A 57,422-nucleotide genomic window follows, 5' to 3' on the forward strand; every position below is an offset into this window, starting at 1 on the left:
AAAGGCCGTCTGAAACTTTTCAGACGGCCTTTCTTCTCAAACGAAAATTCGACGGCAATTTGCTTGCTCCGTCAGAGCCAAACGAAGAATATTTGGCCGCTTCATTCTCTACTCATCCTCAAGCCATATTACTTTTTACCATATCCAAAGAACCAACGGTTATTTATGCCGTTTTCCGCCCAATGCTAGAATCGCGCGTTTATATATCGGCCCGCCGAGAAATCAAATAAATAATATAGCGGCAGAAATAGCTTTTATTCCCTGCCCCTTACACACACAAACATCATGACCGATTCTTCTGCCAAATTACCCAATTTGTGGCTGCTGATTGCCGCTGCCGCCTCCATCCTGCTGATTACCATCGGCATGAGGATGACTTTAGGGCTTTTTGTCCTGCCCGTCGTCAACTCGACCGAATTGAGCATGACCCAGTTCAGCCTGATTATTGCCGTTTTCCAATTGATGTGGGGCATATCGCAACCCTTGTCCGGCGCGTTGGCCGACCGTTTCGGCGCGTTTAAAGTTTTAGCCGGCGGTACAGTTCTGTTGATTGCCGCCTGTCTGATGGTGCCGCAAATGCCGACTTATTGGGGGCTGATGCTGGGTATCGGTTTATTGTTGGCATTCGGTACGGGTTCGGGCGGATTTTCCATCATTATGGGACAGGTCGCCGCCAAAACGCCGCCTCATCGGCGCGGCTTGGCTTCCGGCCTGGTCAATGCAGGCGGGTCCGCAGGGCAATTTTTGTTCGCGCCGCTGGTTCAAGGTTTGATTGCCCTGCCCCACGTCGGCTGGACGGGGACATTTTATGTTTGGGCAGTCATCGCCATCTTGATTTTGCCGATTTCTTGGTGGCTGGCCGGCGGCAAACATGCTGCTCATACCGTCCACACAGACGACGGCGGCCAAACCCTGAAGCAGGCCGTCTGCAAGGCTTTCGCCAACCGCAGCTATATCTTGCTGCATTTGGGTTTCTTTACCTGCGGTTTCCACATCGCCTTTTTGGTTACCCACCTGCCGACCGAAATTTCACTTTGCGGCCTCCCTGCTACGGTCGCTTCGACCTCTATTGCCATTATTGGTTTGGCAAACATTGCCGGCTGTATTTTTTCAGGGTGGTGTACCGGCAGATTTTTGGGCAAATACGTCCTCTTCGGTTTATATGCTTCGCGTGTCGCCATGATATTGATTTATCTGGCCGCACCTAAAACCGATTTGAACTTCTATCTTTTCGCCGCCGGACTCGGTTTCACTTGGCTGGCAACCGTCGCCCCCACCGCCGCCATTACCGGCAAACTTTTCGGCACGCGCTACTTGGCCACCCTCTTCGGGTTGACCATGTTGAGCCACCAAATTGGCGGCTTTTTGGGTTCGTACATCGGCGGCATCGTCATTACGCGCTTCAACGATTACGGCTGGATGTGGTACGCCGACGCAGTCTTGGCAGGTGCGGCCGCCCTGTTGAATTTACTGATTCATGAACGGAAAGCGGCTGCCGCCTGACGCGGAAACCTTGGCATTTCAAGGCCGTCTGAAACGTTTCAGACGGCCTTTGCCTTATTCCATTTTTTGTGTTTTATCCACAATCGATATTCCTATCCATTATTTAACACTCCCTTACAAACCCGTTAAAATACTGCCTTTATTATGCTGATTGTCTGACTCTGATGAACTGGTCTTATCTGATCGATGCCATCCCCAAATTCGTCGATGCGGCAAAGCTGACGCTGGAATTGTCGGTATATGGCGTCGTTTTGTCGTTGCTGTTCGGCCTGCCCGTTGCCGTGGTTACGGCATACCGAATCCGCCCCTTCTACGCATTGGCACGCGCCTATATCGAGCTGTCGCGCAATACGCCCCTGCTGATCCAATTGTTTTTCCTGTATTACGGCCTGCCGAAAATGGGCATTAAATGGGACGGTTTCACCTGCGGCGTAATCGCACTGGTTTTCTTGGGCGCAAGCTACATGGCGGAAGCCATCCGTGCCGGTATTCTGGCCGTCCCCAAAGGGCAGATCGAAGCGGGCAAGGCCATCGGTTTGAGCCGCTTTCAAGTGTTCCGCTATGTCGAATTGCCCCAGGCATGGGCGGTCGCCGTCCCTGCCATCGGCGCAAACGTATTGTTTTTGATGAAAGAAACATCTATCGTCAGCGCGGTCGGCATTGCGGAATTGTTGTTCGTTACCAAAGACATCATCGGCATGGACTACAAAACCAACGAAGCCTTGTTCCTGCTGTTTGCCAGCTACCTGATCATCCTTCTGCCCGTTTCGCTTCTGGCGCGCTGGGCCGAAAACCGCGTACGGAGTGCAAAATATGGTGTTTGACTGGCTGTTTGAAGGACAAAACGCGGCACGCTTGGGCGAAGGCCTGTTGCTGACGGCGCAGATTTCCCTGGCCTCCGTTGCCGCCTCCTGCGTATTGGGTACGCTGTTCGGCTTGGTTTTACGTTCGCCCAACCGGCTCATCCGCTTTATCGGACGGTTTTATCTCGAAACCATCCGAATCGTGCCGATTTTGGTGTGGCTGTTCGGCCTGTATTTCGGCCTATCCGTCTGGACAGGCATCCACATCGACGGATTTTGGGTCTGCGTCTGGGTATTCACCATGTGGGGCATCGCCGAAATGGGCGATTTGGTCCGCGGCGCATTGGAATCGATTGAAAAACACCAGGTCGAATCAGGCCTGGCACTCGGCTTGAGCCGCGGGCAGGTATTCCGCTACATCGAGCTGCCGCAAAGCATCCGCCGCGTATTGCCCGGTGCCGTCAATCTGTTTACGCGCATGATCAAAACCAGCTCGCTCGCCTCCCTTATCGGCGTCATCGAAGTCGTCAAAGTCGGCCAGCAAATCATCGAAAACTCGCTGCTGACGCAACCCAATGCTTCATTTTGGGTTTACGGCCTGATTTTTATGCTGTATTTCTTCTGTTGCTGGCCGCTGTCGCTGCTGGCGGCAAAACTTGAACAAAAATGGGAACACTGACATGGCTTTACTGAGCATCCGCAACCTGCACAAACAATACGGCAACGTAACCGCCATTCAATCCTTAGACTTGGACTTGGAAAAAGGCGAAGTCATCGTACTGCTGGGCCCGTCCGGCTGCGGCAAATCCACCCTCCTGCGCTGCGTCAACGGTTTGGAGCCGCACCAAGGCGGCAGCATCGTGATGGACGGTGTCGGCGAATTCGGTAAAGACGTTTCCTGGCAAACCGCCCGGCAAAAAGTCGGCATGGTTTTTCAAAGCTATGAACTGTTTGCCCACATGACCGTCATCGAAAACATCCTCTTAGGCCCGGTGAAAGTACAAAACCGCAACCGTGCCGAAGCAGAGGCACAAGCCGACAAACTGTTGGAACGCGTCGGCCTGCTCGACCGTAAAAACGCCTATCCGCGCGAACTCTCCGGCGGCCAGAAACAACGCATCGCCATTGTCCGCGCCCTGTGCCTGAACCCGGAGGTCATCCTGCTGGACGAAATCACCGCCGCACTCGACCCCGAAATGGTGCGCGAAGTCTTGGAAGTGGTTTTAGAACTCGCCCGCGAAGGCATGAGCATGCTCATCGTAACCCATGAAATGGGGTTTGCCCGCAAAGTTGCCGACCGCATCGTCTTCATGGACAAAGGCGGCATCGTCGAATCGACCGATCCCGAAACCTTCTTCTCCGCCCCGAAAAGCGAACGCGCCCGCCAATTCTTGGCAGGCATGGACTACTGATTTTATTTTCAGGCCGTCCAAACCCTTTTTCAGACGGCCTCCACTTTCAACCAAACATTTGAAAAGGAAACACTCATGCAATTGAATGCCAAATTCAAAGCCCTCCTCGCCTCCGCCGCCATCGCCGTCGGCCTGACTGCCTGCGGAGGCGGCTCCGGTGATGCCCAATCTTCACAAAGCAGCGGCGCGGCAACCGTTGCCGCCATCAAAGAAAAAGGCGTTATCCGTATCGGCGTATTCGGCGACAAACCTCCGTTCGGCTATGTTGACGCCAACGGCAAAAACCAAGGCTTTGACGTTGAAATCGCCAAAGACCTGGCCAAAGACCTGCTCGGCAGCCCCGACAAAGTCGAATTCGTCCTGACCGAGGCCGCAAACCGCGTCGAATACGTCCGTTCCGGCAAAGTCGACCTCATCCTCGCCAACTTCACCAAAACACCCGAACGCGCCGAAGCCGTCGATTTCGCCGATCCTTACATGAAAGTGGCCTTGGGCGTGGTTTCCTCCAAAGACAAACCGATTACCGACGTTGCACAATTGAAAGACCAAACCCTGCTGGTCAACAAAGGCACCACCGCCGACGCCTTCTTCACCAAAAGCCATCCTGAAGTCAAACTGCTGAAATTCGACCAAAATACCGAAACCTTCGACGCACTGAAAGACGGCCGCGGCGTAGCACTCGCCCACGACAACGCCCTGCTGTGGGCATGGGCAAAAGAAAACCCGAATTTTGAAGTCGCCATCGGCAACCTCGGCCCTGCCGAATTCATCGCCCCGGCTGTTCAAAAAGGCAACACCGACCTCCTGAACTGGGTCAACGGCGAAATCGCCGCCATGAAAAAAGACGGCCGTCTGAAAGCCGCCTATGAAAAAACCCTCTTGCCCGTGTATGGCGAGAAAGTCAAACCGGAAGAATTGTTGGCGGAATAAACCGACTATTTTCTCGGCAAAAAGTCACTTGGCCGTATTTCAGCTATCCGATTTGTGATTGATTTAAACAAATATCATACCTAACAACAGGCCGTCTGAACGTATTATCGATACCTTCAGACGGCCTGTTGTTTAAAAACGAATAACATGATAACCTTTTAATAATGGATGAAATAATTCGTCCGATATTTCTACAAAGCAAAAAGGACTCTATCTTATGAACCGTCGTCAATTTATCGGCAGCGCTGCTGCTGTTTCCCTCACCGCCGCCGCTTCTTTCGCCCGCGCTCACGACCATGCCGGCCATGCACACCATACCGGTCATGCTGGTCACGCGCATTCTGCACCGCGCGCCTACGAAGCTGCGCGCAAAGCCGCCGCACATTGCGTTGAAGCCGGTCAAATCTGTTTGGCACACTGCATTGCCCTGTTGAGCGAAGGCGATACCTCCATGAAAGACTGCGCAGCCGGCGTCAATCAAATGCTGGCACTGTGCGGCACCTTGCAGAACCTCGCCGCCCAAAATTCACGCCTGACTCCGTCTTTGGCAAAAGTGTGCATCGAAGCCTGCAAACAATGTTCTGCCGCCTGCAAAGAACACGCCGGCCACCACGCTGAATGCAAAGCCTGCTACGAATCTTGCTTGGCTTGCATTAAAGAATGCGAAAAAATTGCCGCTTAAGCACTATTGAAAAAAGGCCGTCTGAAATCTTTCAGACGGCCTTTTGTTTATGGTTTCGTTCACGCTATTCAGCTGTGAGTTCTTGCTCATCCAGCAGTTTTTTCTTCACAACCGCAGGATTACCCGCGGCCACGCAATAAGGCGGCACATCTTTGGTAACCACCGAACCTGCGCCGATTACCGCACCCTTGCCGATGGTAACGCCGCCCATGATAATCGCACGCCGGCCGATCCAAACATCGTCTTCAATCACAATCGGGCGAATGTCCGTATAGCCTTCAAAGCGGCGGGTTTCAGGGTTGAATTTGTGGTTGGTCGAATAAAACAGGCATTCCGGCCCCATCATCACGTTCTTGCCGAGGGTCAGGCCGTGGCAGATTTCGCAATTGACGCCGATACCCGAATTGTCGCCGATTACCGTATCCGGAAAAACATATCCGCCTTTTTCAATATTGACGTTTTTGCCGATGTTTGGGGAAATGCACGCAGCCAAAGCGGCGCGGAATTTTTGCGCAATCCGGCCGAAGGGTTTGCAATAAGACGGAGGCAACATTCCTCCCCAGACACGCAAAATGCGCGTCAATATCCTTTTTTGCATGGATTCCGTCTCCTGTTCGTAAAAGCGTAAATATTAATCAGACTATTATTTTTCTTAAAGTTTCACATCTAGAAGAGGTTTTACATCCTCTTTTCGGTTGGACTACAGCCCGATTACACAATATTTAGTTTGAAACTCTATTCTAAACTGTTCTCGCCTGTTGCGAAACTGCCCGCTACGCAAAATATCCGCTTGACGAAACAGCCAAAAATAGCGAAAATCCCACGCTTAACTGAAGTACAGGCAAAACCCCTGTGCCCGCTTAATCGAAAGGAAATCAAATGAAACAAGGTATTCACCCGAACTACCACGAAATCAACGTTACCTGCTCTTGCGGCAACAAATTCGTAACCAAATCCGCAATGGAAAAAGACAGCTTCAACGTTGAGGTTTGCTCTCTGTGCCACCCTTTCTACACCGGTACTCAAAAAATCGTCGACACTACCGGTCGCGTGGACAAATTCAACAACAAATTCGGCAACCTGTTCAAACGCTAATTGCCGCTTTGTCAAAAAGACTGCTTTGTGCAGTCTTTTTTGCATTTAGGCCGTCTGAAACATTTCTTTCAGACGGACTGAGCTTTTTGGCATCAACCGAATGCCATATCATTCCAAACACCCGATAAAAACGAGCCGTAAGCATTATTTTACAAAGCCCTCCGGTCCGGCATATCGCGCAAACCTGTCAAACCCTGTACCATTACCATTCAAACCAACCGTTTTTTGACCTTCCATGCTGACTTACACACCGCCCGATCCGCGCCGCCCCCAAAAAACCCATGAAAAACCGTGGCTCTTACTGCTGATGGCCTTTGCCTGGCTGTGGCCGGGCGTGTTCTCGCATGACTTGTGGAACCCTGCCGAACCCTCCCTCTTTACCGCCTCCGAATCCATGAAAAACGGCGGCAGCCTGCTGGTTGCACAAATCTTCGGCCAACCCGACTTTACCATCTCCCCGGCTTTTTTGTGGGCGGCAACCGCATTCCAAACCCTGTTTTCGCCTTGGGCGGCCGATGCCTATGATGCCGCACGTTTTGCCGGCGTGGTATTCACCGCCGTCGGACTGACCGCCTGCGGTTTTGCCGGTTTCAACTTTCTCGGCAGACACCACGGCCGCAGCGTTGTCTTAATCCTCATCGGCAGCATCGGTTTGCTGCCCATCGCCCACTTCCTCAATCCTATGTCGGCTGCTTTTGCCGCATTTGGATTGATTCTGTGCGGCTTTTCACTGGCACGCCGCCGCGTCATTATTGCCATTTTGCTGTTGTGCGGCGGCTGGGTTTCACTCTCCCTTTCCTCAGGCTATCTGCTGACCGCGGCCATGATGTTTTTGGCACTTGCCCTGTCGTTCCATTCCACTTGGCAGAGCAAACGCTATCTGCTGACCCTGATTGGCGCCATCGTCGTTTCCCTGCCCCTGCTGATTCTGTATCCGCTGGTTTTATCCAGAACCCATCCCGAATGGTTTGATATTTGGTTCAACCATTATTCCTTAGGCGTATTCGGCGGCTTCCATCAAATTCAGACGGCCTTCAACCTGCCCTATTATCTGAAAAACCTGCTGTGGTTTGCCCTGCCTGCTTGGCCGCTGGCGGCATGGACGCTCAGCCGCACGCGTATCCACGATAAAAACTGGGGCATTCTGAGCCTGTCGTGGCTGGTTATCATGACAGCCCTGCTCGCCATCAACCCGCAACGCCTGCAAGACAACCTCGTTTGGCTGCTGCCGCCGCTCGCCCTGCTCGGCGCAGCACAACTGGACGGCCTGCGTCGCGGCGCGGCGGCATTTATCAACTGGTTCGGCATCATGGCATTCGGTTTGATTGCCGTCTTCCTGTGGCTGGGTTTCTTCGCCATGAACTACGGCTGGCCCGCCAAACTGGCCGAACGCGCCGCCTATTTCAGCCCGTATTATATCCCCGACATCGACCCGATTCCGATGGCCGTCGCCCTGCTGTTTACCCCGTTGTGGCTCTGGGCGATTACGCGTAAAAACATCCGCGGCCGCCAAGCCGTCACCAACTGGGCATCCGGCGTTACCTTGGCTTGGGCTTTGCTGATGACCCTGTTTTTACCGTGGCTCAACGCCGCCAAAAGCCATGCGCCGGTTGTACACCAAATGGAAGCCGCGCTTTCTGCCGAATTGAAACAGAAACTTTCAGACGGCCTCGAATGTATCAATATCGACGGCCAAGACCAGCGCACACGCATCGCGTGGACACAATACAGCCGTATTAAAACCACGACCGACAACCCGACCTGCCGCTACCACCTCATCCGCCAAGCCGCCAACATCGGCGCACCTTCAGGTTGGCAAACCTTGTGGCAAGGCGCAAGACCGCGCAACAAAGCCGAAACTTTCCTATTGCTGGAAAAAACTGCGGCGCAGTAAATCACACCAGCCTCAAAACCGGAAATTCTCCGTTCAACAAAGGCCGTCTGAAAGAACTTTTATCCTTTCAGACGGCCTTTGACTTACTTTAACGCCGCTTCCCGTACAATGACCCTTTTCCCTTATCTGCCTAAAAACATGAAACCCAACCGCCTTTTGCCCCTCGTCCTCTTATTGACCGCCCTCTCCGCCCATGCCAAAGATTTCATCATCTACGACCGCATGGACTACGTCGGCAAACCCGACCTGACCGCCGACAAACTCTCCAAAGTGTTCTTGGTTTACGAAAGCGAGCTGGTCAAACCCGATCCGACGGGCAAACGCAAACACGGCGTACTCAACGAAGCGCGCATCCGTGAATTGGCCAAACAATCGCGCCGCGAAGGCTACCGCACCATTTCCACCGACATCGAAAGCTGGTTTGCCGAAAAAGACGGCCAACTGCTGACACCCGACGAATTGAGAACCGACTTTGCGCGGATGTACCAAATCTTCAGAGAAGAAAACCCGCGCGCCTTCATCAGCAACTACGGCATGCCTTCCGAACACCTGCACGGCATCCGCCACTACCGCCCCAACGTTGACAACGAAACCATCTTGGCCAAATGGCGACAAGTCAGCAAACGCCGTGCGCCTACCGCCGCCATCAGCGACTATGCCAATCCTGTGTTCTACATCACTTCCCCCGATTTGGTGCAATGGGAAAAAGACGTGAAAACCGCCGTTGACGACATCCATCAACGCTTTCCCAACAAAAAAATCATCGGCTACATTTGGCCGCAATATTATTCAGCCACCAACAGCCCTTATTTCAAACAGTTCATCGACCCAGTCCGCTGGCGCAAAATGCTCGAAATCAGCAAAAAATACACCGACGGCGTGATTATCTGGTCGGACAAGCGTGATGAAAACAACCAAATCGTGCGCTGGAACGATCCGCGCATCCAAGCCACGATGAAAGCGACTCAAGCCTTCATCAATGCCAATGCCAAAGAAATCAAGGTAGAAGGTTTGCAGAAATATTAAAAACAAGGCGGGCATATTTGCCCGCCTCTTTATAATATGCAGTTAATTCCTAATAGTATTCATAAAGCTGTTAGGCATACCGGTCAAAAATCGTTAAAGAAAGGTCAGTAAAAATGAGAAAACTATCAATATTATCAGATGAGGGATTGGTTCCAATAAGAACAATTCAACAATTTGCTGAAGATATAGGGGTCGTTTTTCCTGTTTCATATGTATCACTTCTTAGCAAACATGATCATTTATACCCTAAAGAAAATATTTTCAATTTTATCAATCAATACGGTGAAAATGATGAAAGGGACATTTCATTTTTAGGGTATAAGCAAAATTTAGGCTATGAAGATATTTATAGCTATTCATGTATTGATGATGAATATGGGTATGCAAAAAAAGTGATTGCTTTTGGGATTTCAGCTAATGGCGATTATATCTGTTTTGATTACAGAAAATGCAATGAAAATCCATGTATCATTCTGATGTATCATGATGATTTTTATGAAGATGAGAATGGAGATACGAAAATGGTAACTAGCCATATTGCAGATAGTTTTGATGCCTTTTTGGATATGCTATATGAACTTTCAGATTAAGTGTGTAGGTTGAGTTGAAAACCCAACTAAATTAAAAAAAATTGTCTGAAATCAGCAAGCCGTAGCCCATATGGAATCTAAACTCAACAAGTAGGATGTGTATGGAACGCACGCATGCGGTTCTCAAGGTTTGAGCTAAGAAGCCGTCTAAAAACAGAAAAACCGTTTCAGACGGCCTTTGTTCAACGCCATCGATCCAGCAGGCCGTAAAGCGCAATTATCCAAAAAGGTATATTGATGGGCAAATATAAAAAGGAGGAGAAGTCAATTTTACTATCTTCAAACATTTTCAATTTGGAGTATTTCCATGGTAATTACTTATCAAGAAGCAAAGAAAATCGCAGTATCTTTTTTAAGTCAAATAGAGCAAGAAATGGGGATTTCATTGTTAATAGTTGAATCTCATGTACGAGAAAATGATGATGGGTGGGTTTTCCCATATCAGTCAAAAGAATATTTAGAAACAATGGATATAAACAAATCTATTATTGGAAATTGGCCTATATTTGTTTCTAAAAATGGAGGAGTTCCTTCTATTCGTTGATTTAAGCCCATTAGCTAAGTCCGTATCCCACTAAACTTGAAACCATATGGATGAAAATAGACTCATAACGGGTGAAATATATGGACCAATAGGACGCTTTAGGCGTGGAGCAAAATAATAAAATTAAAGAAATATCCTTCTAACTCTATAAAAGAGTTAGAAAACTATTTAATAAAAACCTATCAAAAATGTATTATTCTGCAAGAGAGAGGAAAGGAGATTTATCGATGTTTTATTCTTTCTTTTCACAAAGAATTCAATATAGATATTGGATTAGCCGTATCCTGTATAAGCGTCTCCAAAAAAGTATTGATATTTGATGATAAAAATATTTTTATTGGATTTGATTCAGTTGTTTTTTATATTTCTATACAAATATACCTACACAGCTGTCTGTATGTTTAACACAACACGCTGCAAAACGACCGTAGCGCCAACACTTCTGCATTCTTTCACACGTTTTTACCCGTTATTCCTAAGCGCAGGCCGTCTGAAAATTGCCCGAATATCCAATACCCTTTACAATACCCGTAATTAAAATACATTTTTCGACACTCCCCTCCTGCATGAGTTCCACACCCTTCATCGAAATGAAAGACGTTGCCTTCGCATATGGCGACCGTCCGATTCTGAACAACATCAACTTCAGCATTCCACAAGGCAATTTCGCCGCCGTAATGGGTGGTTCGGGCAGCGGCAAAACCACGCTGATGCGCCTGATTACGGGTCAAATCCGCCCGCAATCGGGCAAAGTGCTGATTGAAGGGCGAGATTTGGCCGCATTTTCGGCGCAGGAGCTGTACGAACACCGCCGCCGCATGGGCGTTTTGTTCCAACACGGTGCATTGTTTACCGACTTATCCGTCTTCGACAACATCGCCTTCCCCATGCGCGAGCTGACGGATTTGCCCGAAGCAGTCATTCGCGATTTAGTATTGCTGAAACTGAATGCAGTCGGTTTGCGTGGCATTGAAAACCTGATGCCTTCCGAGCTTTCCGGCGGTATGTCGCGCCGCGTCGCCCTCGCGCGTACGATTGCGCTCGACCCTGAAATCATGTTGTATGACGAGCCTTTCACCGGCCTCGACCCGATTTCGCTGGGCGTTATCGCCCACCTCATCAGCCGCGCCAACAAAGCCCTGCGCTCCACCAGCGTGATGGTAACGCACGATATCGAAAAATCGCTGGAAATCGTCGATCAAGTCATTTTCTTGGCACACGGCGAAATCATGTTCTCCGGCTCGCCCAAAGAAATGCGCGAACTCGACTCGCCTTGGGTGCGCCAGTTTGTCGGCGGACTGGCAGACGGCCCCGTCGCCTACCGCTATCCGGCGCAAACGACTTTAAAACAAGACTTGCTGGGCTGATTTCAGACGGCCTGAAACTTAAACCAGGCCGTCTGAAAACCATTTAACCAATTAACTGAAACCTATGAATTTTATCCGTTCCGTCGGGGCAAAAACCCTCGGCTTCATCCAATCGCTGGGCAGCATTACGCTGTTTTTCCTGCAGATCCTGGCCAAATCAGGCACGGCGTTTGCCCGTCCGCGCCTGAGCATCCGCCAGATTTACTTTGCAGGCGTGTTGTCCGTCCTGATTGTCGCCGTCTCCGGCCTGTTTGTCGGCATGGTATTGGGCTTGCAAGGCTATACGCAGCTGGCAAAATTCAAATCCGCCGATATTTTGGGCTATATGGTTGCCGCTTCCTTGTTGCGCGAATTGGGTCCCGTATTGGCGGCCATTCTGTTTGCCAGCAGCGCGGGCGGTGCCATGACCAGCGAAATCGGTTTAATGAAAACCACCGAGCAGCTTGAAGCGATGAACGTGATGGCGGTCGACCCCGTGGCGCGCGTGGTTGCGCCGCGCTTTTGGGCGGGCGTATTTTCCATGCCTTTGCTGGCGTCGATTTTCAACGTTGCCGGCATTTACGGCGCGTATTTGGTCGGCGTCGAATGGCTGGGTTTGGACGGCGGTATTTTCTGGTCGCAAATGCAAAACAACATTACCTTCCATTACGACGTACTCAACGGCTTAATCAAATCCGCCGCTTTCGGCGTAGCCGTTACGTTAATCGCCGTACATCAGGGGTTTCACTGCGTACCGACTTCCGAAGGTATTTTGCGCGCCAGTACACGCACCGTAGTGTCTTCCGCCCTGACCATCCTCGCCGTCGACTTCATCTTGACCGCATGGATGTTTACCGACTAAAGGCCGTCTGAAACGACACTTAAAAAGAATGAAACAAGGACAATAGCACATGAAAAAAAATGCTTTGGAATTTTGGGTAGGACTGTTTGTCTTATTGGGCGCGGCCGCCATCGGCTTTCTCGCCTTCCGCGCCGCCGGCGGACAATCGTTCGGCAAATCCTCTCAAACCTACACCGTCTATGCCGATTTCAGCGACATCGGCGGCTTAAAAACCAACGCGCCGGTCAAATCCGCAGGCGTACTGGTGGGCCGCGTTGCCTCTATTCAGCTCGACCCTAAATCCTATCAGGCAAAAGTCGCCCTCAATCTGGACAGCCAATATCAGTTCAGCAGCGACGTTTCCGCACAAATCCTGACTTCAGGCCTGTTGGGCGAACAATACATCGGCCTGCAGCAAGGTGGCGATACCGATTCTTTGGCGGCAGGTGACACCATTACCGTCACCAGCTCCGCCATGGTTTTGGAAAACCTTATCGGCAAATTCATGACCAGCTTTGCCGAGAAAAACGCAGATGGTGAATCTGCCGGTCAAAACAAACAATAAACACATATCAACCCAATATTCAGGACACTCCCATGAAAAAAACTTCCTTCATCAGCGCATTGAGCATCGGCGTATTGAGCATCAGCATGGCATTTGCCGCACCTGCAGACGCAGTTAACCAAATCCGTGAAAATTCCGTTCAAGTGCTGAAAATCCTCAACAGCGGCGATGCCAATACCGCACGTAAAAAAGCCGAGGCTTACGCCATCCCTTACTTTGACTTCCAACGCATGACCGCTTTGGCCGTCGGCAACCCATGGCGTACTGCGACTGACGCACAAAAACAAGCGTTGACCAAAGAGTTCCAAACCCTGCTGATCCGCACCTACTCCGGCACCATGCTGAAATTCAAAAACGCCAAGGTCAACATCAAAGACAACCCTGTCGTAAACAAAGGCGGTAAAGAAATCGTCGTCCGCGCCGAAATCAACGTTTCCGGCCAAAAACCGGTCAACATGGACTTCACCACCTACCAAAGCGGCAACAAATACCGCGCATACAATGTCGCAGTAGAAGGCGCAAGCTTGGTTACCGTATATCGCAACCAATTCGGCGAAACCATCAAAGCCAAAGGCATTGACGGCCTGATTGCCGACTTGAAAGCCAAAAACGGCGGTAAATAATCCACCCCGCACCATGCCGCCTGATGTTCAGACGGCATGGTGCCTTACATCATAAAGACACCATGCAAACAGAAATCCGCAACGGCACGCTCTACATCAGCGGCGACGTTACCGTCAAAACCCTGACTGCCTCCGCCTTTGCGCGCTACGAACAGCAATGCTGTCTGAAAGAAACAGACAGCATAGACTTCAGCCAAGTAGGCAAAGCAGATTCAGCCTGCGTTTCCCTGCTGCTCAACGCTCTGCGCCGGATAGACAAAAAACCGACCATTCAAAACATTCCTGATTCCGTCCGCGCACTGGCCGAACTTTACGAAATCAAAGACTGGTTGCAATCATGAAAAAAACCACCGCTTCACTCTGCCTCCTCATCAGCATAGCCTCCGCTCCCGCACTTGCCGAACGCAATCCGGCCGATCCTTACGAAGGCTACAACCGTACCGTTTCCAAGTTCAACGACAAAGCAGACAAATACGTCCTTTCCCCTGTCGCACGCGGCTATCGCAAAGTAACGCCCAAACCGGTGCGTACCGGCGTGATCAACTTCTTCAACAACCTGCGCGACGTCGTCAGCTTCGGCAGCAACGTTCTGCGCCTTGACGTCAAACGCGCCAGCGAAGACCTCGTCCGCGTCGGCATCAACACCACCTTCGGCCTGGGCGGTTTAATCGACGTAGCCGGTGCAGGCGGCGTACCCAGCAATAAAAATACCCTCGGCGACACCTTCGCCTCATGGGGCTGGAAAAACAGCAACTACTTCGTTGTCCCCCTGTTCGGCCCATCTACCGTACGCGATACCATTGGCAACGCCGTTACCACCGTCTACCCAGTTAAAAACGCCGTCTTCCACACCAGAGCAGGACGCTGGGGCACAATCGGCCTGCAGGCCATCAACACCCGTGAAGAACTGCTCGACCTGACCGACAGCCTCGAAGGCGCAGCCATCGACAAATACAGCTACACACGCGACCTTTACATGAAAGTCCGCACCCAACAAACCGGCGGCACGCTCCCTCAAAGTGAAGATGACAACATCGACATCGATGACCTGGTGGACAGCAACGCCACTTCCGAACCGGTAGTAGCACCCCAAACCGCTCCGGCAGAAATCCCCGATACAGCCAATCCCCAAACCCTGTATCAAACACCATCAGAAAATCCCTGATTGTTTCCAAAAATAAAGGCCGTCTGAAATTCAGACGGCCTTTACCCCCAAAAGATAGCCAGTCTACCACCTTTGCTATATCATTCAACTATACAGAACCCAAGGAAAACACCATGTACGAAGTCAACCGCAGCGTCTTCCTGCTTATCCCCCTCGATCCTTTTTGGAACTGGCTGAAATCCCTGCCCGGCAATCACCTAGATGGCCTGACACTTGAAGATATCCAAGCCGATGCCAATTCCTACCTCGTTCGCCCATGTGAAACCGCCGACGAAGTATGGGACGAAATCGAAGCGCGTTTTGAAGATATTTTTGCTGCCGAATTGGCCGACTGGTGCGAAGACGAAAGCGAATGGCCTGATTTGGACGCCGACATTTTCAACGAATGGTTCGACATCCAACTCTCCACCGTGATTACTGACCTCGAACACGAACCAATCGCACGCGAAGAGTTCCAACCCATCAATCTCAACTGATGAAACTGACCGTCCGCAACTACCACCTCGACGGCTACGGCCACGTCAACAATGCGCGCTATCTCGAATTTCTCGAAGAAGCGCGCTGGACGTTTTTTCAAGAGCATGACCTTCTGTCCGAACTCAAAGGCATCATGCTCGTTGTTGCACGCGTTGATATCCGCTATCGCCGCCCATCGCTTGAAGGCGATGTTTTAACCTTTACAGGCCGTCTGAAAGATATCGGCACACGCCACATCATCCTTAGCCAAACCGCGACTCTACCCAACGGCAAAGCCGCCATCGAAGCCGAAGTGACTCTTATGCCCGTCAGCAGCGAAAGCGGCCGCAGCATCAGCGTTCCCAAAACCTTAGCACACGCAATTCAAAACCTCGAATCATGAAAAAAATACTCACACTCCTTGTCGTTGCCACGATTGGCGCGCTTCTCACCTTCGTCCTTATCCCCAGCAACAAAGTCGCCCCTGATTTCGCCCTGCCCGACCTGCAAGGCAAAACCATTACCAACGCCGATTTAAAAGACAAAGTTACCCTCATTAACTTCTGGTTTCCCTCCTGCCCCGGCTGCGTGAGCGAAATGCCTAAGATCATCAAAACCGCCCAAGACTATCAAGGAAAAAACTTCCAAGTCCTCGGCATTGCCCAACCCATCGACCCCATTGAAAGCGTCCATCAATACGTCAAAGAATACGACCTTCCTTTCACCGTCATGTACGATGCCGACAAAACTGCAGCAAAAGCCTTTGGCACACAGGTTTACCCGACTTCCGTCCTGATCGACAAAAACGGCAACATCCTGAAAACCTACGTTGGCGAACCCAATTTCACCCAACTCTATCAAGAAATCGACCAAGCCCTCGCCCAATAAATCCAAGGCCGTCTGAAACCATATTTCAGACGGCCTAAAACCGAAATATCCTTTATAATAAGCAACATTTTATCCGTTCAGACACCAAGCTCCTCTATTAACAAAGGCCGTCTGAAACAACCGAATACCCATAAGAGAACACCATGAAATTCATCGACGAAGCAAAAATCGAAGTCGCCGCAGGTAAAGGCGGTAATGGCGCAACCAGTTTCCGCCGAGAAAAATTCGTACCCCGCGGCGGCCCAGACGGCGGCGATGGCGGCAAAGGCGGCAGCGTTTGGGCAGAAGCCGACGAAAACACCAACACCCTCGTCGAATACCGCTTCGTCAAACGCTACCAAGCCAAAAACGGCGAAAAAGGCCACGGCTCCGACCGCTACGGCGCAGGGGCGGACGACATCGTCCTCAAAATGCCCGTCGGCACCCTCATCCGCGACCTCGACACCGACGAAATCGTCGCCGACCTCACCCACCACGGCCAGCGCGTCTGCCTTGCTAAAGGCGGCAAAGGCGGCTTGGGCAACATCCACTTCAAATCCTCCGTCAACCGCGCCCCGAAACAATCCACGCCCGGCGAAGAAGGCGAAGCCCGTTCCCTGCAACTCGAACTCAAAGTCCTCGCCGATGTCGGCTTATTGGGCATGCCCAACGCCGGTAAATCCACCCTGATTACCGCCGTATCCGCCGCGCGCCCCAAAATCGCCAACTACCCCTTCACCACCCTGCATCCGAACTTAGGCGTCGTGCGCATCGACGAAAACCACAGCTTCGTCATGGCAGACATCCCCGGCCTGATTGAAGGCGCAGCAGAAGGCGCAGGCCTCGGCCACCGCTTCCTCAAACACCTATCGCGCACCGGCCTGCTGTTGCACGTTGTTGATTTGGCCCCCTTCGACGAAACCGTCAACCCTGCCGAAGAAGCCCTCGCTATTATCAACGAACTGCGCAAATACGACGAAGAACTCTACGACAAACCGCGCTGGCTGGTGCTGAACAAACTCGACATGCTCGATGAAGAAGAAGCCCAAACGCGTACAGCCGCCTTCCTCGAAGCCATCGGCTGGGACTACCCGAAACCAGACGACCGCTTCCAATTCGATATGGAAACCCCACGCCTCTTCCAAATCAGCGCCCTGACCCACCAAGGCACGCAGGAATTGGTACACCAAATCAACCAATACCTGACCGAGAAAAAACGCATCGAAGCTGAAAAAGCCGAAGCGGAGCAGGCTGCGGCAAAAGCCGAAATTGCCGAGCAGCAGCCTAAAACAGATACTGGCGTGTTTAAGCCGGAGTAAAAATTTCAGACGGTCTATTGGATAGAAAGGTCGTCTGAAAACATATCAACCGTATCGTGTGGGTGTAAACCTACCATGCAGATCAAGATACAAAAATATTACTTAATGAGGTATAACAGCCCAAGCCATTTAACAAAGGAAAACTATGTTAAAAAAAATTTCTATTTTTATTCCGATAAGCTTATTAGCTGCTTGCTCAACTATCTTACAAACAAATTCATATCAAGCCAACGGCGATACTTTTGTAACGCCCAAAAACTGGATACTGATTGATACACATGACAATCTACCTGCATATTTACTCTCGGAAAGCCTAGAAAAATCCGTACTCACTCTACCAAACAATAAAACAGTTGTTTATTTAAGTGGAATAGTTATTACGCATTTTAATGAGGGAGGAAAAATCCATTCTTTATCTTCCCATATGATTATCGAAGATTGCCAACAACCACAGCTAACCTCTTTAGGAGGATTAGCTACGCAATATGAGCAACCTTTACTCAGAGGTAACTCTACGCTAACAGAATCTAAACTACCATTATCATTGAAAAAAAAATCACATGCTATTGCGTGCGAATATGCACAAAAGCATAATGTGCCGACTGAAAAAATCACATTACCAACAAAGAAACAATAAATTATCTGTTTTTCCCATTTCAATAAAGCATACTTCTAATGCCCTAATGCATAACTTTTTTATCCAATACCAAACACCATGACCACCATCTACAACACCCTAACCCGTCAAAAAGAACCCTTCTCCCCCATCGATCCTAAAAACGTGCGTATGTACGTTTGCGGCATGACTGTTTACGACTATTGCCACTTAGGCCATGCCCGAGTGATGGTTGTGTTTGACATGATTGCCCGTTGGTTGCGCGAGTGCGGTTATCCGCTCACTTATGTGCGCAATATTACCGACATCGACGACAAAATCATCGCCCGTGCGGCTGAAAACGGCGAAACCATCGGCGATCTGACTGCGCGTTTCATTCAGGCTATGCACGAAGATGCCGATGCTTTGGGTGTGTTGCGTCCCGACATCGAGCCGAAGGCAACAGAAAACATCCCACAAATGATTGCCATGATTGAAACCCTGATTCAAAACGGCAAGGCATATCCTGCCGCAAACGGCGACGTTTATTACGCCGTGCGCGAGTTTGCCGCTTACGGTCAATTGTCGGGCAAATCGTTGGACGACCTGCGCGCAGGCGAGCGCGTGGAAGTGGACGGTTTCAAACGCGATCCGCTTGATTTTGTGTTGTGGAAAGCGGCCAAAGCAGGCGAGCCGGCATGGGAAAGCCCGTGGGGCAATGGCCGTCCGGGTTGGCACATCGAATGCTCTGCCATGAGTGAAAACCTGTTCGGCGATACTTTCGACATCCACGGCGGTGGCGCGGATTTGCAGTTCCCGCACCACGAAAACGAAATCGCCCAAAGTGTCGGCGCGACAGGGCATACCTGCGGCCATGACCACGCGCAAACCCACCACGGTCAAAGCATTGCCAGCCATGTCAAATACTGGCTGCACAACGGCTTCATCCGCGTGGATGGCGAAAAAATGTCCAAATCGTTGGGCAACTTTTTCACCATCCGCGAAGTGTTGAAACAATACGACCCCGAAGTCGTGCGCTTCTTCATCCTGCGCGCCCACTACCGCAGCCCGCTGAACTACTCCGACGCGCATTTAGACGACGCAAAAGGCGCGCTGACCCGCCTGTACACCACGTTGAAAAACACACCGGCGGCTGAGTTTGATTTATCTGAAAACGCCAACGACTACACCAGCCGTTTCTACGCTGCCATGAACGACGATTTCGGTACGGTCGAAGCGGTTGCCGTGTTGTTTGAGCTGGCAGGCGAAGTGAACAAAACCAATGATGCAAACCTTGCCGGCTGCCTGAAAGCTTTGGGCGGCATCATCGGCCTGCTGCAACGTGATCCGATTGAGTTTCTGCAAGGTGGTGCGGTTTCAGATGGCCTCTCCAACGAAGAAATCGAAGACTTAATCGCCCGCCGCAAACAGGCACGTGCGGATAAAAACTGGGCGGAATCCGACCGTATCCGCGACCTTCTGAACGAACACAAAATCATTCTGGAAGACAACGCCGGCGGTACAACTTGGCGCCGCGGTTGATTTCATGGCATAGATAAAAGGCCGTCTGAAACTGTTTTCAGACGGCCTTTTTAATTTTGGTATTTCAAAAAACACCCTTTATTTAAAACATCATTTCATTTATGCGCCGAATACTTTCAGACGGCCTTCGATTGGTTGGAAGGCTTTTTCGCCGGCAGGAACCGCGATACCGCCAATCACCATTTGCGCACGCAACAACCAGCTTTCCGGCAGGTTCCATTCTTTGGCAATGGCCGCATCAGGCAGCGGATTGTAGTGCTGCAGATTGGCGCCGACACCGGCAGCCGCCAATGTTGTCCACACAGCATATTGAACCATAGCATTTGCCTGATCCGCCCAGATCGGGAAATTGGCCGCATAAGATGGGAACTGCTCTTGCAAGCCTTTGACAACATCTTGATCTTCAAAGAACAAAACTGTCGCCGCGCCTGCTTTAAACAAGCTCAGTTTTTGCGCAGTGGCTTCAAACTGCTCGGCAGGAACAACCGCACGCAACGCTTCTTCAACAAAATGCCACACTTTGGCATGTTCTTCGCCAAATAATACGACCACTCGGGCAGATTGCGAATTGAAAGAAGACGGCGTATGCAAAACGGCGTGTTCGATGATTTTGGTGACTTCCTCATTGGACAGAGGCAGGGTGTTGTTCAATGCATAGATAGAACGACGGGTTTCAGCAGCTTGTTGCAAAACAGAATAAGTCATGATCTTTTCCTTAAATTAATCTTTATCTTTACCAAAAACGCTATCCAAAGCCCACGCTCCGCCGCCGACTACTGCCAGATACAAAAACACGAAACAGAACAAAACGGCAGATTCACCCTGGTTGGCCAATGGAAACAATACATTACCAGAAGACGCATGCGCCATAAAGTAGGCGACTGCCATCTGGCCGGACAAAACAAACGCGGACGGACGCGTAAACAGGCCCAATATCAATAAGATACCGCCGACAATTTCCAAAATACCGGCCACCAGCATCAAACCTTCAGGCGCGCCGCCCATGGACATCGGAAAACTGAAAAACTTGGCCGTGCCATGCAGCAAAAACAGATACGCCGTCACAATGCGCAAGACGGACAATACAACAGGTTGGAATGATTTGAGGGCTGACATCTTCATAATCCTTATTTTAATGGCTACCTGAAAGAGGTAGGGAGCAATTTCAATAAGTGCAGTATAGATAATTCTCAGTAAGAGATATATACTCGAATTATTGATACAACGTTTCCTAATAAGAAATCATGGACACCCTATTCAGCCTGAAAGTTTTCCGCCAAGTTGTTCAAAGCGGCAGTTTTACCCGTGCCGCTGATCAGCTCGACATCTCCACAGCCATGGCCAGCAAACACGTCAGCCATCTGGAAAACACCATACAAGCCAAGCTCTTACACCGCAACAGCCGCAACCTTCATCTAACCGAAGCAGGCGAAGAATACTACCGCCAATGCAGCTACGCGCTGGATACCTTGGACACCGCCGCCCAAAAAGCGGCAGGCGGTGCCGACACGCCGCAAGGTATGTTGCGCGTTACCATGCCCTTGTGGTTTGCAGGCGGCAACATGAGCACATGGTTGGCCGAATACCGCCAGCGTTATCCCAAAGTCACGCTCGACCTCGTCCTCGACAACCGCCATATCGACCTCATCGCCGAAGGTTTCGACCTCGCCTTGCGCGTTTCCAAAACCCCCTCCCCTTCGCTGATCGTCAAACCACTGGCCAAAATCGAATTCGTCCTACTTGCCGCACCCGACTACCTTGCCCGGCACGGTACACCCGATACACCCGAAGCCGTCATGCGGCACCAAGCCATCCTGCCTTCCTATACCAGTCAACAAAACTGGGAAATTACCCACCGCCAAACCGGAGAAAAAGCCATTCTCCATCTCTCCCCCGTTATCCGCAGCGACAACACGCTGATGATACGCGAGCTGATTAAAGCAGGCGCAGGCATAGGCTATCAGCCCCTTTGGGCGGTCCAGCAGGAATTGAAGGACGGCACATTGGTCCAACTCCTGCCTGATTACACCATCTGGACAGACCAACTGAACGCCACCTATGTCGACAGGGCCTTTCTCAGCGCGAAAGTGCGCAGCTTTATCGACTTTTTCAATGAAAAAATATCGGAAGGATAAACATCAAGGCCGTCTGAAACACTTTTCAGACGGCCTTTAATCAAAGCAACAATCCAATCAATAATTGGTCGAGCAGAACTGTTCGCGTTTGTCCGCATCGGCGGCATAGCATGTCAAACCCATGCCTGACGCATTGCTGTTGTTCGCTTTCGCACCCGGTTTTTTGTTCACCAAAACCTTACCGTTTTTACCGATTTCAACGGTTACGCCTTTACCGTTTTTCAGCTTCCATTTCAACACTTGCGCATCGGCACTTTGGCACTTACTGACCGTACAGCCGCCTTCTGTCGCAACATTACCGTTTTTATAAATCACGCACTGCTGCTGGCTGTCGGTACAGGCCGCATAGGCCGCAACGGAGAAACAGGAAATCAGCGCGGCAAACAAAACAGGTTTCATGGTTTGAACTCCTAAGGTTGTGATGATGGGTTTGTAATATTTGGAACTATACGCTTGTTTGCATGTGCCTACTACAAAATGTATCGGTAAGATTCAATAGACGCAGCACTATATCCACTCCATCAATTATCTAATCCGTCCTATACGATAAAGGCCGTCTGAACATCACTTCTCAGACGACCTTCAATTGGTTTTCTACCTTACCGCTTCAACTTCGCAAACGCATCCGCCATCGCCGAATTGGTCGGGGCTCGCTCGTTGCGTTGGGGTTTGCGGTCGCGGCGTTCCTGATGTCGGGTTTCAGACGGCCTGTTGCTTTTGGCTGCGCCGCCCGCTTCGTCATCCAGGCGCATAGTCAGCGCGATGCGTTTGCGTGCGGCGTCGACTTCCAGCACTTTCACTTTCACCACGTCGCCGGCTTTCACCACTTCGCGCGGGTCTTGGACGAATTTATTGGACAGGGCGGAGATGTGCACCAAGCCGTCCTGATGGACGCCGATGTCCACGAATGCGCCGAAGTTGGCGACGTTGGAGACCACGCCTTCGAGTATCATGCCGACTTGCAAGTCGCTGATTTCGTGGATGCCTTCGGCGAAGGAGGCCGTCTGAAACTCGCCGCGCGGGTCGCGGCCGGGTTTTTCCAGTTCGGACAGGATGTCCAGAATGGTCGGCAGGCCGAAGCGTTCGTCGATGAAGTCGGACGCTTTGATTTGCTTGACGCGCTCGCGGTTGCCGATGAGTTCGGCGGCGGTAATACCTTGTTGCGCCAGCATTTTGGCGACGATGGGATAGGCTTCGGGGTGGACGGCACTCGCATCCAGCGGCTCTTTGCCGCCGTTAATCCGCAAAAAGCCCGCCGCCTGCTCGAAGGTTTTTTCGCCCAAACGCGGCACTTTCAGTAATTTTTTGCGGCTGTCGAATGCGCCGTTTTCATCGCGGTAGGCGACGATGTTTTGGGCAAGGGTCTGATTCAAACCGGAAATCCGCGCCAATAGCGGGGCGGAAGCGGTGTTCACGTCCACGCCGACGGCGTTCACGCAGTCTTCGACCACTGCGTCCAGCGATTTGGCGAGCTGGCTTTGGTTCACGTCGTGCTGATACTGGCCCACGCCGATGGATTTGGGGTCGATTTTGACCAGTTCAGCGAGCGGGTCTTGCAGCCTACGGGCGATGGACACCGCGCCGCGCAGGGAAACGTCCAAGTCGGGGAACTCGCGCGCCGCCAGTTCGGACGCGGAATAAATCGACGCGCCGGCTTCGGAGACGACGATTTTGTGCAGCCCCATTTCCGGCATTCCGCGCACCAGTTCGCCCGCGATTTTGTCGGTTTCGCGGCTGGCGGTGCCGTTGCCGATGGCGATGAGCTTCACGCCGTGTTGTTTAATCAGGCGTGACAGCGTTGCCAACATATTGTTTTCTTGGTGCAAATAGACGATGACGGTATCCAGCAGCTTGCCCGTGTCGTCCACCACGGCGCATTTCACGCCGTTCTTGTAGCCGGGGTCGAGACCCAAAGTCGTCAGCCGTCCGGCAGGCGCGGCGAGCAGCAAGTCTTTGAGATTGCGGGCGAACACGGTAATCGCATCAGTATCGGCGGCTTCTTTCAAACGATTTAGGGCTTCAAGTTCCAACGACAAAAAGATTTTTGCGCGCCAAGTCAGGCGCACGGTATCGCGTAGCCATTTGTGGCCGTCTGAAACCTTGAAGTGGCGGGCGATGAGTTGCTCGTATTCGCTTTGCTGGGTAATCGGCGTGTCATCGGGTTGGTATTTGAGCGCGATGTTCAACACGCCTTCGTTGCGGCCGCGCAAAACCGCCAGCGCGCGGTGGCTGGGCATGGTGCGGACGGGTTCGCGGTGATCGAAATAATCGCTGAATTTTTCGCCTTCGGTTTCTTTGCCTTCAATGACTTGCGCGTGGATTTCGGCTTCGTTCCACAGCTTGTCGCGCAGCGTACCGATGAGTTCCGCGTCTTCGGCAAACTGCTCCATCAGAATCGCGCGCGCGCCGTCCAGCGCGGCTTTGGTGTCGGGAACGTTTTCGTTCAGGTAGCCTTGCGCGGCCGCTTCCACGTCCTGCGGCTGCTCAGCAAGCAACATATCCGCCAGCGGCTGCAAACCGTGTTCGCGCGCGATTTGCGCTTTGGTGCGGCGTTTGGGTTTGTAGGGCAGATACAGGTCTTCCAGCGCGGTTTTGTTGTCGACGGCTTCGATTTGCGCCCTGAGGTCGTCTGAAAGCTTGCCTTGCTCTTCAATGCTTTTTAAAACAACAGCTTTGCGCTCTTCCAACTCGCGCAGGTATTGCAGCCGCTCGGCAAGCTGGCGCAACTGCGTATCGTCCAGCCCGCCCGTGGCTTCCTTGCGGTAACGCGCGATAAACGGCACGGTCGCACCGTCGTCTAAAAGCTCAATGGCGGCATTGATTTGCGCGGTAGTGGCGGAGAGTTCTTGGGAAAGAATTTGAGTAATGTTCATCAATAGAATTCCAACGGACAGGCCGTCTGAAATTTCAGACGGCCTGATTTAAAAAACAATCGCTTTAAGGCAGCGAATTATAATATTCGTAGGCTTTGTCCATGTCTTCAAACTGGTACATATGTCCTTTTTCCAACACCATCGCATTATCGCAATACTGCTTCATGGCGCTGTGGCTGTGCGATACCAAAATGATGGAACGGTCTTTGCGCTTTTCAAACAACTCGTACTTACATTTATCGGCAAAGCGCGAGTCGCCAACCGCAATCACTTCGTCAATCAGATAGCAGTCAAATTCTACCGCCAACGACAAAGCAAATGCCAAACGCGCCTTCATACCTGAAGAATAACGCTTAACCGGCTCGTAAAGATATTGACCCAGCTCGGAAAACTCTTCGGTAAAGTTCTTCACATAATCGATGTCGACGTTGTAAATCCGGCAGATGAAACGCAAATTGTCCATACCGGTCAGACTGCCTTGAAATGCACCGGAGAATGCCAAAGGCCAAGAAATACTCATCGTCCGCTTGATTTCGCCCGTGGTCGGCGGCTCAACGCCGCTAATCAAACGGATGAGCGTCGATTTACCTGCACCGTTGCGGCCGAGAATACCGATTTTCTCGCCCTTCTCCATTTTGAAGTTGATATCGTGCAAGACTGTCCGCCAACCTTGGCGGGTCAGATAGCGTTTGGAAACGTGTTCAACTGAAATCATTGCGGCTCAACCCCTTTGCTGAATCTCGCCACCATCGCCAAACCAAGCAGCAGCAAAACTAAATTACACAACAAAATATACCAAGGATTTTCGTAAGTCGTAACGCTGTCGCCAAAATATCCGGCACGGAACATTTCTGTACCATGCACCATCGGAAGCATTAATACATAATGTTGCAACTGCTGAGGCAGGTTGTGTACGAAGAAAAACACGCCGGACAAAGGCATCATCACAAAACTGATGGTACTCCAAACCTTACCAAACGGCTCAAAGTGAAACGCCACCGAACAGATGACCAGCCCCAATCCAACGGCAAACATTGCCATCAAAAGCCAAGCCAACAACATATAGAAAATATCTGCCGGTACATCAATCCAACCGATGATGACCAATGCGAACATAATCACGACCTGCGCAATGGTGGCGCCGGCAATCTCCAACAACATACGCGCAAAAATGGTATCCAAAACGCGTACATTTCGGTGATACAGCAAGCTTGTATTGGCCGAAATCGAACCGATAGAACGATTAGAAGCATTACGCCACATCATCATCATCGGATAGCCTGTCAGCGTGAATGCCACGATATTCAAAGCTGACACGTTGTGCATGCGGAAAAATTTCCACATCAACACCATAACCAAAGTCAGCAGCAAAGGTTCGACAAACAACCACAAAAAACCAATGTTATTACGACCGTAGCGAGTAATAATTTCACGCATTAAGAGTGCGCCGATTACCCTTTTTTGGATAAGCAGCGACTCCAAAAACGATGTTTTATGTAGCTCTTTCATCAGTTTTTATGCTCACGGATACTTGCAGACAGCAACACGGCAATGCCATAGACAATCAAACCGATGACAAACGTTGCCACGATGTTGTACAAACGGTTTGGCTCATGTGCCAAGTCAGGTTTGTTCGGCTGGGAAATCACTTCCAAATACAATTGCTGGCGATCTGCTTCCGCTTTTGCACTTTCCAAAGAAGTCATCGCCGCAGCCAATTGTTTCTCAGCCAATTCGTTTTCCAAATACACGCGTTGATATTCCGCCGCCTGATTGGACAACGAACCCTCGCCACCGCCGGAAATCGCTTTCATTTGTTGCGAAATTTCTTTACGCAAGCTCTTCTCACGCGCAATCAGACCCGGAATTTGCGGGTTTTCAGGCGTAACGGCTTTTACCTGGTCAAGCTGGGTTTGAATGACAATCAACTCGTCCTGCAATTTGGATACCAAACCCATTTGCACATCAGATTGCGCCTTCAAGTCAAAAATACCGTTGGACACACGGAATTTGGTCAATTGAGCCGAAGCTTCTTTAACTTGTTCTTCAGCAGAATTAACCACTTCTTGAGCATAACGAATCGTATCCTGACGCGCACGTTCGTTCAGCTGGTTGATCAATACCTCACCCTGTTTGAGCAGAGCATTATTGATCTTTTGAGATTCACCGGCATTAAACGATGTAACGCTCAAGTTGGAAATGCCTGAGACAGAGTCAAAATGGATGGATACCTTATCGCGGTAGTATTGATAAAACGCCTCATCCTCGCCACGCAGGCCAAAACCATTAAAACGGCTGAAGATGTCGCCTTCTTTTTCATAAAAATCACGAACGGGCATTTTCTTACGCAACGCGTCCAAAGCTGAACGCGACTGCATATATTCCTGCACGGTATAAATATCGTCTTGCGCACGAGAAAAACCGGACCCCTGCAAAATAGCGCCCAAGCCGTTCAAAGACGATTGGCTTTTAGGAGAACGCACCACAAAGCTGGACTGGGATGTGAATTGATCGGAAGCAAATATTCCGTAATACACACCGGAACACAAAGTCGGCACGATAACCGTTACCCAAAGCAACGGATTAATCTTACGCAACCAAGACTTTTTGGCCTTTTTCTTTTCGGGAGCCGGTTGTTCCGGTTTCACATCCACATTTGCAGAAACTTGCTCAGACATTATTTTCCCCATTAGTTCACTAAATTATTAATACTGTTCGCACCGCTAACCACAGGCGAGAACACAAATGACAAGAACTTGCGTACTTCGGCCATCGGCGCATTCGATACGTACACCACGTCCTTATCCTTTACAGGGAAACGCTGCATCCAAAACATAGAATTCGCATCTGCCAGGTTCAAACGGTAGACCACAGGAATCTCCGCACGATCGCCATACCCCTTTTCAACCCATTTAGATTGTTTCTCAGGAGGCAGCTCGGATAAAGGCGCATAACGGAATACAAATACGCCGCGCGCATCTGCACTATAATCCTGCAAGCCGCCCATACGTCCCACAGCCTCAGCCAAAGACAAGCCCTTCACAGAGAAACCAATCTGCTGCGTATGACCGACCGCACCCATAGAAGTAAATGTGCTCGGATTAGTAATCATTGTGACCACATCACCGCGGCGCAACAAAATATTTTGACGCGGATGCGCCACCAAATCTTCCAAAGCAATCGTTCTGACAACATTGCCACGTGTCAGCTGTACGTTCGTATCCTGAACATTCGCAGTCGAACCGCCCACGGCAGCCACTGCATCCAACACGCGCTCGCCTGCAGCCGTCAAAGGCATACGCACACTGTTACCCGCGCGGATAACCGATACATTCGCCGCATTATTTTGCACCATACGCACCATTACCTGCGGCTGGTTCGCCATTTTTTTCAGACGGCCTTTGATAATATTTTGCACCTGAACCGGTGTTTTACCGAGGACAGACACATCGCCGATAAACGGCACAGAAATCGTACCTGAAGAGCTGACCATCTGTTCAGGCAGCTTCGTTTGCTGCGCATTACCCGAACCGGTAGACGACAAAGCCCCACCGAACAACACAGCCGGAGGAGCTTCCCAAATCGTAATATCCAGTACATCGCCTATATTGATAGCTCCTATTGATGATGTACCATCGCCCAACTGAGCAAATGACTGATTAACTTGCGCTTGATATAGTGACTGAGCCACCGCGCCATTCACATCAATCAATTCCACCTCCGGCACTTCGGCTGTAGCCGGCTGTTGCCCCAAAGCAACAACATTTCGTGTACTTGGGCCGGAATTAGGAAGAGAAGAGCATGCGGCCAACAGGCTGACACACAACAATAACATGCCCCTGCGGGTAAGACATTCTGCTTTCAACATTGATTAAATCTCACTATACTTTTAATTAAGCACGACCATTATAACACCTGATGAAATATTAGGCCGTCTGAAAACCTGACATAAGTATCAAAAAACATCACATTACAGCGAATACCGTCATGAGAAAACTTAAAAAACTGATTCGACAACCAGGTGTATTCTTCCGCGACTATCTCAATAAAAGATACCCTGTCCGCAATGCCGAACAGCGTACAACAGAGTCTGACGAACCGGTCATTATCGACAACACCCTGTATTTAGCCGAACTTGAAAATAGTATCAATCTTCCCCCTATTAAAGTTGATGTCGTTTTCACATGGGTAAATAACCAAGATCCCAAATGGCAGCAACGCCGCCGCCAACATAGCCCTACTGCCGAACAAAACGCACTCCACAATAATGACGAAGCCCGTTTCAGCAACCACAACGAACTTTACTATTCACTTCACAGCGTGCGTACCTTCCTGCCGTGGGTCAACCATATCTACATCATTACCGACAACCAACGCCCCGACTGGCTCAATCCTGCCGACTATCCCAATGTCAGCATAATAGATCACAGTCAAATCATTGACCCGCAATACCTGCCCACCTTCAATTCGCATGTAATCGAAGCACACCTGCACAACATTCCCAATCTAAATGAACACTTCATCTATTTTAACGATGATGTATTTGTTGCCCGACCATTACCGAAGGAACATTTTTTTCACGCCAACGGCATTGCTTCACTTTTTATTGCAGACAAAAGCCTAAAACAAATGTCCGAAAGAGGAACCGACACACCAACTCTTTCCGCCTCAAAAAACTGTATCACACTATTACAACAGCACTACGACTGCCATATCGACCGTCCGTTAGTACACACCTATATCCCACTGCATAAAAGCAGCTTTCAATTTGCTTGGCAGCACTACCGTACTGAGATTGAAGCCTTTTTATCCAACCGTTTCCGTTCTAACCACGATCTCAACCTTGCCACCTTCCTCGTACCTTGGCTGATGTTTTTAAACAGGAAATCTACAGTAGGTAATGAAATATGTTATTATTTTAATATCCGCTCCAACAAAGCGCCTGCCCAATATATCAAGCTCTTGGAAAATAAAAAAAATGGGTGGCAGCCACACTCTTTTTGTGCCAACGATTTTCACAGCCAGCAACAGATTGAAAACTACCAGGACAAACTGATTCAAATGCTGGAAAATTACTTCAAAACCAAATAAAAATAAAAGGTCAAAAAAATGAACAATAAAAAATTTCGGAAGCTCTTACGAGACCCTAAACTCTTTTTCCGCGACATGTACGCCAAACGCGTAATGAAACTCAAAAAATACCTTCCCTTAAAATACGAAGGTAATAATCAATTTACAATCGTTTCAGCCGTTTATAACGTCGAAAAATACCTTGATGAATACTTTGACAGTATCGTCAAACAAAGCTTGAATTTCAAAAAACACATTCAAATCATTCTAGTAGATGATGGGTCAACCGACCATTCGGCAGAAATCATCAAACGATGGCAAGCCAAGTTTCCCCAAAATATCCATTATTTTTACAAAGAAAATGGCGGCCAGGCCTCGGCTCGCAATCTGGGTTTGCAACATGTAAAAACCGAATGGGTAACATTCATAGATCCAGATGATTTTGTTTCTTCTGATTACTTCTACAAAACAGATAACTTCTTAAGTAATAATGCCAACATTAGCATAGTAGGTTGCCCATTAGTCTTCTACTTTGAAGATAAAGACATGGTGAAAGATACACACCCCTTAAAATATCGTTTTGCTAAAGGGGATGTTGTCCTTCCATTATCTAATCTAAAAGATCACCTACAATTATCTGCAAGTACTGCTTTTTTCAAAATTGATAATATCCGTAATGCACATATTTATTTTGATGAGGCAATGAAACCTAGCTTTGAAGATGCAAAATTTGTTACCGATTATATTCTAAATACTGATGCCTCAACTAATGCTGCTTTTCTGTCAAAAATCAGTTATTTTTATCGAAAACGTTCTGATGGTTCGTCCACGTTAGATGGAGCATGGAACAATCCATTACTATTTTCTAGGGTAATTGAAAAAGGCTGTATTGAAATTTTGAAAACAGCCAAAATGAAATTTGGAAAAGTCCCTGAGCATATTCAAAGAATCGTCCTATACCATATCATCTGGTATTTTGGTCGTATCGTAAACAAACCTGCAGCATTGTCACACCTAAGTGAAGAGCAAAAAAAACATTTCGTTGCCTTATTACATGAAATGTTTTCATATATTGATGAAGCAACAATTCTTCGCTTTAATTTAGCAGGGACATGGTTTTTCCAAAAAGTAGCTCTGCTCGGTTTATTTAAAAATACGGCACCTAAGAATCAAATTGCCTATATTGAAGATTTTGATTTGAAAAAGAAACAGATTTTGGTGAAATATTTTTCAAATTTTCCAATTGTTGAACAATGGGTAATCAATGGTAAGGAAATATTCCCTAAATACCAAAAAGAAGTTGTCTATGACTTTCTAGGCAGTTTATACACTAAAGAATACCGAACATGGCTTCCTTGTCACGACATGGGCGATTTAGAACTTTTTCTAGCCGGTAAAAGAGCCAAATTAACATTCTCAGGAAAACAATTTGACAAACTACCAATCGAAACAGTATTCACTTCATTCAAACAAAAATCCACGGTTAAATCGAATGCCTGGATTTTAATGGATAGGGACAATCAGGCCGATGATAATGCAGAACACTTATATCGTTATATTAGTGAAAATCATCCAGAACAAGATATTTATTTTGCCCTGAAAAAAACCTCCTCTGATTGGAAAAGGCTCGAACAAGATGGGTTTAATTTGCTTGAATTTGGCTCATCTGCATTTGAGAGTAAATTAAAAGACTGCGAAAAAATCATCAGTAGTCATGTTGATGGATATATCACACATTATTTCAAAGATGATTCCCTATTAGATAAAGACTACGTCTTTTTACAACATGGCATTACGAAAGATGATTTATCAGGTTGGTTAAATACCAAAAAAATTGCTTGTTTCGTTACAGCGACAAATCCAGAATACCATTCTATTGTGGACAACACGACTGCTTATAAATTTGGTAAAAAAGAAGTTAAACTGACAGGTTTCCCTCGTTATGACCGTTTACTCATCAATAACAATACTGAATCTAAACAGATTTTAATTATGCCAACATGGCGTAGCTCCATTGTAGGCACATATATTTCAGGTACAGAACGAACAAGAAACCCTAACTTCATGAAAACTAACTATGCCAAACATTGGCATGGTTTCATGAATCACGCCATATTAAAAGAACTGAATGATCAAGGTTATCAAATCGTCTTTGCACCACATCCAAGTATTCAGGAATACATGGATGAGTTCACTGTGCCTGACTTTATTAAAATCTATAGCTATTCAGAAGGTAACATCCAATCCGTCTTCCAAAATACTAGCATCTTGATTACAGACTACTCATCTGTTGCATTTGATGTAGCCTACTTGAATAAAGCTATTTTGTATTATCAATTTGATTATGATGAAGTATTCTCCAGTGGAAATCACACCTATCAAAAAGGTTATTTTGACTATAACCGAGATGGTTTTGGTGCAGTTGCTTATAATGAAACAGAACTTCTGGCAGCATTAAAAGATCTAGTAGAAAACCAAGCTAAAGTACCAGATTTGTATCAAACACGCATTGATAAGACATTCCAATTTAGGGATTCGAATAATTGTGAGCGTGTCTATCAGTCTATTACAGCACTTGACCAACCTGACACTACAGATAATCTGCCTATTATTCAGAATATGATTACCCAAGCAGAGAATCATCATGCATGGGACTTGGCAGCAACCTTATCCAAACTCTGCTTGATACAGGCCGTCTGAATGCGGAAGAAACAGCTGATTATCGCCATCGTTATCTGAACGCTTTATTTGAGAGCAACCAGTTTGATACTTTGCAAAACCTGTTACCTGATTATCCCGATACCGCAGGTTACTGGCATGCGAAAATGGACTTATATATCGGTAATGCTGTTAAAGGGGCGGAATTTTTTGCTGAAAACGAGCATATAGGAACGCAAAATGATTTACTTGTCGCATTACTTGCAGCCTCGTTTCACCAAGCAAAAAGGTCGTCTGAAAAACTGTTTGCCCGGATAGGTACAGACTTACCCGACTCATATCAACCTTTGTTGACCGTAGCACAAAAGCTATCGGAGCAGAATTATTTTGTAGCATTGGCTTTACTGAAAACGTATATTGATAGCTTGGACGATCGCCAAAAAGGCTATCTCAAACCCGAGCTGTTGGCTTCTTACCTCTGCATGAAACTTGGTAACTTACAAGGCGCGCATCAGTATTTGGTTGCTTTTGAAAAACATACTCAAAATGATCCAAGTTGCCGTATCGCCATTGCAAGACTGGCAAAATTACGCGGTGATTCTGAAAAACTATTTACCCAGCTTAACCGTGCCTTTGAAGAAAATCTGCTCTTAATTCCTGAAGATTTAACAGTCGATTATCTGAAAAAAATGTACGCTGCCGGTAACACTGACGGCGAAAGATATCTATTGGCTCAACTGCGCCAAAAATATCCCGAGAATCCGTCTTTGGCCTTGTATGAAGCTGAAAAACTTGCCCAAAACCAAGATTGGGAGTCTGTCACCAAAATATTGGCTGATTTTGCACAAGCCTCACCGGAAACGATGTATCTTTATACAACTGCTTTATGCCGTCTGAAAAACCATCAGGCAGCACAACGTTATTTTGACAGTCTCTCTCTACAAGACACAGCAGCATATTGGAAACTGGCAGCTGAAATAGCCGAAGCTAAAGGTGACAAGGCATTACAGGCTGAGTGTCTGAAAAAACAATTGGCTTGTTTAGAATAACCTTTGTCTTATCTTAAAAAAGGCCGTCTGAAAACTTTTATGTTTTCAGACGGCCTTTACTGTTAGATGCACTAATCAAGTTCTACTGTTGAATTGATATAGGTGACATGATTCATTTCTGCCAAATCCTTACCTTCATCTATATCTGTATATAAAACATTATTGCGTTCCCAAAATACATCTTTGCGTATGACTTTAGCCGGCACGCCTGCAATAACGCAGTTATTAGGAAAATGTTTTTTCACTACCGAAAATGCACCAACAATACTACCGCTACCAATCTTTGTGCCACCCCAAATTGTTGCGCCATAGGCTACCCACACTCTGTCTCCAATAGTAACGTCTTTAGAAACATTTAAACGTTTTCCAGTATGAACATCATAAATTGGGTGTGCATCATCAGTACGGATTTGATTATTAGTGGCAAACATACAATCTTCACCAATGGACAAGGTTGTATGTTCGGCAACAGTAATATAAACCGGATTGGTACTGGTAGTTTTACTACCGATGTTAATCGTACAGCCTACTCCCAAACACCATTGGCCTTGCATAGAAACATTTTCTCCAATATAGACTTTGCTGTCCTTGCCTAAAAATTCTAAAAATACATTACGCAAGTTTGCATTAGGGTGGATAACAACTTCATTCCCACCTCCTCCTAGAAATTGGAAATGACAGTTTCGCAGATTATCAGGTGCAGTAATTTTATTTCCAGAGGTGTCGATATAATTACCTGACATCACTTCTTTTTTGCGGCTGTTAACTACTGGCCGTTCAGAAAAATATTGTTCCGCACGTTCGGCCAATTTGATAAAGACCGCACAGGTTTGGGCAAAATCCAAAGCACTGACATCATAAATGTATACATTATCCCCATCCTGCTTAGATAAACTGAAGTTTGGAAACATTTCTCCGATATTATCTATCTCACTTTTATTACGATAAAACAGGAAAATCTTTTGCCAAACTAAATTTAAACTGACAGAAAATGGTGTTTCACGGTCAGATTTGAAATTGCAGTACACATTCTGCTGATAATAAATATCAACAGACGTATTTTTTAATTTGATATTTTTAAGAATTTCTTGCTGAAATTCTTCAGTCGTTTTATCTACCATTACATTCCCCAAACATGATAAATATGGTTCAAATATTAAAAAAATAGACAGTAAATTTTAAACTTACTGTCTATTTACTTCGCATTTAGTTCAGATTAATGTCCGAATCAGTAATATGGATGTCCAACAGCAAATTATTGATAATGGTATTGGACAAGAATACTGTATTGCCTGAAAAATCTATGTGCTTTTGAATTTTTTCAAAGTCAAACTCGCATAATACAACTGTAGGCAATGCTTCTTTCAGCTCTTTAATATCCGGATAAAACTCTGATACTTTAGCCGATGAAATGACTACTTGATTTTCAAGGTTATGATCAATTACATCTGGTAGCTTTTTGAAAGTCTCCAAAATCGGCGTACGGATAGAGTGCAGATACAATGGATCTTTGCCACCATAGTATTTATGGTTGCCCAAAAATGGGTCGATTGCAAAGGTTTTGTACCCGCCAATTAAGCCGTGATATACCGCCCCTGTACCGCCTGATGATGCACCACAAATGACTACGTTTTTCTTATCTACGCCATAAATACTCATCAGGCTCTTAATGAAACGCTGGATATTGTCTTCGATATTTTCATCAAACTTTGTATTCAACCCGTGACTGCCAAACGCGTCCGATACATCAGCCATACGGATGATATAAGTATTTGGCATAATGCTGTTGCTGATAAATGGAAATGGGTGGCTATAATAACGGTCAACCATATTCTCATTGCTCTTATTGGTATAAGAGAACAACACCAATAGGTTTTTCTTGTTGGCACTCAATACTTTCGGTGCTTCAACAGTATAAATGACATTCTCCAACTCATGGAAAGAGTCTGGGAAATAAGCCAAAAGATCTTTATAACTGTGCTTGTTCACACGACGGAACACACTTACACCCATTTTGTGTTCAACAGCTAAAAAGCCTCTATTATTTAGCTCATAAACATAATCACTTAGACCATGATTCCGAGCATAGCTTAGGAAAAACTCATTACTGTCGCCTTTAACACCAATGTATTCAACTTCCGGCTTATCCAAATACTCGGCTAAATTAATGCCTTTATTTTTTTCAACATTCAGGATGTAGCACAGTTCGCTGCCAAGATAAATGGAAGTAACTTCTAAAATCTCACTAAATTTATCCTCGATTTTTGCCCAATCGGCTTCAGCAAATTTAAAAGACAATACTGTCTTTTCTTGATTAACCGATTGTGGGTAACTTCCATAAATTTCTGAAATATATTTCAGAAATTTATGGAAGCCGGAAATCTTAGAAACCTTGCTCTTATTACGCTCAATAAAGTTAAAGGTTTGTCCTACTGCCGTATAACTGACGCTGACAAAATAGTCGTTCAACAGAAAATCGAACACTATACTTTGATTGTTATAAATCCAAGCGTTAACCTTTTGAGGATCAATCTTGGCTTTTCGTAAGATGTTTTGCTGAATTTTATATAAATCCATTTTATAAACCCTGTTGATATTTTTCCAACAATGCTTTTTTGTCGGTTTTGTGGTTGGTACTGACTGGAATTTCATCAATGTGAATAAATTCAGACGGCATCATATAAGACGGTAAATTTTGTACTAATGCGTCTTTGATCGCCTGAGTATCTGCACTTTGCTTGGCTGTATAGAAACACACCAAACGCAATACTGCGCCTGTGTTGCGTTTCAAAGCCACTACTGCCACATTATCAAAGGCAAATTCCTTAAGGTTAAGGATTTTTTCTTCAATTTCTGAAAGTTCGATACGGTAGCCATTGAGCTTAATCTGCTCGTCTTTACGGCCTTGTACATAGAACAATCCATTTTTTTCAAAACCGTAGTCACCTGTTTTATAAGTCCGGTTATCTGCACTGTGTACGACCAAGCGTTTAGCATTTTCAGTTTCGTTGTTCAGATAGCCACGCATCACATGGTTACCGCTAATCCAAATCTCTTCGTCAACAATCTCTAATTTGGAATTAAGCACGGCAACGCCTACAGGCAACTCTTCTTCTGCCGCCAGCATATCAGGTGTAATATCAACGTAAGTTGTTGCTACAGTAGCTTCAGTCGGACCATAGGTATTGATAACACGGACACCGGGAAATTTTTGAAAAATCATATTTACTACCGGTTTGCCAAGTTTTTCGCCACAGAACAAAAATTCTTTCAAACTCGGTAAAGTAGCCTGACTACATTTAGGGTTAAGCAGCTGCTGCATGGCAAAAGAAGGCGTGGAAACCCAAGTAGTAATTTGTTGTTTGGCCAAAAAATCAATCCAGGTGGCAGGATTAGAAATAGCATCACGACTGTTCATGACAATACAACCACCGTAAGCCAAGTTGCCAAAGATTTCGTACATTGACAAATCAAACGCAAACGGAGCCTGATTCATAAACACATTAGGTGCGGCTAAATTAAGCTGCTCTTTCATCCATTTCATCAGGTTGAATACAGCTTCACGACCGATTTGCACACCCTTAGGTGCGCCGGTTGTTCCTGAAGTAAACATGATGTAAGCCAAATCTTTTTCAGCCAGCTCTACTTCTTCATCAGTCTGCTTTTCAAAAGTTTGCGTTGCCGAACGGTACACAAAGCGTGCTTTCGACAGTTGGCAGATATTGTTCAGACGGCTTTCAGGATAAATACTATCCACCGGAATAAAAGGGATTTTGTTTAATAAGCAGGCATAAATTGCCACTGCAAAATCAATTTCTTTATAGCCGTGCAACACCAAAGGAATGTTTTTGGTAATATCTGCTATGCTTTTGTAAGCCTCGATAAATGTGGCTATTTTTACGCGCAACTCTTCCCAAGAACATTCCTGAGTATCATTAACTAACGCTTTTCCCGAAGTTTGACTGAAACGGTATTCCAAAAAATCATCAAGATTTTGGAATTCATTTATTTGTTTCATGATTTAGCCTTTGTAATTATTTTCAACATATTGAATGATATTGGCTGAGTTTGCCAAAATATCAACCAGTTGCTCAAACGGCAAATCAACATCAAATTTTTGTTTGATGGCCATAACCAAATCCATTGCGCTCACAGAATCAATAAGTCCTGTAGACAACAATTCTTCATTTGCTGACACTTGTTTTTGTGCAACTTGTGAAATCAACGCCAAAACTTCGTTAGATACTGACATGGTAAGATCCTTTTATTTAAATTGAAATGATAACGCTTTGCACCCTGTGCATAACACTGTGATTATCCCATATTTTTTTACTTTTCAGGTAACTAAATATACAATATCCAAATAAAGCAATCCCTCGTTGACAACACTTACACCAGGCCATCTGAAAGCGTGTTTGTATTTTCAGCCAACCGGTTTCACGACTTCCAAACACAATTTTAATTAAGGAAAACCAATGACTATTCTTATCACCGGCGGTACCGGTTTTATCGGCTCCCATACCGTTGTTTCCCTGTTGAAATCAGGCTTTAATGCCGTGATTTTGGACAATTTGTGCAATTCGTCTGCCAACATCCTCCCGCGCTTGGAAAAGATTACCGGCAAGTCTGTGCCTTTTTACCAAGGGGATATCCGTGATCGTGAAGTGTTGCGTCAAATCTTTGCAGAACACGATATTGATGCCGTCATCCATTTTGCCGGCTTGAAGGCAGTCGGTGAAAGCGTGGCCGAACCAATGAAATATTATGACAACAATGTGTCGGGCAGCTTGGTTTTGGCTGAAGAAATGGCGCGTGCCGGCGTATTTAAGATTGTGTTCAGCTCATCTGCTACGGTTTACGGCGATCCGGGCAAAGTGCCTTATACGGAAGATATGCAACCGGGGGATACGACCAGCCCTTACGGTACGTCTAAGTCTATGGTAGAGCGCATTTTGACGGATATCCAAAAGGCCGATCCGCGCTGGAGCGTGATTTTGTTGCGCTATTTCAACCCTATCGGTGCGCATGAAAGCGGTTTGATCGGCGAGCAGCCAAACGGTATCCCAAACAATCTGCTGCCTTATATCTGCCAAGTGGCTTCAGGCAAGCTGCCACAATTGTCGGTTTTCGGCGATGACTACCCTACCCCAGACGGTACGGGTATGCGCGACTACATCCATGTAATGGACTTGGCGGAAGGCCATGTGGCGGCGATGCAGGCGAAAAGCGATGTTTCGGGCGTACACCTGTTTAATTTGGGTTCGGGACGTGCTTATTCGGTATTGGAAATCATCCGTGCCTTTGAGGCGGCCTCCGGCTTGACCATTCCGTTCCAAATCAAACCGCGTCGTGATGGCGATTTGGCCTGTTTCTACGCCGACCCTGCCTACACCAAAGCGCAGACTGGTTGGGAAACCAAGCGCGATTTGGCACAGATGATGGAAGACTCATGGCGTTGGGTCAGCAACAACCCAAATGGCTACGACGATTAAGTTGACCTGATACAGGCCGTCTGAAAGAGATGTTTTCAGACGGCCTCTTTATCTGAAAAACACACTTTCTGTCTGCTATAATCCGTTTATATTATTTTGACTATCCTCTGAAACTTATGAAAAAAATCCTTGTTACCGGCGGCGCGGGCTTTATCGGTTCTGCCGTTGTCCGTCATATTATCCAAAACACCCAAGACTCTGTCGTCAATGTCGATAAGCTGACTTATGCCGGCAATTTGGAATCTTTGACCGAGGTAGCCGATAATCCTCGCTATGCTTTTGAGCAAGTGGATATTTGCAACCGCGCCGAACTTGACCGCGTATTCGCACAACACCAGCCTGATGCCGTGATGCACTTGGCAGCGGAAAGCCATGTCGACCGCTCTATCGATTCGGCAGGCGAGTTTATCCAAACCAATATCGTCGGCACATTCAACCTGCTTGAAGCGGCACGCGCCTATTGGCAACAAATGCCGTCTGAAAAGCGCGAAGCCTTCCGCTTCCACCATATTTCTACCGATGAAGTCTATGGCGATTTGCACGGCACGGACGATTTGTTTACCGAAACCACGCCCTACGCGCCGTCCAGCCCCTACTCTGCTTCTAAAGCGTCCAGTGACCACCTCGTTCGCGCATGGTTGCGTACATACGGTTTGCCGACCATCGTAACCAACTGCTCTAACAACTACGGCCCGTACCACTTCCCGGAAAAACTCATTCCTTTGATGATTCTGAACGCGCTTGACGGCAAACCGCTGCCCGTTTACGGCGACGGTATGCAAATCCGCGACTGGCTGTTTGTCGAAGACCACGCGCGCGCTCTGTATCAGGTTGTTACCGAAGGCGTTGTCGGCGAAACCTACAATATCGGCGGCCACAATGAAAAAGCCAATATTGAAGTCGTCAAAACCATCTGCGCCCTGCTGGAAGAACTCGTTCCCGAAAAACCGGCCGGCGTGGCGCGTTATGAAGATTTAATTACCTTCGTGCAAGACCGCCCCGGCCATGACGTGCGCTACGCCATTGACGCTGCCAAAATCGCCAGGGAGCTGGGCTGGAAACCGCAGGAAACATTCGAATCCGGCATCCGCAAAACAGTGCAATGGTATTTGGACAACAAAACCTGGTGGCAAAACGTATTGAACGGCAGCTATCGTTTAGAGCGTTTAGGCACCGGGAAATAAGTTTTCAGACGGCCTGTTCACATATTAGGCCGTCTGAAAATCATGCAAACACACACTACTCAGGAGAGAACCCATGAAAGGCATCATCCTTGCCGGCGGCAGCGGCACACGCCTCTACCCCATCACGCGCGGCGTATCCAAACAACTGCTGCCCGTGTACGACAAGCCCATGATTTATTATCCCCTGTCCGTATTGATGCTGGCAGGAATCCGCGATATTTTGGTCATTACCACGCCTGAAGACAATGCCTCTTTCAAACGCCTGCTCGGCGACGGCAGCGATTTCGGTATTTCCATCAGCTATGCCGTGCAACCCAGTCCGGACGGCTTGGCACAGGCATTTATCATCGGCGAAGAATTTATCGGCAACGACAACGTCTGCTTGGTTTTGGGCGACAATATTTTCTACGGCCAATCGTTTACGCAAACATTGAAACAGGCCGCCGCCAAGATCCACGGCGCAACCGTATTCGGTTATCAGGTCAAAGATCCCGAGCGTTTCGGCGTAGTCGAATTTGACGAAAACTTCAACGCCCTGTCTATCGAAGAGAAACCGCAACAGCCCAAATCCGATTGGGCGGTAACCGGCTTGTACTTCTACGACCAACGCGTCGTCGAGTTCGCCAAACAAATCAAACCGTCTGCCCGCGGCGAATTGGAAATTTCCGACCTCAACCAAATGTATTTGGAAGACGGTTCATTGTCGGTGCAACTTTTGGGACGCGGTTTCGCATGGTTGGACACCGGCACCCACGAGAGCCTGCACGAAGCCGCCTCATTCGTCCAAACCGTGCAAAACATCCAAGACCTGCAAATCGCCTGCCTGGAAGAAATCGCTTGGCGCAACGGTTGGCTTTCCGATGAAAAACTGGAAGAGCTGGCGCGCCCGATGGCGAAAAACCAATACGGCCAATATTTGCTGCGTCTGTTAAAAAAATAATGTTTGAGGCCGTCTGAAACTTTTCAGACGGCCTTTAGATGAAAGATAAAACGATGAACATCATTGATACCGCCATTCCTGACGTAAAACTGCTTGAGCCGCAAGTCTTCGGCGATGCGCGCGGCTTTTTTATGGAAACCTTCCGCGACGAGTGGTTCAAAACCCAAGTCTGCGAACGCACCTTCGTGCAGGAAAACCACTCCAAATCCAGCAAAGGCGTATTGCGCGGCCTGCACTATCAAACTGAAAACACACAAGGCAAACTCGTGCGCGTGGTTGTCGGCGAAGTATTCGACGTAGCCGTCGATATGCGTAAAGACTCCCCCACGTTCGGCAAATGGGTAGGCGAGATCTTGTCCGCAGAAAACAAACGCCAACTGTGGGTACCCGAAGGTTTCGCGCACGGCTTCTATGTACTGAGCGATGAAGCCGAGTTCGTCTATAAATGCACAGACTATTACAACCCCAAAGCCGAACATTCGCTGATTTGGAATGATCCGACCGTCGGTATCGACTGGCCGTTGCAAGGCGAGCCGAACCTGTCGCCTAAAGACTTGGCAGGCAAAGTATTGGCCGAAGCAGTCACGTTTGGATAACTTCAAAACATAACAGAATCAACTGTTTCTATTTTGTAGTATTAGAAAGTTTCAAATGAATTTAAATAAAATTAGAAAATTTTTTAGAGAGCCCCATATTTTCTTTAGGGATTTTCTAAATAAACGCTTTCCTCCTTATAATGTAGAACAGCCTATTCCTGAAACTGAAGAATTCACTCTGATCAATGCAGATGCCAATCTTGCATCACTCACAGAAAACGTTTTGCCAAACTTTCCCATCGATGTTGTTTTTACTTGGGTCGACAATACCGATAAAGCATGGCAAGAACAGTATTACCGTACCCTGCAACCCATTGATCAGGAAGATATCGGCCTGTATGCGACCGACCCTGCCCGCTTTTCCAACCATAATGAACTTTTTTATTCAGTACAGGCCGTACAGAAGTTTATGCCGTGGGTCCGCAATATTTTTATTGTAACGGCGGATCAAAAACCCAAATGGTTAGATGAAAACACCCATTCTAAAATTAAATTAATCAATCATTCGCAAATTATTGATGCCAAATACTTACCAACGTTCAATTCCCACGTTATTGAAGCAAACTTATATAAAATTCCAGATTTAAGTGAACATTTTATTTATTTCAATGATGATGTTTTTGTTGCAAGACCACTGACGCCTAACCACTTTTTTGAAAATAATGGCTTGGCTTCCCTATTTGTTGCCAATAAAAGTTTTCAAAAAATGCGTCAACGGGGTCTAATCACACCGACATTGACCGCATCAGAACACGCATTAAAGCTCTTAAAAAGACATTATCCGACAATTAATATCAATACACCGTTGGTACATACTTACGTTCCACTACGGAAAACATCCTTTCAAAAAGCATGGTCATTATTTGAAGATGAAATAAATTCTTTTCTAAATAACAAGGTACGCTATAATTCTGAACTCAATATGGCCAGTTTTTTAGTACCTTGGTTGATGTACCTTGACGGATATGCCACACCGAAACGTGAAATTTGCTACTATTTCAATATACGCAGTTCACACGCCCAGACTCAATATAAGAAATTGTTATTCAAGAAAAAATACCTTCATATGCCCCACTCCTTCTGCATTAACGATTCAAGCAGTAATAATGCGGATAAAAACTATGCCCTACATTTCCGTAATTTTATGGACACTTACTTTGAAATAGAGGCAAAATAAATTTTCACATTAATGATATTTAATAGATAACATAATAATTTAAATGATTTTTTCAACATTCGGCCTATTTAAACAACGTCTCTTGCTAACCAAATTTTTAGACAAAATTTCAACGGATAAGACCGCAGTATTTTGGGGCAAGAAACATCCCAAACGCAGAAAATTAGCACATATCTTAAGATTGCCCCTGCTCAATCTTGAAGACGGCTTTTTACGTTCAGTCGGACTGGGTGTCGTCGGTTATCCGCCCTACTCCATCGTCTATGACGATATCGGCATCTACTACGACACCACGCGTCCTTCGCGTTTGGAACAACTGATTCTTGCCGCCGATACCATGCCGTCTGAAACCTTGGCTCAGGCTCAGCAGGCGATGGATTTCATCCTGAGACATCATCTATCCAAATACAACCACGCGCCCGAACTTTCAGACGATCATCCTTTACGTTCCCCATCCAAGCCTGAAACTGTCCTCATCATCGACCAAACCTTCGGCGATATGGCTATCCAGTATGGCAGCGCAGACGCCTCTGCGTTTGAACTGATGTTTCAGACGACCTTGAATGAAAACCCGCAAGCCGATATCTGGGTCAAAACCCATCCCGATGTTTTGTGCGGCAAAAAACAAGGCTATCTGACCCGGCTGGCGCAGCAACACCGCGTCCATCTTCTGGCAGAAGACATCAATCCGATTTCTTTGTTGCAAAACGTCGATAAAGTTTATTGCGTTACCTCACAAATGGGTTTTGAGGCGCTTTTGTGCGGCAAACCGCTGACCACCTTCGGCCTGCCGTGGTATGCCGGATGGGGCGTAAGCGACGACCGCCATCCTGAAATCAACCGCCTTGTCCAAACCCAACGCCGCGCCACCCGCAACTTGCTGCAACTCTTCGCCGCAGCCTATCTGCAATACAGTCGCTATCTCAACCCCAATACCGGCGAAGCAGGCAGCCTCTTGGATGTTATCGACTATCTGGCGACGGTCAAACGCAAAAACGACAAATTGCGTGGCGAGTTATATTGCGTCGGCATGTCTTTGTGGAAACGCGCGGTTGCCAAACCGTTCTTTAACGTACCTTCATGCCGTCTGAAATTTATCTCTTCCACCCAAAAACTGGCCGGGGTCAAACTGTCCGACGATGCACGCATCCTTGCCTGGGGCAACGGCAAAGAGGCCATCGTCCGTTTTGCCGAACAACGCCACATCCCCCTGCTGCGCATGGAAGACGGCTTTATCCGCTCGGTCGGACTCGGTTCTAATTTAGTCCCGCCGCTGTCGCTCGTTACCGACGATATGGGCATTTATTTCAATGCCGAAACCCCGTCCCGTCTTGAACACATCCTGCAAAACCAAAACTTCGACGATCAAGACTTTCAGACGGCCTTGAAGCTGCAAAAAATGCTGACCGAAAACCACATCAGCAAATACAACGTCGGCAGCTCAGACTTCACCGCCCCGTCAACCGACAAAACCGTAATCCTCGTTCCCGGCCAGGTTGAAGATGATGCGTCTATCCGCTACGGTTCGCCCCAAATCTACCGCAATCTGGATTTGCTCCGTACCGTACGCGAACGAAACCCCAACGCCTATATCATCTACAAACCGCATCCCGATGTAGTCAGCGGTAACCGTATCGGCCATATCTCCCCTGAAGATACGGCACGATATGCTGACCAAACTGCCGAACAAGCCGACATCCTGACTTGTCTCCAACACGCAGACGAAGTTCACACCATGACTTCGCTGACCGGTTTTGAAGCCCTGTTGCGCGGCAAAAAAGTCAGCTGCTACGGTCTGCCTTTTTACGCAGGCTGGGGGCTTACCCAAGATCTGCTCCCCATTCCGCGCCGCAGCCGCAGGCTTGAGCTTTGGCAGCTGATTGCCGGCACGCTCATCCACTATCCCGACTACATCCACCCCGAAACCCATCAGGCCATCAATGCGGAAACTGCAGCCCAAATCCTGATACGACAAAAAAATATGCAAAAAAACAACAACGGATTACATCGTGGGTACTTTGCCAAAAAATTAGGTAAAATCAAACAACTATATCGATCTTTTAAATAAATGCCATCAAAATTAACAATATGTCATAAACCGGCTTCAATTGCGACATCATTGCTTTTGCATCGTTAATACGCTTGGCGTATGCTTAAAAGTTCAACCCAAAACTATTACACAAAAAACAAAATCACATTGCGACATGAAACAGCCCGTCCTCCAAAACAACCTGCAAAGCCTGCTTGAAAGCGCAGAAAACATCCTGCTGCTTCAAGGCCCTGTCGGCGATTTTTTTCAGCGCCTCGCCGGCTGGCTGACCGCAAACGGTAAAACCGTACATAAATTCAACTTTAATGCAGGCGACGACTATTTTTATCCGCCTACTCAAGCGCATACCGTTGCATTTAACGACAGCTACGATGCCTTTCCTGAGTTTTTGCAAAAATACATCGTTCAACATCACATCCAGGCCGTTGTCTGCTTTGGCGACACACGTCCCTACCATCTCCTGGCCAAACGAATTGCAAACGAAAACCAAGCCAGTTTCTGGGTATTTGAAGAAGGCTATTTCCGCCCCTACTACATCACCTTAGAAAAAGACGGCGTCAACGCATTTTCTCCGTTGCCGCGCCGTGCCGACTTTTTTCTGGAACAATTCCCCAAACTGGCCCAGCAAGAATACAAAGCGCCGACACCGGTACGCGGCGGGTTTACGCCCATGGCCAAAAACGCCGTCCGTTACTATATCGAATTGTTCCGCAACCCGAACAAATACCCGAACTACATCCACCACCGCGCATCCAATGCCGGCCATTACCTCAAACTGTGGTCGATCTCCATCCTCAAGCGTTTGAACTACTATATCGAAGACATCCAAATCGCCAAACGCGTGGAGGCGGGCAAATACGGCAAATTTTTTATTGTTCCCTTGCAGGTATTCAACGACAGCCAAGTCCGTATCCATTGCGACTTTTCCAGTGTCCGCAGCTTCCTGCTCCATGTTTTAGCCTCCTTTGCCGCGCATGCGCCTGCCGATACCAACCTCATCATCAAGCATCATCCGATGGACCGAGGCTTTATCGACTACTCGCGCGACATCAAGCGCTTTATCAAAAAACACCCCAAACTCAAAGGCCGTATCACTTACGTCCACGACGTCCCCCTGCCCGTTTTCCTGCGCCACGGCCTCGGCATGGTTACCATCAACAGCACCAGCGGCCTGTCCGGCTTGATCCACAACATGCCTGTCAAAGTCCTCGGCCGCGCCCATTACGACATTCCCGGCATAACCGACCAAAATACCTTGGCAGAATTTTGGAATCATCCGACGCCGCCTGACAGCGACCTGTTCCATGCCTACCGTATGTACCACCTCAACGTAACCCAAATTAACGGCAACTTCTACAGCCAGGTGTTTTTCCCTGACAAAAAAACCTCTGACTCTTCCACTCTGACAACCTGACTTAGCAAAAATAATTCAGGCCGTCTGAAATGTTTTTCAGACGGCCTGAAACAATCAATCCCCTAACACCGTCATGTAAACAAACCATAAAAAACCGCATTTATCATTAACAATAAATTACAAAAACAGTATAATGACCAAGCTGTCATGAACGCATGCCGACTCAAGCCGAAAGCTTTGTAACGTACTGAATAGAGATGTTTTCCCAGGAAAATAATACAACAAGCCAAACATCTTTAAAGGCAGACCGCTAAGGCAACTGCAAAACTGTGCCAAATCCTATTTTTTACAAAGCCATCGACCGGCATCGCCGCCTATATGCCGCAGCACCCGTCTTCCACTTTATCCGCCCGCAAACCATGACCGCCGCTCCTGAAATCCTCTACCGGCAAGCCGCCGCCCTTTTGGAACAATCCCATACCGCCCAAGCCCTGCCCCTGTTGCAACAGGCGGCAGAGCAGGGTTATGCGGAAGCTGCTTTCGTATTGGGCAACCATCTGCTGCAAAACGGCCAACCGGAGCAGGCACTTTCATGGTTGGAAGCCGCCGCGGCCCAACGCCATCCCAAAGCACTCTTCTCCCTGCTGCAACAGCGCGAACACAACGGCACCCCGACCGGACAGCTCCTCAACGAATATGCTTGGCTGGGTGAGCAGGGACACCCAGAAGCCCAATTAATCCTCATGCGTTACCACGCGCAACGTAACGACCCACAATCCCTCTACTGGGCGGAGCTTGCCGCCGCCCGATATGCCGCGCCCGCGTATTACCATCTGGCGCGCCATCATCAACGCCAAGGCGACGTTGCAACAGCCGTCGAACAATACGAAAAAGCGGCCGCCCTCGGCGTGACTGCCGCCTGTTGGCAACTCGGTCAAATCTACTTCTACGGCACAGGCATCAGTCCCGACCACGCACAAGCTGAACAATACCTCGAACAAGCCGCGCAAGCCGGCCATATCGCCGCACAAACCCTGCTGGCCGACCTTCTTGCCGCCCAACGCCGACCCGAAGCCTTGGAATGGTATCGTCGTGCCGCCGACAAGGAACAAGCGGAAGCTCAAGCCAAGCTGGCCCAATACGCCCTGACCGGCGAACTTTCCGAACGAGACCCGTTCCAAGCGGCACGCTACGCCAAAGCCGCCGCCGAGAAAAACCATCCCGAAGCCCTGAAAATCATGGGCGACCTCTACCGCTACGGCCTCGGCATCAAAGCCGACAACCATGTCGCACATGATTACTACCACCGTGCCGCTACGCTGGGTTCTGCCGCCGCCGCACAAAAACTTGTCAGCGATGCCGCGCTGTACCATCCGCAACAATACGAACAAATCAAAACAGCCGCCCTGCAACAGCAACAAACCGAGACCGCATATCGCTTGGCGGAAGCACAGGCCCGCGCCATCGGCCGTCCTGCCGACTACAATGCCGCGCGCAAAAATTACATGGAAGCGGCCGAATTCCACCACAAAAACGCGGCGGCAGCCTTGGGCCGCATCTACCATTACGGCCTCGGCACGGCGCAAGACCCTCGGGCGGCCGCCCACTGGTACGCCATTGCTGCCGAACAAAACCACCCTTCCGCCCAATACCACCTCGCCTGTTTTTACTATCACGGGCAAGGTGTAAGCTGCCATGTCCCGACTGCCTGCTACTGGCTGCAGGCCGCCATCGGCAACGGGCATACCTCGGCCGGGTTATTAACATCCCTCTTGGAACAATGGCGCCGCGAAGCGCATCATGCCATCGGGAAAAAGGCCGTCTGAAAAGATTTACACACGCATTTTTTGACAATCTTTAACTATTCCCCTAATATTTGCCAGTTATTTTTCACGGACAAGCCATCGTTTTCATTTCTTTTCGGAAACACCTTGTCCGCGCATCAATACCATGACACTCGGCGGATAACGCCAAGCGTTGAAACACACTGCATCCGGAAAGAAACGGATACTCGGAAAAACATTTCTAGGAGGTGAAACAACATGGAATGGGAATTCAACAGTTATTACACACTGATTGCCGCCACGCTCGTGTTGCTGGTTGGTAAATTTCTGGTTCAAAAAATCAAATTCTTACGAGACTTCAATATTCCCGAGCCGGTCGCCGGCGGTCTGGTTGCCGCTATCGTCCTGTTCGCCCTGCACGAAGCCTACGGCGTCAGCTTCAAATTTGAAAAACCGCTGCAAGATGCGTTCATGCTCATCTTCTTTACATCCATCGGTTTGAGCGCGGACTTCTCCCGTTTGAAAGCGGGCGGCCTGCCTTTGGTTATCTTTACCGCCGTGGTGGGTGCATTCATCATCGTCCAAAACTTCGTCGGTGTCGGCTTGGCGAGCGCATTGGGCTTGGATCCGCTGATTGGCCTGATTACCGGTTCGATTACCCTGACCGGCGGTCACGGTACAGCCGGCGCATGGGGTCCTGACTTTGAAAGCAAATTCGGCCTGACCGGCGCTACCGGATTGGGTATGGCTTCCGCCACCTTCGGCCTGGTATTCGGCGGCCTGATCGGCGGTCCCGTTGCCCGTCGCCTGATCAACAAAATGGGTCGCAAACCTCTGGAAACAAATAAAAAACCAGTTGACAACGACCAAACCGACGACGTCTTCGAAAAAGCACAACGTACCCGTCTGATTACGGCTGACTCCGCTGTCGAAACACTCGCGATGTTTGCCGCATGTTTGGCTTTTGCCGAAATCGTCGACGGCTACGACAAAGCCTTCTTCGACCTGCCTAAATTCGTATGGTGTCTGTTTGCCGGCGTGGTCATCCGCAACGTCCTGACTGCAACCTTCAAAGTCAATATGTTCGACCGCGCCATCGACGTATTCGGTAACGCCTCCCTGTCGCTCTTCCTCGCCATGGCTCTTTTGAACCTGAAACTGTGGGAATTGACCGGTCTGGCAGGCCCGGTAACCATCATCCTGGCCGTACAAACCGTCGTGATGATTCTGTACGCAACCTTCGTTACCTACGTCTTCATGGGCCGCGACTACGACGCCGCCGTCTTGGCAGCCGGCCACTGCGGCTTCGGTTTGGGCGCCACCCCGACTGCCGTTGCCAACATGCAGTCCATTACCCAAACTTTCGGCCCTTCGCACAAAGCCTTCTTGATTGTGCCTATGGTGGGCGCGTTCTTCGTTGACCTGCTCAACGCCGCCATCCTCTCCGGCTTCGTCAGCGTCATCAAAGGCTGATACGTCCGACATAGAAAAGCACTTGCCGCATTTACTTGCAGCAAGTGCTTTTGCTATGATAGGCACGTCAGGCCGTCTGAAAGGCCGTCACCTTCAGGAGTACACATGTACAAAAAAACCGCTTCCGTATTGATTTTAAGCACGATTCTGCTTGCCGCATGCAGCAAAGAAGAGCCCAAAGCCGCACTTGATTGCGCCCAACCGGCCACACTGCAAAACATCCGTACCACCATCGAAGACACCCTCAAACAACAAGCGCGCTCCTTTGCCCGCAATGACAACCGCCAATTCGTCGATGCCGACAAAATCATCGCCGCCGGCCTCGAATTAGAAACCCTGCTTGAAGACCCCAAAGAAACCGAAGACGACGGCAAAGCCATCTGCCGCGCCAACCTCAAAATCCGTATTCCCGACACCATCCTCAAAACAGCCATAGACAACAGCCCGCTGATTTACGGCAGCACCCCGTTGGCCGACATGCTCGAACAAAAACTGATGGGCAGCAACCTGACCTTTGAAAACAACACGTTCAGCACCACCCTGCTCTACACCCCCGACAAAGACGGCAAACCGGTTTTCGAAGACAATACCCTGAGTTCCACCGCCCAAACCCTTTCCGCCACCCTGCTGCCCTACGGCGTGAAAAGCATCGTCATGATAGACGGCAAACCCGTGTCCAAAGAGCAGGCCATCAAACTGCTGCAAAACCAAAACACGGAAGAACCGCCCACCCTCAATCCGCAAGACATCCTTGAAAACAACGCCACCAGCCAGGCTGCCGGCCTGACCGATGACGGCGACGATTCAGATTACGAAGTCCTGCGCCCCGACCATGAAACCCAACGCAACGAGCCGCCCGGCCTCAGCCAAAGCGAACTTGACAACGCGCGCGCGCAAAACCGTCAGGCGGACGGCGAGATCAACGACCTCTGGGGCGGCATGGACAGCGACGTCAAACAACAAATCCTCGGCGAGCAACGCGCCTGGATTCAAAGCAAAAAACTCAACTGCCAACAAGCCGCCGCGTCTGCAGACAACGCTGCACAAGCAGAATACCTGCGCCTGCAGTGTGAAACCCGCATGACCCGCGAACGCACGCAATACCTGCGCGGCTATTCCATCAACTAAAACCGATCAGGCCGTCTGAACATTCAGACGGCCTGCACGAAAGTACATCACATCATGCAATACCGAATCCACCGTGAAGGCGATGCCCAAAACACACCCTCTTCAGCCTCCACCCCCGTCGACAACTGGGAGCGCAACACCCTGCGCGAAGTCCTCCTCGCCGCCTACCAAGAACAACGCCGCGCCCGCATTTGGCGCAACATCTGGCGCGGCGTCGCCGTCCTCATCTTCCTCAGCCTGATTTTCGGCCTTGCGGAAGAAGAAGGAAAAACCACGTCGGTCCAAGCCCGCAGCGAACACACCGCCGTTATCGACCTGACCGGCGAAATCGGCAACGACATCGACGACCAAGTCCAAATCCTGCGCGACAGCATGGAAGCCGCCTACGAAAACGGCAACGCCAAAGCCATCATCATCCGCGCCAACAGCCCGGGCGGTTCGCCTGTCGTGTCCAACACGGCCTTTAACGAAGTCCGCCGCCTCAAAGCCGAACACAAAGACATCCCTGTTTACCTCGTTGCCGAAGACATGTGCGCTTCCGGCTGCTACTACATTGCCGCCGCAGCCGACAAAATCTACGCCGACCCTTCCAGTATTGTCGGCAGCATCGGTGTGATCGGCGGCGGTTTCGACTTTACCGGCCTGATGGACAAAGCCGGTGTCAAACGCCGTCTGAAAACCGCCGGCAGCAACAAAGGCATGGGCGACCCTTTCACACCTGAAACCCCAGCGCAAACCCAAATTTGGGAAAGCATGTTGGGCGATATCCACCAAGAATTCATCAAAGCCGTCAAACTCGGCCGCGGCGCAAGGTTGAAAGACAAACAGTATCCCGACGTTTTCAGCGGCCGCATCTATACCGGCAAAGAAGCCAAACAGGTCGGCCTGATTGACGACTTCGGCAGCATTTACAGCGTTGCCCGCGATGTCGTCAAAGCCCCCGAGCTGGTCAACTACACGCCGCAAGACGATTTCAGCAAAATGCTCAGCCGCCGCTTCGGTGCGGAAGTGAAAGCCAAAGTCAAAGAAACTTTATCTGAAATTTGGTAAACCAAAAAACTGAAAGGCCGTCTGAAACCCAATTAGGGCTTCAGACGGCCTTGTTATATATGGTTTTTACAATAAAACACTGATTATTGTCCAAACATTTATCGGCTTTATCAACCGGCAGGCAAATATTTCCTGATGATGCTCTTACAGGAACACTTTACGCCGACAAACGATTAAACCTTTCCGCTTCAGACGGCCTGTTTCTGCATATTGCGCGCCATATCGAGCGCGGCGCGGACGGCGGTCATCAGGCTGCCGGAATCGGCTTTGCCCGTACCGGCCAAGTTCAAGGCCGTGCCATGATCTACGGAGGTGCGGATAAAGGGCAGGCCGAGGGTAATGTTCACGCCTTCGCCGAAACCGGCGTATTTGAGCACCGGCAGGCCTTGGTCGTGATACATGGCGAGGACGGCATCGGCATCTTTGAGCAGGAAGGGTTGGAACACGGTATCGGCCGGATAAGGGCCGCGCGCGTCTATGCCTTCGGCCTGCAAGGCATGAAGCGCCGGAATAATGGTGTCGATTTCTTCGTGTCCCAAATGTCCGCCTTCGCCAGCGTGGGGATTGAGGCCGGTAACAAGGATGACCGGTTTGGCTATACCGAACTTATGGCGCAGATCGTGTTCAAGAATGCGGACAACCGACTCGATTAAAGGCTTCGTGATGGCGGCGGAAATGTCTTTCAGCGGCAGATGGGTGGTCACCAACGCCACGCGCAGGCCGCCGCCGGTCAACATCATGACGACTTGTTCGGTATGGCTTTTTTCGGCGAGGTATTCGGTGTGGCCGCTGAAAAAGCCGTTGCCTGCGTGGGCATCGTTGATGATGCCTTTATGTAGCGGCGCAGTCACCATACCGGCAAACAGGCCGTCTGAAATGCCTTGATACGCCGTATCCAGCAGCCGGAGGACATACGCGGCATTGGCAGGATTGAGTTCGCCTGCCCGACACTCGGCATCTAAGGGAATATGCAGGACTTCGAGTTCGCCCTTGTGCAACGGATCGGCCGCTTGGGCTTGAAAATCGCGCAGGATAACGGATTTGCCGAGCTGTTCGGCCCTTTGCGCCAACAGGTTTTTATCGCACAAAACAACGGGGCGGCAAGGAAGGTCGGCGAAAGCCAAATCAAGGCAGATGTCGGGGCCGATGCCGGCCGGTTCGCCGGAAGTGATGGCGAGAATGGGAGCAGTCATGGTGTTTCTCGGTATGGTTTACAGTATTTAGACAACAGTCAGGCAAAATGCCTGCCCTATTTTTGCAGATTAACACAAATACAAAAAGGCCGTCTGAAAACAGTTTTGCTTGGGCAACTATGTTCAGACGGCCTTGTCTGTTTACCGTTTTATACTTAAGAACGGCGGCCGATCATGCGGTACAAAACGTCGTGGCCTTGAATGCGGTGGACGACGACCATGGCGATGTGGCCGGCGACCAGCGCGAAGAGCAGCCAGCCGAGTTTGCCGTGCGCCATATTGCCGAGGTTGGCCATCCATTCGATTTTTTCAGGCGAACCCTGCATCACTTCGACACCGAATACTTTCAACGGGCCGCGGCCGCTACCGTATTGGCGGATCATGCCGATAACGGGAACGGCAAGCATGAGGACGTAAAGGGCAAGGTGGCCGGCTTTGGCGGCAAAGCTGTCAGCGGCAGGACGTTTGGACGCATTGAGCAAAGCCCAAACAATGCGCACGGCAATCACCAGCAGCGTGATGAAACCGATGGATTTGTGTACGCCGAAGAGCGACTTGACCCATTCTTCGCCATCGTAGATGGTCCAAACGGTAATGGTGGAGAGGATGCCGATGAAACCGAGTACGGTCAACCAGTGCAACGCGCGCGAGACGGTATCGTAGGTTTGGGGACGTGTAGTGGTCATAATGTTTCCTTGTTTTTGATTTATTTGATTTTTTGAAGCGGCGGATTGTATCAAAAATGCCCAACCAATTTTGTTGCCTTTTTGAAGAGATTTCGTAAATGTTTGGAAAATTTGAAGAAACGGCAGTTTTATCCGTAAGGTTGCACAGGCCGTCTGAAAACAAGGGCAGGAATACCACCTTCTATGCCGAACTCGGGCTAAAATAGGCGTTTTTATTCTCGGGTACGCATCGATGCAGGTTTGGATTCGGCGGTTTGCGCTGTTGCTTCTGCCTTTGGGTTTCTTGGCGGTCATGGTGGCCGCGCCTTTGCTGTCGCTGGCGTTTTACGACGGCGAGGGTGCTTGGGCGGAAGTGGTGGCTGACGACTATATGCGCCTGCGCTTGGGCTGGACGGTGGCGCAGGCGGTTTTGACCTGCGTCTTGGTTACAGCTTTGGGCGTGCCTGCGGCGTGGGTGCTGGCGCGGATGGATTTTGCCGGACGGCGCACGGTTTTGCGCCTGCTGATGCTGCCTTTTGTGATGCCGACTTTGGTGGCGGGCATGGGCGTGCTGGCCTTGTTCGGCGCACACGGCATACTGGCGGCAGGTTGGCAGGACACGCCGTGGCTGCTGATTTACGGCAATGTGTTTTTCAACCTGCCGGTTTTGGTGCGCTCGGCGTATCAGGGATTTGTGCGTGTGCCGCAGGCGCGGTTGCTCTCGGCGCAATCGTTGGGCGCGGATGCGTGGCGGCGGTTTGTCTGGGTCGAATGGCCGGTGGTTCGTGCATGGGTCGCCGGCGGCGCGTGCTTGGTGTTTTTATATTGTTTTTCAGGCTTCGGGCTGGCCTTGCTGCTCGGTGGTGAGCGTTTTGCAACGGTGGAAGTGGAAATCTACCGGCTGGTGGCGTACGAGTTGGACATGGCGCGTGCGTCGGTGTTGGTGTGGCTGGTGCTGGCGGCTACGGCGGCGGCCGGCGGTTTGTATGCGTATTGGAGTAAGCGCGTGGCGGTGGATAAGTCGGTCTCACCTTTGCCTCCGCGCGCGCCGGTACGGGCTTGGGAAAAATGGCTGACGGCAACGGTATTGGCCATGTTGGTGCTGTGCTGCCTGCTGCCTTTGGCGGCAGTGTGGCTCAAGGCGGCAGCGGCAGGCTCTTCGTGGGTGGTTTTGCTGGAAGCGCAAACGTGGGCGGCTGCGTGGAACACGATCCGTTTCTCTGCGGCAGCGGTGGCGGCGGCGACGGTTTTGGGCGTGCTGTATGCGGCGGCGGCACGGCAAATGGCGTGGTTGCGCGCGCTGATGTTTTTGCCGTTTATGGTGTCGCCCGTGTGCATCGCGTTCGGCGTATTGTTGCTCTATCCGCAGTGGACGGCTTCGCTGTGGCTGCTGACGGCGACTTACGCGCTGTTGGCGTATCCGTTTGTGGCCAAAGACGTACTGGCCGCGTGGGACGGTTTGCCCAAAGATTACGCGGCGGCGGCGCGCACCATGGGCGCAAACGGTTTTCAGACGGCCTGTTATGTAACCGCGCCTTTATTGAAACCGGCTTTGCGGCGCGGCCTGACTTTGGCTTCGGCAACGTGTATCGGCGAATTTGCGGCCACATTGTTCCTGTCTCGCCCCGAATGGCAGACGCTGACCACCTTGATTTACGATTATCTCGGGCGCGCCGGTGCGGACAATTACGGACGGGCGATGGTGTTGACGGCGGTATTGACCGCTTTGGCTTTGGCGGCATTTTTGCTGGTGGACGAAGCGGAAGGGCAAAAGGCCGTCTGAACGCGTTTGGCCCTAATCCTCCCTTCCCATGCGCCATTGCGGCCTGTATCGAAAATTGATTGAATCCGCTATATAATTTGTTTTTAACCGTACCCAACACGACCTATCATGACCGACTTAGAAACCAAACGCCTTGAAACCCAAGCCATGCTGGACAATGCCGACTTGCTGTTTGACCAAGAACAATGCCGCGCGGCCCTGCAAAAAGTTGCCGACGACATCACCCGCGACTTGGCCGACAAATATCCCCTGCTGCTGCCTGTCATGGGTGGCGCGGTGGTGTTTACAGGACAGCTGCTGCCGCTGTTGCGCTTCCCTCTGGACTTTGACTACGTCCACGTTTCCCGCTACGGCGATAAACTCGCAGGCGGCGCGTTCAACTGGAAACGCATGCCCGACCCCGAGCAAATCAAAGGCCGTCATGTCGTCGTTTTGGACGACATCTTGGACGAAGGCCACACCATGGCCGCCATTCAGGAAAAACTGTTGGAAATGGGCGCGGCAAGCTGCCGTGCGGCCGTATTTGCCAACAAGCTGATCGACAAAGAAAAACCGACCCAAGCCGACTATATCGGTTTGGACGTGCCCAACCGCTACGTCTTCGGCTACGGCATGGATGCCGCCGGCTGCTGGCGCAACCTCGGCGAAATCTACGCCTTAAACAACAAATAAAACCAAGGCCGTCTGAAAGGTTTTCAGACGGCCTCAAACCAACACTAGGAACACATCATGATCGGCCTGCTTATCATCACGCACGAAACCATAGGCGAAGCCTACCAAGGGCTGACCCACCATTTCTTCCCCAACGGCTTTCCCGAAAACGTCCGTATTCTCTGCGTTCAACCCAATGAAGACCAAAACGACATCATCAACAACGCCATCGCCGCCTTGCAGGAATTTCCCGACAACCGCGGCGTACTGATCATGACCGACATCTTCGGCGCCACCCCGTGCAACGCCGCACGCCGGCTGGTGCGCGAAAATAAATCCGCCATCCTGACCGGCCTCAACGCCCCGATGATGATTAAAGCCATCCAATACTCATCACAAGCCGAAAACCTCTCCGACTTCACCGAAACCGTCAAAGAAGCCGCCATCCGGGGCATTTTCGCCATTACATCCGCACCCGAAGACCTGGTGTGCAAAGAAAACGGCTAAGGCCGTCTGAAACCATTCACTTTACAACCATTAGGGGAAATCCATGCTCAAACAAGAAATCGAAATCATCAACAAACTCGGCCTGCACGCGCGCGCCTCCAGCAAATTCACCCAAACCGCCTCCCAATTCCAAAGCGAAGTCTGGGTCACCAAAAACGGCAACCGCGTCAACGGCAAAAGCATCATGGGCCTGATGATGCTGGCCGCCGCCAAAGGCACCGTGATTGAGCTGGAAACAGACGGCGCAGACGAAGCCGCCGCCATGCAGGCGTTGACCGACCTCATCAACGACTACTTCGGCGAGGGCGAATAATGAGCATCGTCCTACACGGTGTGGCCGCAGGCAAAGGCATCGCCATCGGCCACGCCCACCTCATCACGCGCGGCGCGGCGGAAGTTCCCCAATACGACATCGATCCCGACAAGCTCGAGGCCGAAGTCGCCCGTTTCGACAACGCCATCAAAGCCACACGCAAAGAACTGGAACAATTGCGCAGCGCGATTCCCGAAAACGCCCCGACCGAATTGGGCGCGTTCATCTCCCTGCACCTGATGCTGCTGACCGACGTCACCCTCTCGCGCGAACCCATCGACATTTTGCGCGAGCAGAAAATCAACGCCGAATGGGCTTTGAAACTGCAAAGCGACAAGCTTGCCGCCCAGTTCGACAGCATCGACGACGACTACCTGCGCGAACGCAAACAGGACATGCTCCAAGTCGTCCGCCGTATCCACAACAACCTTGTCGGCCAAAGCAACGAACTTAACCTCGCCGGCAACCTGTTTGACGACACCGTCCTCATCGCGCACGA

The 57,422-nt window shown here is 49.3% G+C and carries 58 protein-coding genes and 1 pseudogene (1 of these 59 running past the window's edge); 44 read left to right on the forward strand and 15 right to left on the reverse strand.

Annotated elements, in window-relative coordinates; all coding sequences use genetic code 11:
- The first annotated feature begins 285 nt into the window (after positions 1-285).
- The 6 genes from HMPREF2711_RS04445 (at position 286) to HMPREF2711_RS04470 (ending at position 5,330) form a co-directional block, all read left to right on the forward strand.
- Positions 286-1,503 carry an MFS transporter gene (locus HMPREF2711_RS04445; protein WP_003748037.1) on the forward strand — a complete coding sequence of 406 codons (1,218 nt, stop codon included), beginning with the start codon at positions 286-288 and terminating at the stop codon, positions 1,501-1,503.
- A 164-nt stretch (positions 1,504-1,667) separates the two neighbouring features.
- Entirely contained in the window at positions 1,668-2,327 is a 660-nt protein-coding gene (locus HMPREF2711_RS04450; protein ID WP_003748035.1) for an amino acid ABC transporter permease, read from the forward strand.
- Entirely contained in the window at positions 2,317-2,985 is a 669-nt protein-coding gene (locus HMPREF2711_RS04455; RefSeq protein ID WP_003748034.1) for an amino acid ABC transporter permease, read from the forward strand. Before HMPREF2711_RS04450 ends, HMPREF2711_RS04455 begins: the two co-directional genes overlap by 11 nt.
- A 1-nt stretch (position 2,986) precedes the next feature.
- Positions 2,987-3,718 carry an amino acid ABC transporter ATP-binding protein gene (locus tag HMPREF2711_RS04460; RefSeq protein ID WP_003748031.1) on the forward strand — a complete coding sequence of 244 codons (732 nt, stop codon included), beginning with the start codon at positions 2,987-2,989 and terminating at the stop codon, positions 3,716-3,718.
- A 75-nt stretch (positions 3,719-3,793) separates the two neighbouring features.
- Complete coding sequence (locus HMPREF2711_RS04465; protein WP_003748029.1) at positions 3,794-4,648, forward strand: amino acid ABC transporter substrate-binding protein; 855 nt, start codon at positions 3,794-3,796, stop codon at positions 4,646-4,648.
- A gap of 217 nt (positions 4,649-4,865) precedes the next feature.
- On the forward strand, positions 4,866-5,330 hold the full coding sequence (locus HMPREF2711_RS04470) for a four-helix bundle copper-binding protein (protein ID WP_003748027.1): 465 nt from the start codon (positions 4,866-4,868) through the stop codon (positions 5,328-5,330).
- Positions 5,331-5,394: 64 nt separating this feature from the next.
- On the opposite strand, the gene HMPREF2711_RS04475 is transcribed toward HMPREF2711_RS04470, so the two are convergent.
- Entirely contained in the window at positions 5,395-5,928 is a 534-nt protein-coding gene (locus tag HMPREF2711_RS04475; protein ID WP_003748026.1) for an acyltransferase, read from the reverse strand.
- A gap of 281 nt (positions 5,929-6,209) precedes the next feature.
- Between HMPREF2711_RS04475 and rpmE the strand changes: the two genes are divergently transcribed.
- From rpmE to cysS, 18 genes and pseudogenes are all read left to right on the forward strand, one after another.
- The gene (gene rpmE, locus HMPREF2711_RS04480) at positions 6,210-6,425 is read left to right on the forward strand and encodes a 50S ribosomal protein L31 (protein ID WP_003681847.1); all 216 of its coding nucleotides are present in this window, start codon (positions 6,210-6,212) and stop codon (positions 6,423-6,425) included.
- 235 nt (positions 6,426-6,660) lie between these two features.
- Entirely contained in the window at positions 6,661-8,319 is a 1,659-nt protein-coding gene (locus HMPREF2711_RS04485) for an ArnT family glycosyltransferase (protein WP_003748022.1), read from the forward strand.
- A 138-nt stretch (positions 8,320-8,457) separates the two neighbouring features.
- Positions 8,458-9,345 (forward strand): hypothetical protein, encoded by an 888-nt coding sequence (locus HMPREF2711_RS04490; protein ID WP_172884838.1) that lies wholly within the window; start codon positions 8,458-8,460, stop codon positions 9,343-9,345.
- Between the two features lie 113 nt (positions 9,346-9,458).
- Entirely contained in the window at positions 9,459-9,935 is a 477-nt protein-coding gene (locus HMPREF2711_RS04495) for an SMI1/KNR4 family protein (RefSeq protein WP_003748018.1), read from the forward strand.
- 307 nt (positions 9,936-10,242) lie between these two features.
- Positions 10,243-10,479 carry a YrhB domain-containing protein gene (locus HMPREF2711_RS10825; protein ID WP_081456507.1) on the forward strand — a complete coding sequence of 79 codons (237 nt, stop codon included), beginning with the start codon at positions 10,243-10,245 and terminating at the stop codon, positions 10,477-10,479.
- Positions 10,480-10,596: 117 nt separating this feature from the next.
- Positions 10,597-10,854, forward strand: a pseudogene (locus HMPREF2711_RS11370) (hypothetical protein); the annotation flags it as partial.
- Between the two features lie 191 nt (positions 10,855-11,045).
- Complete coding sequence (locus tag HMPREF2711_RS04500) at positions 11,046-11,846, forward strand: ABC transporter ATP-binding protein (RefSeq protein WP_003748015.1); 801 nt, start codon at positions 11,046-11,048, stop codon at positions 11,844-11,846.
- A gap of 64 nt (positions 11,847-11,910) precedes the next feature.
- Positions 11,911-12,687, forward strand: coding sequence for a lipid asymmetry maintenance ABC transporter permease subunit MlaE (gene mlaE / locus HMPREF2711_RS04505; RefSeq protein ID WP_003748013.1), 777 nt, complete (start codon positions 11,911-11,913; stop codon positions 12,685-12,687).
- A gap of 49 nt (positions 12,688-12,736) precedes the next feature.
- Positions 12,737-13,231, forward strand: a complete 495-nt coding sequence (mlaD, locus tag HMPREF2711_RS04510; protein WP_003748012.1) for an outer membrane lipid asymmetry maintenance protein MlaD — start codon at positions 12,737-12,739, stop codon at positions 13,229-13,231.
- 32 nt (positions 13,232-13,263) lie between these two features.
- Positions 13,264-13,854: an MlaC/ttg2D family ABC transporter substrate-binding protein gene (locus HMPREF2711_RS04515; RefSeq protein WP_070615668.1), complete on the forward strand. Its 591-nt coding sequence runs from the start codon at positions 13,264-13,266 to the stop codon at positions 13,852-13,854.
- A gap of 62 nt (positions 13,855-13,916) precedes the next feature.
- Positions 13,917-14,195, forward strand: coding sequence for an STAS domain-containing protein (locus tag HMPREF2711_RS04520; protein WP_036492161.1), 279 nt, complete (start codon positions 13,917-13,919; stop codon positions 14,193-14,195).
- On the forward strand, positions 14,192-15,019 hold the full coding sequence (locus tag HMPREF2711_RS04525) for an MlaA family lipoprotein (protein ID WP_070615671.1): 828 nt from the start codon (positions 14,192-14,194) through the stop codon (positions 15,017-15,019). The genes HMPREF2711_RS04520 and HMPREF2711_RS04525 overlap by 4 nt, the downstream gene beginning before the upstream one ends.
- Before the next feature lie 113 nt (positions 15,020-15,132).
- Complete coding sequence (locus HMPREF2711_RS04530) at positions 15,133-15,495, forward strand: hypothetical protein (RefSeq protein WP_003681812.1); 363 nt, start codon at positions 15,133-15,135, stop codon at positions 15,493-15,495.
- Positions 15,495-15,878, forward strand: a complete 384-nt coding sequence (locus tag HMPREF2711_RS04535; RefSeq protein ID WP_063076752.1) for an acyl-CoA thioesterase — start codon at positions 15,495-15,497, stop codon at positions 15,876-15,878. The genes HMPREF2711_RS04530 and HMPREF2711_RS04535 overlap by 1 nt, the downstream gene beginning before the upstream one ends.
- Positions 15,875-16,363, forward strand: coding sequence for a peroxiredoxin family protein (locus HMPREF2711_RS04540; RefSeq protein WP_070615673.1), 489 nt, complete (start codon positions 15,875-15,877; stop codon positions 16,361-16,363). The genes HMPREF2711_RS04535 and HMPREF2711_RS04540 overlap by 4 nt, the downstream gene beginning before the upstream one ends.
- Positions 16,364-16,506: 143 nt before the next feature.
- Positions 16,507-17,661 carry a GTPase ObgE gene (gene obgE, locus HMPREF2711_RS04545; RefSeq protein ID WP_070615676.1) on the forward strand — a complete coding sequence of 385 codons (1,155 nt, stop codon included), beginning with the start codon at positions 16,507-16,509 and terminating at the stop codon, positions 17,659-17,661.
- Between the two features lie 145 nt (positions 17,662-17,806).
- Positions 17,807-18,298 (forward strand): hypothetical protein, encoded by a 492-nt coding sequence (locus tag HMPREF2711_RS04550; protein WP_036493930.1) that lies wholly within the window; start codon positions 17,807-17,809, stop codon positions 18,296-18,298.
- Positions 18,299-18,376: 78 nt separating this feature from the next.
- Entirely contained in the window at positions 18,377-19,798 is a 1,422-nt protein-coding gene (gene cysS, locus HMPREF2711_RS04555; protein WP_003747999.1) for a cysteine--tRNA ligase, read from the forward strand.
- Positions 19,799-19,897: 99 nt separating this feature from the next.
- Here cysS and HMPREF2711_RS04560 read toward each other — a convergent pair whose 3' ends face one another.
- Positions 19,898-20,503: a nitroreductase family protein gene (locus HMPREF2711_RS04560; RefSeq protein ID WP_003747998.1), complete on the reverse strand. Its 606-nt coding sequence runs from the start codon at positions 20,501-20,503 to the stop codon at positions 19,898-19,900.
- 15 nt (positions 20,504-20,518) lie between these two features.
- On the reverse strand, positions 20,519-20,914 hold the full coding sequence (locus HMPREF2711_RS04565) for a DoxX family protein (RefSeq protein WP_003747996.1): 396 nt from the start codon (positions 20,912-20,914) through the stop codon (positions 20,519-20,521).
- A 128-nt stretch (positions 20,915-21,042) separates the two neighbouring features.
- On the opposite strand from HMPREF2711_RS04565, the gene HMPREF2711_RS04570 reads away from it, so the two are divergent.
- Positions 21,043-21,933 (forward strand): LysR family transcriptional regulator, encoded by an 891-nt coding sequence (locus tag HMPREF2711_RS04570; RefSeq protein ID WP_003747995.1) that lies wholly within the window; start codon positions 21,043-21,045, stop codon positions 21,931-21,933.
- Positions 21,934-21,990: 57 nt separating this feature from the next.
- Here HMPREF2711_RS04570 and HMPREF2711_RS04575 read toward each other — a convergent pair whose 3' ends face one another.
- The 6 genes from HMPREF2711_RS04575 to HMPREF2711_RS04600 form a co-directional block, all read right to left on the reverse strand.
- Positions 21,991-22,332: a hypothetical protein gene (locus HMPREF2711_RS04575; RefSeq protein ID WP_003683849.1), complete on the reverse strand. Its 342-nt coding sequence runs from the start codon at positions 22,330-22,332 to the stop codon at positions 21,991-21,993.
- Positions 22,333-22,532: 200 nt separating this feature from the next.
- Positions 22,533-24,806: a Tex family protein gene (locus HMPREF2711_RS04580; RefSeq protein WP_003747992.1), complete on the reverse strand. Its 2,274-nt coding sequence runs from the start codon at positions 24,804-24,806 to the stop codon at positions 22,533-22,535.
- A gap of 64 nt (positions 24,807-24,870) precedes the next feature.
- Positions 24,871-25,521: an ABC transporter ATP-binding protein gene (locus HMPREF2711_RS04585; RefSeq protein WP_003747991.1), complete on the reverse strand. Its 651-nt coding sequence runs from the start codon at positions 25,519-25,521 to the stop codon at positions 24,871-24,873.
- Entirely contained in the window at positions 25,518-26,315 is a 798-nt protein-coding gene (locus HMPREF2711_RS04590) for an ABC transporter permease (RefSeq protein WP_003747988.1), read from the reverse strand. Before HMPREF2711_RS04590 ends, HMPREF2711_RS04585 begins: the two co-directional genes overlap by 4 nt.
- Positions 26,315-27,484, reverse strand: coding sequence for a capsule polysaccharide transporter (locus tag HMPREF2711_RS04595; RefSeq protein ID WP_003747986.1), 1,170 nt, complete (start codon positions 27,482-27,484; stop codon positions 26,315-26,317). Before HMPREF2711_RS04595 ends, HMPREF2711_RS04590 begins: the two co-directional genes overlap by 1 nt.
- Positions 27,485-27,495: 11 nt before the next feature.
- Positions 27,496-28,674, reverse strand: a complete 1,179-nt coding sequence (locus HMPREF2711_RS04600) for a polysaccharide biosynthesis/export family protein (RefSeq protein WP_003747985.1) — start codon at positions 28,672-28,674, stop codon at positions 27,496-27,498.
- A 119-nt stretch (positions 28,675-28,793) separates the two neighbouring features.
- Between HMPREF2711_RS04600 and HMPREF2711_RS04605 the strand changes: the two genes are divergently transcribed.
- From HMPREF2711_RS04605 to HMPREF2711_RS11255, 3 genes are all read left to right on the forward strand, one after another.
- Complete coding sequence (locus tag HMPREF2711_RS04605; protein ID WP_003747983.1) at positions 28,794-29,897, forward strand: stealth family protein; 1,104 nt, start codon at positions 28,794-28,796, stop codon at positions 29,895-29,897.
- Positions 29,898-29,990: 93 nt separating this feature from the next.
- Positions 29,991-32,576, forward strand: coding sequence for a CDP-glycerol glycerophosphotransferase family protein (locus tag HMPREF2711_RS04610; RefSeq protein WP_283118201.1), 2,586 nt, complete (start codon positions 29,991-29,993; stop codon positions 32,574-32,576).
- Entirely contained in the window at positions 32,525-33,583 is a 1,059-nt protein-coding gene (locus HMPREF2711_RS11255) for a tetratricopeptide repeat protein (protein WP_283118202.1), read from the forward strand. Before HMPREF2711_RS04610 ends, HMPREF2711_RS11255 begins: the two co-directional genes overlap by 52 nt.
- Before the next feature lie 71 nt (positions 33,584-33,654).
- Here the strand turns inward: HMPREF2711_RS11255 and HMPREF2711_RS04615 are convergent, their stop codons facing one another.
- The 4 genes from HMPREF2711_RS04615 to HMPREF2711_RS04630 form a co-directional block, all read right to left on the reverse strand.
- Entirely contained in the window at positions 33,655-34,704 is a 1,050-nt protein-coding gene (locus tag HMPREF2711_RS04615) for an acyltransferase (RefSeq protein WP_003747978.1), read from the reverse strand.
- A gap of 85 nt (positions 34,705-34,789) precedes the next feature.
- On the reverse strand, positions 34,790-36,160 hold the full coding sequence (locus HMPREF2711_RS04620) for an XcbB/CpsF family capsular polysaccharide biosynthesis protein (RefSeq protein ID WP_003747976.1): 1,371 nt from the start codon (positions 36,158-36,160) through the stop codon (positions 34,790-34,792).
- A 1-nt stretch (position 36,161) separates the two neighbouring features.
- Positions 36,162-37,601 carry an AMP-binding protein gene (locus HMPREF2711_RS04625; protein ID WP_070615679.1) on the reverse strand — a complete coding sequence of 480 codons (1,440 nt, stop codon included), beginning with the start codon at positions 37,599-37,601 and terminating at the stop codon, positions 36,162-36,164.
- Between the two features lie 3 nt (positions 37,602-37,604).
- Entirely contained in the window at positions 37,605-37,835 is a 231-nt protein-coding gene (locus tag HMPREF2711_RS04630; RefSeq protein ID WP_003747973.1) for an acyl carrier protein, read from the reverse strand.
- A gap of 223 nt (positions 37,836-38,058) precedes the next feature.
- Here HMPREF2711_RS04630 and galE point away from each other — a divergent pair, with 223 nt between their 5' ends.
- From galE to HMPREF2711_RS04685, 11 genes are all read left to right on the forward strand, one after another.
- Positions 38,059-39,075, forward strand: a complete 1,017-nt coding sequence (gene galE, locus HMPREF2711_RS04635; protein WP_003747972.1) for a UDP-glucose 4-epimerase GalE — start codon at positions 38,059-38,061, stop codon at positions 39,073-39,075.
- Positions 39,076-39,191: 116 nt separating this feature from the next.
- Positions 39,192-40,259, forward strand: a complete 1,068-nt coding sequence (rffG, locus tag HMPREF2711_RS04640; RefSeq protein WP_003747970.1) for a dTDP-glucose 4,6-dehydratase — start codon at positions 39,192-39,194, stop codon at positions 40,257-40,259.
- A gap of 73 nt (positions 40,260-40,332) precedes the next feature.
- Positions 40,333-41,199 carry a glucose-1-phosphate thymidylyltransferase RfbA gene (gene rfbA / locus HMPREF2711_RS04645; RefSeq protein ID WP_003747969.1) on the forward strand — a complete coding sequence of 289 codons (867 nt, stop codon included), beginning with the start codon at positions 40,333-40,335 and terminating at the stop codon, positions 41,197-41,199.
- Between the two features lie 53 nt (positions 41,200-41,252).
- A complete protein-coding gene (gene rfbC / locus HMPREF2711_RS04650) occupies positions 41,253-41,795 on the forward strand; it encodes a dTDP-4-dehydrorhamnose 3,5-epimerase (protein WP_036493968.1) in 543 nt (180 codons plus the stop codon).
- 55 nt (positions 41,796-41,850) lie between these two features.
- A complete protein-coding gene (locus tag HMPREF2711_RS04655; RefSeq protein WP_003747965.1) occupies positions 41,851-42,972 on the forward strand; it encodes a stealth family protein in 1,122 nt (373 codons plus the stop codon).
- Between the two features lie 43 nt (positions 42,973-43,015).
- Positions 43,016-45,040 carry a capsular polysaccharide biosynthesis protein gene (locus HMPREF2711_RS04660; protein ID WP_003747963.1) on the forward strand — a complete coding sequence of 675 codons (2,025 nt, stop codon included), beginning with the start codon at positions 43,016-43,018 and terminating at the stop codon, positions 45,038-45,040.
- 136 nt (positions 45,041-45,176) lie between these two features.
- Complete coding sequence (locus tag HMPREF2711_RS04665; RefSeq protein WP_003747962.1) at positions 45,177-46,436, forward strand: capsule biosynthesis protein; 1,260 nt, start codon at positions 45,177-45,179, stop codon at positions 46,434-46,436.
- Between the two features lie 359 nt (positions 46,437-46,795).
- Positions 46,796-48,202, forward strand: coding sequence for a tetratricopeptide repeat protein (locus HMPREF2711_RS04670; RefSeq protein ID WP_003747960.1), 1,407 nt, complete (start codon positions 46,796-46,798; stop codon positions 48,200-48,202).
- Positions 48,203-48,418: 216 nt separating this feature from the next.
- Positions 48,419-49,633 (forward strand): sodium/glutamate symporter, encoded by a 1,215-nt coding sequence (gltS, locus tag HMPREF2711_RS04675; protein WP_003747957.1) that lies wholly within the window; start codon positions 48,419-48,421, stop codon positions 49,631-49,633.
- 105 nt (positions 49,634-49,738) lie between these two features.
- Positions 49,739-50,761 (forward strand): lysozyme inhibitor LprI family protein, encoded by a 1,023-nt coding sequence (locus tag HMPREF2711_RS04680; RefSeq protein WP_003747955.1) that lies wholly within the window; start codon positions 49,739-49,741, stop codon positions 50,759-50,761.
- Between the two features lie 54 nt (positions 50,762-50,815).
- Positions 50,816-51,811 (forward strand): S49 family peptidase, encoded by a 996-nt coding sequence (locus tag HMPREF2711_RS04685; protein ID WP_003747953.1) that lies wholly within the window; start codon positions 50,816-50,818, stop codon positions 51,809-51,811.
- A 188-nt stretch (positions 51,812-51,999) separates the two neighbouring features.
- On the opposite strand, the gene pdxA is transcribed toward HMPREF2711_RS04685, so the two are convergent.
- Both pdxA and HMPREF2711_RS04695 read right to left on the reverse strand, forming a co-directional pair.
- Entirely contained in the window at positions 52,000-53,004 is a 1,005-nt protein-coding gene (pdxA, locus tag HMPREF2711_RS04690) for a 4-hydroxythreonine-4-phosphate dehydrogenase PdxA (RefSeq protein ID WP_070615682.1), read from the reverse strand.
- A gap of 155 nt (positions 53,005-53,159) precedes the next feature.
- Positions 53,160-53,690 (reverse strand): cytochrome b, encoded by a 531-nt coding sequence (locus HMPREF2711_RS04695; RefSeq protein ID WP_083301550.1) that lies wholly within the window; start codon positions 53,688-53,690, stop codon positions 53,160-53,162.
- 232 nt (positions 53,691-53,922) lie between these two features.
- Here HMPREF2711_RS04695 and HMPREF2711_RS04700 point away from each other — a divergent pair, with 232 nt between their 5' ends.
- The 5 genes from HMPREF2711_RS04700 to ptsP all read left to right on the forward strand — a co-directional run.
- Entirely contained in the window at positions 53,923-55,452 is a 1,530-nt protein-coding gene (locus HMPREF2711_RS04700) for an ABC transporter permease (protein ID WP_070615686.1), read from the forward strand.
- A 108-nt stretch (positions 55,453-55,560) separates the two neighbouring features.
- The gene (locus HMPREF2711_RS04705; protein ID WP_003747943.1) at positions 55,561-56,124 is read left to right on the forward strand and encodes a hypoxanthine-guanine phosphoribosyltransferase; all 564 of its coding nucleotides are present in this window, start codon (positions 55,561-55,563) and stop codon (positions 56,122-56,124) included.
- 57 nt (positions 56,125-56,181) lie between these two features.
- Positions 56,182-56,610 (forward strand): PTS sugar transporter subunit IIA, encoded by a 429-nt coding sequence (locus tag HMPREF2711_RS04710; RefSeq protein WP_070615689.1) that lies wholly within the window; start codon positions 56,182-56,184, stop codon positions 56,608-56,610.
- 43 nt (positions 56,611-56,653) lie between these two features.
- The gene (locus tag HMPREF2711_RS04715) at positions 56,654-56,923 is read left to right on the forward strand and encodes an HPr family phosphocarrier protein (RefSeq protein ID WP_003747940.1); all 270 of its coding nucleotides are present in this window, start codon (positions 56,654-56,656) and stop codon (positions 56,921-56,923) included.
- Positions 56,923-57,422: the 5' portion of a phosphoenolpyruvate--protein phosphotransferase gene (gene ptsP / locus HMPREF2711_RS04720; RefSeq protein ID WP_003747937.1), read on the forward strand. It continues 1,264 nt past the right edge of the window; the window shows 500 of its 1,764 coding nt (coding positions 1-500); it begins with the start codon at positions 56,923-56,925; its stop codon lies beyond the right edge, outside the window. Before HMPREF2711_RS04715 ends, ptsP begins: the two co-directional genes overlap by 1 nt.

Source organism: Neisseria sp. HMSC070A01 (genome assembly GCF_001810165.1).
Lineage (GTDB): Bacteria > Pseudomonadota > Gammaproteobacteria > Burkholderiales > Neisseriaceae > Neisseria.

Excerpts from the sequence above, each read along its gene's own strand:
- HMPREF2711_RS04445 (WP_003748037.1), top strand. The coding sequence starts at position 286 with ATGACCGATTCTTCTGCCAAATTACCCAATTTGTGGCTGCTGATTGCC.
- HMPREF2711_RS04450 (WP_003748035.1), top strand. The coding sequence starts at position 1,668 with ATGAACTGGTCTTATCTGATCGATGCCATCCCCAAATTCGTCGATGCG.
- HMPREF2711_RS04455 (WP_003748034.1), top strand. The coding sequence starts at position 2,317 with ATGGTGTTTGACTGGCTGTTTGAAGGACAAAACGCGGCACGCTTGGGC.
- HMPREF2711_RS04460 (WP_003748031.1), top strand. The coding sequence starts at position 2,987 with ATGGCTTTACTGAGCATCCGCAACCTGCACAAACAATACGGCAACGTA.
- HMPREF2711_RS04465 (WP_003748029.1), top strand. The coding sequence starts at position 3,794 with ATGCAATTGAATGCCAAATTCAAAGCCCTCCTCGCCTCCGCCGCCATC.
- HMPREF2711_RS04470 (WP_003748027.1), top strand. The coding sequence starts at position 4,866 with ATGAACCGTCGTCAATTTATCGGCAGCGCTGCTGCTGTTTCCCTCACC.
- HMPREF2711_RS04475 (WP_003748026.1), bottom strand. The coding sequence starts at position 5,928 with ATGCAAAAAAGGATATTGACGCGCATTTTGCGTGTCTGGGGAGGAATG.
- rpmE (WP_003681847.1), top strand. The coding sequence starts at position 6,210 with ATGAAACAAGGTATTCACCCGAACTACCACGAAATCAACGTTACCTGC.
- HMPREF2711_RS04485 (WP_003748022.1), top strand. The coding sequence starts at position 6,661 with ATGCTGACTTACACACCGCCCGATCCGCGCCGCCCCCAAAAAACCCAT.
- HMPREF2711_RS04490 (WP_172884838.1), top strand. The coding sequence starts at position 8,458 with ATGAAACCCAACCGCCTTTTGCCCCTCGTCCTCTTATTGACCGCCCTC.
- HMPREF2711_RS04495 (WP_003748018.1), top strand. The coding sequence starts at position 9,459 with ATGAGAAAACTATCAATATTATCAGATGAGGGATTGGTTCCAATAAGA.
- HMPREF2711_RS10825 (WP_081456507.1), top strand. The coding sequence starts at position 10,243 with ATGGTAATTACTTATCAAGAAGCAAAGAAAATCGCAGTATCTTTTTTA.
- HMPREF2711_RS04500 (WP_003748015.1), top strand. The coding sequence starts at position 11,046 with ATGAGTTCCACACCCTTCATCGAAATGAAAGACGTTGCCTTCGCATAT.
- mlaE (WP_003748013.1), top strand. The coding sequence starts at position 11,911 with ATGAATTTTATCCGTTCCGTCGGGGCAAAAACCCTCGGCTTCATCCAA.
- mlaD (WP_003748012.1), top strand. The coding sequence starts at position 12,737 with ATGAAAAAAAATGCTTTGGAATTTTGGGTAGGACTGTTTGTCTTATTG.
- HMPREF2711_RS04515 (WP_070615668.1), top strand. The coding sequence starts at position 13,264 with ATGAAAAAAACTTCCTTCATCAGCGCATTGAGCATCGGCGTATTGAGC.
- HMPREF2711_RS04520 (WP_036492161.1), top strand. The coding sequence starts at position 13,917 with ATGCAAACAGAAATCCGCAACGGCACGCTCTACATCAGCGGCGACGTT.
- HMPREF2711_RS04525 (WP_070615671.1), top strand. The coding sequence starts at position 14,192 with ATGAAAAAAACCACCGCTTCACTCTGCCTCCTCATCAGCATAGCCTCC.
- HMPREF2711_RS04530 (WP_003681812.1), top strand. The coding sequence starts at position 15,133 with ATGTACGAAGTCAACCGCAGCGTCTTCCTGCTTATCCCCCTCGATCCT.
- HMPREF2711_RS04535 (WP_063076752.1), top strand. The coding sequence starts at position 15,495 with ATGAAACTGACCGTCCGCAACTACCACCTCGACGGCTACGGCCACGTC.
- HMPREF2711_RS04540 (WP_070615673.1), top strand. The coding sequence starts at position 15,875 with ATGAAAAAAATACTCACACTCCTTGTCGTTGCCACGATTGGCGCGCTT.
- obgE (WP_070615676.1), top strand. The coding sequence starts at position 16,507 with ATGAAATTCATCGACGAAGCAAAAATCGAAGTCGCCGCAGGTAAAGGC.
- HMPREF2711_RS04550 (WP_036493930.1), top strand. The coding sequence starts at position 17,807 with ATGTTAAAAAAAATTTCTATTTTTATTCCGATAAGCTTATTAGCTGCT.
- cysS (WP_003747999.1), top strand. The coding sequence starts at position 18,377 with ATGACCACCATCTACAACACCCTAACCCGTCAAAAAGAACCCTTCTCC.
- HMPREF2711_RS04560 (WP_003747998.1), bottom strand. The coding sequence starts at position 20,503 with ATGACTTATTCTGTTTTGCAACAAGCTGCTGAAACCCGTCGTTCTATC.
- HMPREF2711_RS04565 (WP_003747996.1), bottom strand. The coding sequence starts at position 20,914 with ATGTCAGCCCTCAAATCATTCCAACCTGTTGTATTGTCCGTCTTGCGC.
- HMPREF2711_RS04570 (WP_003747995.1), top strand. The coding sequence starts at position 21,043 with ATGGACACCCTATTCAGCCTGAAAGTTTTCCGCCAAGTTGTTCAAAGC.
- HMPREF2711_RS04575 (WP_003683849.1), bottom strand. The coding sequence starts at position 22,332 with ATGAAACCTGTTTTGTTTGCCGCGCTGATTTCCTGTTTCTCCGTTGCG.
- HMPREF2711_RS04580 (WP_003747992.1), bottom strand. The coding sequence starts at position 24,806 with ATGAACATTACTCAAATTCTTTCCCAAGAACTCTCCGCCACTACCGCG.
- HMPREF2711_RS04585 (WP_003747991.1), bottom strand. The coding sequence starts at position 25,521 with ATGATTTCAGTTGAACACGTTTCCAAACGCTATCTGACCCGCCAAGGT.
- HMPREF2711_RS04590 (WP_003747988.1), bottom strand. The coding sequence starts at position 26,315 with ATGAAAGAGCTACATAAAACATCGTTTTTGGAGTCGCTGCTTATCCAA.
- HMPREF2711_RS04595 (WP_003747986.1), bottom strand. The coding sequence starts at position 27,484 with ATGTCTGAGCAAGTTTCTGCAAATGTGGATGTGAAACCGGAACAACCG.
- HMPREF2711_RS04600 (WP_003747985.1), bottom strand. The coding sequence starts at position 28,674 with ATGTTGAAAGCAGAATGTCTTACCCGCAGGGGCATGTTATTGTTGTGT.
- HMPREF2711_RS04605 (WP_003747983.1), top strand. The coding sequence starts at position 28,794 with ATGAGAAAACTTAAAAAACTGATTCGACAACCAGGTGTATTCTTCCGC.
- HMPREF2711_RS04610 (WP_283118201.1), top strand. The coding sequence starts at position 29,991 with ATGAAACTCAAAAAATACCTTCCCTTAAAATACGAAGGTAATAATCAA.
- HMPREF2711_RS11255 (WP_283118202.1), top strand. The coding sequence starts at position 32,525 with ATGGGACTTGGCAGCAACCTTATCCAAACTCTGCTTGATACAGGCCGT.
- HMPREF2711_RS04615 (WP_003747978.1), bottom strand. The coding sequence starts at position 34,704 with ATGGTAGATAAAACGACTGAAGAATTTCAGCAAGAAATTCTTAAAAAT.
- HMPREF2711_RS04620 (WP_003747976.1), bottom strand. The coding sequence starts at position 36,160 with ATGGATTTATATAAAATTCAGCAAAACATCTTACGAAAAGCCAAGATT.
- HMPREF2711_RS04625 (WP_070615679.1), bottom strand. The coding sequence starts at position 37,601 with ATGAAACAAATAAATGAATTCCAAAATCTTGATGATTTTTTGGAATAC.
- HMPREF2711_RS04630 (WP_003747973.1), bottom strand. The coding sequence starts at position 37,835 with ATGTCAGTATCTAACGAAGTTTTGGCGTTGATTTCACAAGTTGCACAA.
- galE (WP_003747972.1), top strand. The coding sequence starts at position 38,059 with ATGACTATTCTTATCACCGGCGGTACCGGTTTTATCGGCTCCCATACC.
- rffG (WP_003747970.1), top strand. The coding sequence starts at position 39,192 with ATGAAAAAAATCCTTGTTACCGGCGGCGCGGGCTTTATCGGTTCTGCC.
- rfbA (WP_003747969.1), top strand. The coding sequence starts at position 40,333 with ATGAAAGGCATCATCCTTGCCGGCGGCAGCGGCACACGCCTCTACCCC.
- rfbC (WP_036493968.1), top strand. The coding sequence starts at position 41,253 with ATGAACATCATTGATACCGCCATTCCTGACGTAAAACTGCTTGAGCCG.
- HMPREF2711_RS04655 (WP_003747965.1), top strand. The coding sequence starts at position 41,851 with ATGAATTTAAATAAAATTAGAAAATTTTTTAGAGAGCCCCATATTTTC.
- HMPREF2711_RS04660 (WP_003747963.1), top strand. The coding sequence starts at position 43,016 with ATGATTTTTTCAACATTCGGCCTATTTAAACAACGTCTCTTGCTAACC.
- HMPREF2711_RS04665 (WP_003747962.1), top strand. The coding sequence starts at position 45,177 with ATGAAACAGCCCGTCCTCCAAAACAACCTGCAAAGCCTGCTTGAAAGC.
- HMPREF2711_RS04670 (WP_003747960.1), top strand. The coding sequence starts at position 46,796 with ATGACCGCCGCTCCTGAAATCCTCTACCGGCAAGCCGCCGCCCTTTTG.
- gltS (WP_003747957.1), top strand. The coding sequence starts at position 48,419 with ATGGAATGGGAATTCAACAGTTATTACACACTGATTGCCGCCACGCTC.
- HMPREF2711_RS04680 (WP_003747955.1), top strand. The coding sequence starts at position 49,739 with ATGTACAAAAAAACCGCTTCCGTATTGATTTTAAGCACGATTCTGCTT.
- HMPREF2711_RS04685 (WP_003747953.1), top strand. The coding sequence starts at position 50,816 with ATGCAATACCGAATCCACCGTGAAGGCGATGCCCAAAACACACCCTCT.
- pdxA (WP_070615682.1), bottom strand. The coding sequence starts at position 53,004 with ATGACTGCTCCCATTCTCGCCATCACTTCCGGCGAACCGGCCGGCATC.
- HMPREF2711_RS04695 (WP_083301550.1), bottom strand. The coding sequence starts at position 53,690 with ATGACCACTACACGTCCCCAAACCTACGATACCGTCTCGCGCGCGTTG.
- HMPREF2711_RS04700 (WP_070615686.1), top strand. The coding sequence starts at position 53,923 with ATGCAGGTTTGGATTCGGCGGTTTGCGCTGTTGCTTCTGCCTTTGGGT.
- HMPREF2711_RS04705 (WP_003747943.1), top strand. The coding sequence starts at position 55,561 with ATGACCGACTTAGAAACCAAACGCCTTGAAACCCAAGCCATGCTGGAC.
- HMPREF2711_RS04710 (WP_070615689.1), top strand. The coding sequence starts at position 56,182 with ATGATCGGCCTGCTTATCATCACGCACGAAACCATAGGCGAAGCCTAC.
- HMPREF2711_RS04715 (WP_003747940.1), top strand. The coding sequence starts at position 56,654 with ATGCTCAAACAAGAAATCGAAATCATCAACAAACTCGGCCTGCACGCG.